Consider the following 55,982-nt stretch of genomic DNA (forward strand, 5'->3'; position numbering starts at 1 on the left):
TTGTGCTTACGGACAGGCCGGCTCGCGCCGGCGGTGGATTGTCCGTTTACACAAAATTCTGCACACCCTCGTCCACGGACTACCGGCTCCCGGGTGCCTGGAGCCGGTTGCGCATCGGCGGCGCGCTGAGCTGGCAAAGCCGCATGGAAACCACCAAGACCTTCGGCGGCGTGACGGCAACCCGCGTGCAAGGCGCCTATGCGCTGCTCAACCTCTCCGCCCATTACGACCTGACCCGGCAGACACGGTTGTCGCTCCACATCGACAACGTGCTGGACAAGCACTATTACGCCGGGTTCGGGGGCTACGGCGGCGGCTATTGGGGCGCCCCGCGCAACTTCCTCATGACCTTGCGGCACCAGTTCTGAAACGGCGGCACCGGCGCGGCGCGACACCGGGCCAGGGACGGCCTGGAAGTTGGCGCCACAATCGCCGGATGCTCAGCCTCCAAGACATCCAGGCCGCCGCCGAACGCCTGCGCGGCCACGTGCTGCAAACGCCCTGCGTGGAATCCAAGACGCTCTCCGAGGTCGTAGGCGCGCAGGTGTTCCTCAAGTTCGAGAACCTGCAGTTCACCGCCTCGTTCAAGGAACGCGGCGCATGCAACCGGCTCGCGCAGCTCTCGCCCGGCGAGCGCGCGCGCGGCGTGGTGGCGATGAGCGCGGGCAACCATGCCCAGGGCGTGGCCTACCACGCGCAGCGCCTGGGCGTGCGCGCGGTGATCGTCATGCCGCGCTTCACGCCCGGCGTGAAGGTGGAGCGCACGCGCGGCTTCGGCGCCGAGGTGGTGCTGCACGGCGACACGCTGGAGGAGGCGCGTGCGCACGCCTACCAGCTCGCCGATCAGCAGGGCCTGACCTTCGTGCACCCCTACGATGACGAGGCCATTGCCGCGGGCCAGGGCACGCTGGCGCTGGAGATGCTGCGCGAGCAGCCGGGGCTGGACGTGCTCGTCCTCTCCGTGGGCGGCGGCGGCCTCATCGCGGGCGTGGCCACGGCGGCCAAGGCGCTCAAGCCGGGCATCGAGGTGGTGGGCGTGCAGACGCAGCGCTTTCCGTCCATGGTCAACGCCGTGCAGGGCACGCAGCACCCCATGGGCAATGCCACCATCGCCGAGGGCATTGCCGTGGGCGCGCCGGGCAGGATCACCCAGGAGGTGGTGGCGCGTCTGGTGGACGACCTGCTGCTGGTGGATGAGGGCGACATCGAGCAGGCCGTGCTGATGCTGCTGGAGATCGAGAAGACGCTGGTCGAGGGCGCGGGCGCGGCCGGACTGGCGGCGCTCATCAAGCACCCCGCGCGCTTCGCGGGCAAGCGGGTGGGGCTGGTGCTCTCGGGCGGCAACATCGACCCGATGCTGCTGGCGGCCATCATCGAGCGCGGCATGGTGCGCTCGGGCCGGCTGGCGCGCATCAAGGTCAGCGCGCGCGACATACCGGGCGTGCTGGCGCGCATCACTGCCACCGTGGCCGAAGCGGGCGCCAACATCGAGGAGGTGCACCACCAGCGCGCCTTCACCGTGCTGGCCGCGCAGAACGTGGAGATCGAGCTGGTGCTGCAGACGCGCGGCCAGGCCCACGTGCAGCAGGTGCTCGAGCGCCTGCGCGCCGCGGAGATGGAAGCGGCGCTGATGTAGGAAAAGGCCGCTTTTTGCGCCCAAAACCCCGGCGGGGCACACGGCGTTGCAGGAAACCGCCGCACGCTTGGGCACACTGCGGCCCATGCCTTCACGACGCCGTTTCATGCGCTCGCTCGGCCAGGGCGCGGCCCTGGCCCTCCTGAACTGGACCCCGGCCTTCGCCGCCCTCAAGCCCCTGGGCGCGCCCCGCCCGTTCGACTACGCCGCCCTCAAGGGCCAGGCCCGCGCCCTGGCTGCCCGCCCGCACATGCCGCCCACGGCCCAGCTGCCGCCGCCGGTGGCCGCGCTGGACTGGGACCAGTACCAGGCCCTGCGCTTTCGCGCCGACCACGCGCTGTGGGCCGGCGAGAAGCGCCGCTTCCAGGCGCAGTTCTTCCACCTGGGGCTGTTCTTCAAGCGCCCCGTGCGCCTCTACGAGCTGGCCGACGGCCAGGCGCAGGAGCTCGCCTACGACCCGGCGCTGTTCGACTACGGCAAAAGCGGCCTCAAGGCGGACGCGTTGCCGGCGGACCTGGGCTTCGCGGGCTTTCGCCTGAACTTCCACACCGACCCGCTGCGCGACGTGGCGGCCTTCCTGGGCGCGAGCTACTTCCGCGCCGTGGGCGGCGAGTGGCAGTACGGCCTGTCCGCGCGCGGCCTGGCGATCGACACCGGCCTGCCGCGCCCGGAGGAGTTCCCGGACTTCACGGCCTTCTACCTGGAGCGCCCCGCGCCCGGCTCCAACACGGTGGTGGTGCTGGCGCTGCTGGATTCGCCCAGCATCGCGGGCGCCTACCGCTTCGCCATCACGCCGGGCGACACGCTGGTGATGGACGTGGACGCGGCCCTGTACCCGCGCAAGCCCATCGAGCGGCTGGGCCTGGCGCCGTGCACCAGCATGTTCCAGCACGGCGAGAACGACAGACGCATGGCCAACGACTGGCGCCCGGAGATCCACGACTCCGACGGCCTGGCGATGTGGCGCGGCAATGGCGAGTGGGTCTGGCGCCCGCTCACCAACCCGCCCACGCTGCAGTTCAACGCCTTCGCCGACGAGAACCCCAAGGGCTTCGGCCTGCTGCAGCGCGACCGCGACTTCGACCACTACCAGGACGACGGCGTGTTCTACGAGCGCCGCCCCTCGCTCTGGGTGGAGCCCAAGGAAGACTGGGGCAAGGGCGCGGTCCAGCTCGTGGAGATCCCCACGGTGGACGAAACCTTCGACAACGTGGTGGCCTTCTGGAACCCCGAGCGCAAGCCGCAGGCGGGCGAGGAATGGCTGGTGGGCTACCGCCTCTACTGGGGCGCGGAGGCGCCCGCCCGTCCGCCGCTGGCGCGCTGCGTGGCCACGCGCACCGGCCTGGGCGGCGTGGTGGGGCAGCCGCGCAGGCATTTCTCGTGGCGCTTCGCGGTGGACTTCGCGGGCGAGGCGCTGGCGCGCCTGGGCGAGGGCACGCAAGTGGAGCCCGTCATTACCCTGAGCCGCGGCACGGTGGAGATTCCCTCGGCACGGCCGCTGCACGCCACGGGCGGCTGGCGCGCCATGTTCGACGTGCGCCCGCCCGACGAGAGCACCGAGCCCATCACCATCCGCCTGTTCCTGCGCAGCGGCGGCCGGCCGCTGACGGAAACCTGGCTCTACCAGTGGGTGCCGCCAGCGGCGGCCGACCGCAAGCCCTATTGACCCGGGGTGCGCCAACCCGGGGTGCGCCCGGCGCACGATGCCGCTACACTTGGCACCTCGCCCGAACACACCAACGACACAGGAGATCACCATGGCCCACGACACCACCACCGTCCCCCACGCCGGCGAGGACCATGCCCCCGACGCCGTGGAGTCAGTGGTGCACCTGGTGCCCGTGGTGCTGCCCGCCGTGGGCGCGGCCATGATGCTCCTGCTGGCTTTCATCGCCGTGTACATGGCCTGAAAAAGCCCGCGCACTGCGCACCGGCCCCGCTCGGCGGGGCTTTTTTTCGTCCAGGCCCATTACATGCATAACCTCATGCTCGTTATGCATAGATTTTCCCCCTGTCCGACAGACAAGCCGGGGGCGGCTTCATAGAATCGTCATCCCAGCCGACCCGCGCATGCTTGCCGCCGCAGCCATGCAGCCTCCGCATCCGCCCGCCGACTGCGTTCAAGCCGTTTTTTCAAAGGCAGCGGCAGGGGTTCGCCCCGCGCAGGCCTCTCGTGTCGTGACCCGGTTCGCTTCCTTTGAAAAGACTGTTTTTCAACTTCAGGAAGCCCCGCGATGAACGCTCCCACCATGCAAGGCCTGGATCTCCAGGCGCCTGCCTACGTCAAGAACGCCAAGCTGATCGCCTGGGTGGCCGACATGGCCGCCCTGTGCAAGCCCGACCGCATCCACTGGTGCGACGGCAGCCAGGAGGAATACGACGCCCTGTGCGCGCAGCTCGTGCAAGCCGGCACCTTCAAGAAGCTCAACCCCGCCAAGCGCCCGGGCAGCTACCTGGCGTGGTCCGACCCGTCGGACGTGGCCCGCGTGGAAGACCGCACCTACATCTGCTCCGAAAAGAAGGAAGACGCCGGCCCCACCAACAACTGGATGGCCCCGGCCGAGATGCGCGCCACGCTGCAGCCGCTGTTCGACGGCTGCATGCGGGGCCGCACCATGTACGTGGTGCCGTTCAGCATGGGGCCGCTCGGCTCGCCCATCGCCCACGTGGGCGTGGAACTGTCCGACAGCGCCTATGTGGCCGTGAACATGAAGATCATGACCCGCATGGGCCGCGCGGTGTACGACGTGATCGGCACCGACGGCGAGTTCGTGCCCTGCGTGCACACCGTGGGCGCGCCGCTGCAGCCCGGCCAGAAGGACGAGACGAGCTGGCCCTGCAACAAGACCAAGTACATCGTGCACTACCCCGAGACGCGCGAGATCTGGAGCTACGGCTCGGGCTACGGCGGCAACGCGCTGCTGGGTAAGAAGTGCTTCGCGCTGCGCATCGCCTCCACCATGGGCCGCGACCAGGGCTGGCTGGCCGAGCACATGCTGATCCTGGGTGTGACCAACCCCGAGGGCAAGAAATACCACGTGGCCGCCGCCTTCCCCAGCGCCTGCGGCAAGACCAACTTCTCGATGCTGGTGCCCCCGAAGGCCTTCGAGGGCTGGAAGGTCACCACCATCGGCGACGACATCGCCTGGATCAAGCCCCAGGCCGACGGCAGCCTGCGCGCCATCAACCCCGAGGCCGGCTACTTCGGCGTGGCTCCCGGCACCAACTACCACACCAACCCCAACTGCATGGCCAGCCTGGACAAGGACGTGATCTTCACGAACGTCGCGCTGACCGACGACGGCGACGTGTGGTGGGAAGGCATCGAGAAAGACACCGGCACGCTGCCCGACCACCTGATCGACTGGCAGGGCAAGGACTGGACGCCCCAGATCGCCAAGGAGACCGGCGCCAAGGCCGCCCACCCCAACGCCCGCTTCACCGTGGCCGCCACCAACAACCCGGCGCTGGACGAGGCCTGGGACGACCCGGCCGGCGTGAAGATCGACGCCATCATCTTCGGCGGCCGCCGCTCCACCACCGTGCCGCTGGTGACCGAGGCGCGCGACTGGGTCGAGGGCGTGTACATGGCCGCCACCATGGGCAGCGAGACCACCGCCGCCGCCTTCGGCCAGCAGGGCGTGGTGCGCCGCGACCCGTTCGCCATGCTGCCCTTCATGGGCTACAACATGAGCGACTACTTCCAGCACTGGCTGCAGCTCGGCGCCAAGATCCAGGCGCAGGGCGCCCAGCTGCCGCGCATTTTCACCACCAACTGGTTCCGCAAGAACGCCGAAGGCAAGTTCGTCTGGCCCGGCTACGGCGAGAACATGCGCGTGCTCAAGTGGATGATCGACCGCATCGAGGGCCAGGCCCAGGGCCAGGAAACCGCCTTCGGCATCGCCCCGCAGTACGCCGAGATCAACTGGAGCGGCCTGGACTTCACGCCCGAGCAGTTCCAGAACGTGACCAGCATCGACCAGGCCGCCTGGGCCGACGAGCTGAAGCTGCACACCGAGCACTTCGACAAGCTGGCCTACCACCTGCCCCAGGAACTGCTGTCCACCAAGGACAAGCTGCAGCAGCGCCTGGCCGCCTGACCGGCTTCGCCCCCTCCGCCTGGCGGAGGGAGGCTAAAAAAAGAGAGCTGCCAGCGCTTGCTCTGCAAGGCTTTCAGGTATTTTTCTACCCGAAAACCTCGGCAGGCAAGCGCTGGCAGCTCTCTTTTTTCAGCGACCCGCTTAGAAGCGGTAGCGGCGCAGGTCCTCGACGGCGATGCCGTTCATGGCGCGGCTCAGGTCGGCCATGATGCGCGCGTCGCGCAGGGCGGCGTTCCAGGTCCGCTGGTCCTCGGCGTCGCGGCGGCGGGCCTCGGTCCAGGCGCGGGCGCTGCCGCGCAGCAGGGCGGCGGCACGGCGGGCCGGGGCGGCCAGCAGCGCCAGGGCGGCGAAGGCCACCACCCACAGCACCATCCAGGCGGCGAGCAGGTGGCCGTCGCCCCAGGCGTCGACCACCTGGTTGGCCACCACCACCAGGGCAGACACCACGGCCGCCAGCAGCAGCGAGGCGCCGCCGCGGACGCCGTCGAAGCGGGAGGCCATGTCCTTGAGCGCCGTCGCCGCGCGCTCCACGCGCTCGACGCCGGGGTGGACGTCACGGAAATCGGGGTGGACAAAATGGGTCATGGTTGCAATCCTTCCCAGCCACGTAGGCGAGAATGCCAAGGCCGGTACGAGAATATTAGGGTTTACCCCATATTTATTCCACTTTATATGTTGAATCCCCGTCATTCACATCTGTGATGATTGCGGCGTGGCACCGATCAACTTCCGCACCCTGGACCTGAACCTGCTGCGCGTGTTCGACGAAGTGATGGCCGAGCGCAATCTCACGCGCGCGGCCGAGAAGCTGGCGCTCACCCAGCCGGCCGTCAGCAACGCGCTGCGCCGCCTGCGCGAAGTGGTGGGCGACGACCTGCTCGTGCGCAGCGGCCAGGGCGTGGAGCCCACGCCGCGCGCACTGGCGCTGTGGCCTACGGTGCGCCAGGCGCTCGGGCACCTGCAGCAGGCGCTGGCGCCCGGCGCCTTCGACCCCGGCACCGCCAGCACCGCCTTCGTGCTGGCCATGGCCGACGCCACCGGCGCCACGCTGATCCCGCCGCTGGTCGAGATCGTGGAGCGCGAGGCGCCCGGCGTGTCGCTGCGCGTGGTGCCGCTGACCACGCGCGACCCGCGCCGCCTGCTCGACGACGAGACCGCCGACGTGGCCGTGGGCTACTTCCCCGCCGCCATGGCCGACCTCACGGCCCGCGCGCAGACCGACAGCCTAGTGGCCTTCGACAGCATGCGCCTGTACGACGGCGAATACGTCTGCGTAATGCGCCGCGGCCACCCCCTGGCGCACGGCCCGCTGGCGCTGGACCAATATTGCGCCGCACGCCATCTGCTGGTGAGCTTCTCGGGCAAGCCCTTCGGCTTCATCGACGAGGCGCTGGCCGCGCTGGGACGCGACCGGCGCATCGTGCTCACCGTCAACCAGTTCTTCACCGCCGGGCGCGTGGTCGCCGCCTCCGACCTGCTCACCGTGCTGCCGCGCCACTTCGTGGGCGTGGCCAGCCTCAAGGACGAGCTGGTCTGGCGCCCCCTGCCCATGCCCGTGCCCATCGTCCACGTGGACGCGCTGTGGCACCGCCGCCGCCGGCACGACCCGGCCCACCGCTGGCTGCAGGACGCCCTGGCACGTTCGGCCCGCCGCACCTTCCACGCCCCGCCCCTGCCGTGAACATCCAGCTGCTGTCCGACCTGCACCTCGAAGCCCACCCGCACTTCAGCCCCAGCCCCGCCGCCGGCGCCGACCTGCTGGTGCTGGCCGGCGACATCGGCTCCTACCAGGCCGGCTCGCGCATCGAGGGCGACGACTTCGGCCTGGCCCGCTTCTCGCCGCTGCCGCAGTACGCCGGCTGGCCCACGCCCGTGGTCTTCGTGCCCGGCAACCACGAATACGACATGCAGGACTTCGACGCCGCGCACGCGCGCCTGCGTCACCTGTGCGACCGGCTGGGCCTGATCTGGCTGGAGCGCGAGAGCGTGGTGCTGCAGGGCGTGCGACTGGTGGGCACCACGCTGTGGAGCGACTTCGACGCGCTCGCCGACCCCGGCGCCCCCCAGACCGAGCGGATGCGGCGGCGAGACAAGGCCTTCCGCGCGGCCAACTTCTACCTCTCCAAGACCGGCGGCACGCGCCACGGCGCGCCCTTCCTCGCCGAAGCCGTGCGCGAGCAGTCACTGCAATGCCAGGCGTGGCTGCGCGAGGCGCTGGCCCAGCCCTACGACGGGCCCACCATCGCCGTCACCCATTTCGCGCCCAGCCTGAGGAGCGCCGACCCGCGCTACGGACTGGTGCCCGGCACCGCGGGCTTCTGCAACGCGCTGGACGACCTTCTGCCCCGCGCGCGCCTGTGGCTGCACGGCCACCTGCACGCGCCCAGCGACTACACGGTCCGCGGCACCCGCGCCGACGGCGGCGCCTGGGCCTGCCGCGTGGTCGCCAACCCGCTCGGCTACGCGCGCAAGGGCGAGCAGGCCACCTTCCGGCCGCACTGCATCGTCGCCGTGTGAAACCGTATGATGTTGCCCGGGTGCTGCGCACCCATCGCCGGCACACAGAGCACGCAAAATATGACCCTGGTCAAGACAACAGGCGCGGTCGCGAAGTAGCCTGAACCATCCCCTTACGGAGTCTCGCAATGAACATCCTGCTCGCTGTCGATGGCAGCCCCTACACCAAGAAAATGCTGGCCTACCTGGCCGCCCACGACGAGATGCTGGGCACCTCGCACAGCTACACGGCCATCACCGTGCAGCCCCAGCTGCCCCCGCGCGCGCGCGCCACGCTGGGCAAGGAAGTGCTCGATAAGTACTACGCCGAAGAGTCCGAGAAGGTGCTCGCGCCCGTGGTGAAGTTCCTGGGCCGCCAGGGCGTGCAGCTCAAGACCATCTCGAAGGTGGGCCCCGCCGGCGAGACCATCGCCAAGACCGCCGAGTCCGGCAAGTTCGACCTCGTCGTCATGGGCACCCACGGCCACGGCTCGCTGGGCAAGCTGGTGATGGGCTCGGTCAGCACGCAGGTGCTGGCCAACTGCACGGTGCCCGTGCTGCTGGTGCGCTGATCCGCCAGGGCTGGGCCATGCTGCCACCCGCCCAGCCCCTCCCCTCCACCACCTTCTCCACCAGCCAGCTCTCGGGCGAAGACCGCTTCGAAGCCTGGCGCGCCAGCATCTCGGTGCTCTTCGACGTGGCCCCGCTGGCACAGGGCACGCCGATCGAGGGCTTCCAGGCGCAGGTGGAGGCCGTCCACCTGGGCCAGCTCCTGCTGGGCGACCTGCACTTCGGCGCGCAGCGCTTCTCCCGCGGCCATGCGCGCGCCGCGCACGACGGGCTGGACCATTACCTCGTGCAGTGGTACCGCCAGGGCGGATTCATCGGCCAGCACGGCGATGGCGACGGCCTGCGCGTGCGCGGCGGCGACGTGGTGGTCTTCGACATGGCCCGCACCCAGCACACCGTGGCGCAGGACTCGCACGTGCTCTCGCTCATCGTGCCGCGCGCGCTGGGCGACGCGGCCTTCGCGGGCGCGGCCAGCCCGCACGGCACCGTGCTGCGCGGCGACAGCGTCTTCGGCGGCCTGCTGGCCGACCACCTCGGGGCGCTGCACCGGCGCCTGCCCGCCATCGGCATGGAGCAGGCCGACGACGTGGTGCGCGCCACCACCCAGATGCTGGCCGCCTGCCTGCGCCCCAGCCAGCGCGCGCTGGCCGAGGCCCGCGCCGATGTGCAGGCCGTGACGCTGGAGCGCATCCAGCGCCACATCGCCCGCAACCTGGGCGCGCCGCTCACGCCCGAGGCGCTCTGCCGCGCCTTCGGCCTCTCGCGCCACCGGCTCTACCAGCTCTTCGAGCCGCTGGGCGGCGTGTCACGCTACGTGCAGCAGCGCAGGCTGCAGCGCGCCTTCCAGACCCTGTCCAACCCCGTCTACCGCCACTTGCGCGTGGCCGACGTGGCCGCGCGCCTGGGCTTCGCCAGCGAGGCGCACTTCAGCCGCGCCTTCCGCACCGCGTTCGGCCATACGCCCAGCGACGTGCGCGCCATGGCCGAGGCCGCCCGCGCCAGCGGACGCAACCCGCCTGCGCTGCCCAGCGCGGCCTCGGTGGAATACGCCGACTGGTTGCTCGGGCTCTGAGCAGACGCCCAGTCAAGCGCCGCGCGAACGCCCGGTCAAGCCGCCGGGGCGCGGCGCCCGCAAGATCGGCCACAGCGCGCATCCATCGGCGCCGAATGCTTCCATAAAGATAGCTGTCAGCGCTTGATACACAAGCGCTAGCGGGGTTTTTGGACCTCGCCACTTCGGACCACGTCCATGAAAACCTTTGCCCTTCGGATGGCCTCGCTTCTGCTGACGGCGGCGGCTTCAGTGTCTGCCGGCGCAGTCACGGTGTTCGACAACCTGAATGCGGCCAATGACCCGTGGCTCATCACTTTTACGTCCCAGTACCACACCAACCTGTGGGTGGCCAACCGCATCCCCATCGGCGCCGAGTCGCTGCGCATCAACCAGGTGACGATGGACTTGGACCAGTTCGACGGTTTCGAGCTGCAAGTGTGCGCAACCAGCGCCAGTGCCGACACGCCGTTCATGGATACCTGCGCCCCCTTCACCCCCGATGCAAGCACTGCGGGCCGGCGCGTGTTCACGGGCAACCGCGTCGTCGCGGCGGGCGACTTCGCCTGGGTGGTGATGCGCAGCACGGGCTGGAGCAAGATTCGCCGCCAGATCACAACCGCCACCAACAACGGGCTGACCTGGTATTCGGGTGCCAGCCACAACCCGAACTGGGTCGCCGAGCCCCAAACGTCCCTCGGCATGGCGGTCAACGGCGCGTCTGTGCAACTCGATGGCGTTTGCGGCAGCGCCAGCGGCAGCACGCCTTTGCGCTACCCGCCCCAGGGGGCCTCGCTGTGCAGCGTAGGTACGGCGAACGGTGTTTGGGGAGAGGAGAGCCGCTTTGCCTGGCAGTGCCAGGGCGAATACGGCGGCAACCCGTCGCCGCAATGCTCTGCGCCCCGGGCCCACTTCGTCGCCACCCAGGCCACGGGCGGCGGCGGCATCGAGCCCGGGCGCGAAGTGGCCGCAGGGCAGCAGGCCAGCTTCACGCTCACCATTCCGCCAGGCTACACGGCCCAGGCCAGCGGCTGCGGGGGCGCGCTATCGGGCAGCACCTACACCACCGCAGCCATTACCGGGCCATGCACCGTCAGCGCCAGCTTCACCCCGCCGCCCGCCAACGGCGCATGCGGCGACACGGCGCCCTCACTCCACTGGCCCACCAGCTTGTGCAGCGCCGGTTCGCCCACCAACCCATTTGCCACGTCCGATGCCTTCCGCTGGAACTGCGCAGGCACCCACGGAGGCGCCACGGCTGCCTGCCAGGCGCCGCGCCAATACACGGTGACGGTCAATATGGATGAGGGCATCGCCAGCGCGCAATGCACCCCCAACCCCGTGGCCTATGGCGTCACCACCGTTTGCACGGCCACGGTATCCGACCCTGTCGCCCGTCCCTTCAGCGGCTGGGGCGGTGCCTGCAGTGGCACGGGGGCTTGCATGCCCCTGGTTTTCGGCCCGACCACCGTCTCGGCCCACACGACACCCATTACCTATGCCATCGCCACCACCTCCACCACCGGCGGCAGTGTGGCGTGCGCGCCCAACCCTGTGCCCCTCGGCCAGAACGCAAGCTGCACCGCCACGCCCGATACGGGCTACCACTTCACCGGCTGGGCAGGCGATTGCTCGGGCACGGGCGCATGCCAGTTCACCAACGTGACCAGCCCGCGCAGCGTGAGCGCCACCTTTGCGCAAACCACCTACCCCGTCGCCACTCCCGCCACCACCGGCGGCAGCGTGTACTGCACGTCCAACCCCGTGCCCCATGGGCAAGACACGATCTGCATCGCGACACCCGGTGCAGGCCATCACTTCACCAGTTGGTCGGGCGATTGCTCAGGCACTGCTACTGCGTGCATGCTCCATAACGTGACCGGGCCGCGCGGCGTGAGCGCCACCTTTGCGCTCAACACCTACCCCATCGGCATCACCCCCGCCGCCGCCAACGGCACGGTCACCTGCGCGCCCAACCCCGTCACCCATGGGCAGGATGCAGGCTGCACCGCCACGCCCGATGCGGGCTACCACTTCACCAACTGGTCGGGCGATTGTGCTGGCGCTGGCAGCAACACCACATGCCAGCTCACCAACGTGACCGCGTCGCGCACCGTCTCAGCCACCTTCACGCCCAACAACCACGCCATCGCGACCCCCGCCGCCGCCAACGGCACGGTCACCTGCTCGCCCAACCCCGTCACCCATGGGCAGGATGCAAGCTGCACCGCCACGCCCGATACGGGCTACCACTTCACCAGTTGGTCGGGCGATTGCTTGGGCACGGGCTCATGCCAGCTCGCCAACGTGACCAGCCCGCGCAGCGTTTCGGCCACTTTCACCCACGACCCGGTCGATGCCACCTGCGGCTCGGCGGCCAACGGCGCTGGGGCCTTCAAGCCCGGCGCGAATCTGTGCGCCACGGGCACGCCGGGTGCCGTGCTGTCTGCCAGCGGCCAGTACACATGGCAGTGCAGCGGTGAATATGGCGGCGCGGCGCAGCAGTGCAGCGCGCCTTGGCAGGGGGCGGGCGGCGATGGCAATCTGGGTGCGGTGGAGGTGGACAGCGCGAACGGCTGGGAGATCAGCAGCGCCGCCTTTGCCTCCACCTTGCCCGCGCCCTTGCCGCCCCATGTGCGGGCGGTGCACGCACCACTGGGGCTGGTGCTGCGGCGTGTCGCTGGCAATGGCGATGCGCAGGTGACCGTGCGCTTCACTGCGCCTGTGCCCCAGGGTGCCATTTATTTCAAATACGGCCCCAGCCCCGACGGGCTGGGCTGCACCGGCGCCGCCGCATGCGCGCAGCCGCACTGGTACGCGCTGCCCGGCGCGCAGTTCACGCCCGATGGCCTGAGCGTGACCTTCACCCTGGCCGACGGCGGCGCGGGCGACAGCGACGCCGTGCCCGGCCAGATCACCGACCCCGGCCTGCCCGTGCTGCTGGCCGCGCCGCCCGGCGGCGCGCAGGCCATTCCCACGCTGTCGGCCTGGGCGCTGGCGCTGCTCTCGCTGCTGGCGGCGGGCCTGGGCGCGCGGCGGCGCAGGGCGTGAGCGCGGCCGGACGCCCAGTCAAGCGCCGTGCAAACGCCCAGTCAAGCCGCCGGGGCGCGGCGCCCGCAAGATCGCCCGCGTTGCGCTTCCACCCGCGCCGATCGCTTCCATAAAGATAGCTGCCTTCGCTTGCTACATAAGCGCTGGAGGCATTTTTCATACGCAATGACGGTGCGGCGGACGCCCCCTTTACCCCTTTCCATGACAACCCCCGCGTGCCCCCGTATGCACCCCTTCCTGGTCTTCATCAGCCTCGCCGCCGCCTTGCTGGGCAGCACCGCCCACGCCCAGGTCACGCTCTCGGGCGCTGGCGGCGTGGTCGTCCAGGCCCCCTCGGGGCAGGCCGTGACCCGCTTCGGCAACGACGGCACAGTCGCCATTCCCGCGCTGGGTGCGGCGGGCTTCGTGCGGGCCGATGCGCAGGGCGTGCTGTCCGCCGATCCGCATGGGCCCGTGGGGCCGCAGGGGCCCGCGGGGGCGCCAGGAGCCCAGGGCGCGGCGGGCGCGCAAGGCCCGGCAGGGCCGCAAGGGCTTGCGGGAGCCACGGGGCCGACAGGCCCTGCCGGTGCCACGGGGCCACAAGGCGCCAGGGGCGAAACCGGCGCCACAGGAGGCCAGGGACCCAAGGGCGACAAAGGCGATACGGGCGAGACCGGCCCGCAAGGCCCGGCGGGCTTCTCGGGCCTGGAGGTGATGGAGTATGAGATCGAAGCCCCCAAGCTGGCAGGCGCGTACATGAACATCTACGCCAAATGCCCCGCTGGCAAGCAAGCCATTGCCGGCGGCTGTACGACGAACAACCATGACGCCCGACTGGTCACGTGCGCGCCCACCTATGTGGATGGTTTCACCGCTCCCAAGACCTACTACGGCTGGATAGCCAAGTTCGCCCCGCCGGCCTCTGGCGACTGGCAAGGCGCCACGGGCACCCTCTACATCACCTGCGTCAACAAGTAAGACCATGCAAGCCAAATTCCTCGCCAGCGCTTTCCTGGAAAGCACATATAGCTATCAAAAACGGAGTAATTCACGTTTACGCGCCAGCCTGGCCGCGCTGCTGATGGCCGGCGCGGCAGGCGCGCAGGCAGCGGCGTTCACCGTGGGCTCCGGGGGTGGGGCGTACCACGGCACGATCGACCTGGCCTGCGATGACCTGGAGGTGAATGGCCCCCTGGACGCTGCGGGCGCCACCTTCACCGGCGTGGGCCGCGTGCGCATTGGCGCGGCGGGCTCCATCGCAGCAGCAGGCGCGCGCATCGAGGTGGGTGCGGGATGGCACAACGCAGCCGGCCCGAGCGGCTTCACCGGCGCAAGCAGCACCGTGGCCCTGGTGGGCCGCTGCAGCATTGGCAACGCCACAGACATCACCGGCAGCACCACCTTCGACACCCTGAGCGCTGCGCAGGCGGGGCAGACGCTGCACCTGGCCGCAGGCAGCGAACAACAGGTGACCGGCACGCTCACGCTGGGCAACGTGACGCTATGGGGCCAAGGCGGCGCCGCATTTCTCACGCTGCTGCCTGGCGGCGTGCAGCAGATCGGCGCCGTGAGCGTGTCGGGCGTGGACGCCTCGCGCGGCCAACGGCTGGCTCCCACCGGCCAGAACGGCCCCGGAGGCGGCAACGCGCCGGGCTGGTTTGCGCTGGCTCCCGCGCCGGGCGCCGTGCCGGTGCCCTCGCTGGGTGCCTGGAGCCTGCTGCTGCTGTCCGCGCTGACGGGCCTGCTGGGCTGGCGGTGCAAGTACCTCTGCATTCATCCGTGAGCGATCCATGCCAAACCAACTGCATCTCCTGTGCGCTGCCCTGATGGCGGCCAGTGCCGCGCAAGCGCAAGTCACCCTGTCGGGCGCGAGTGGCGTACACATCCAGTCCCACACCACCGGGCAGGCCATCGCCGGCTTTGGCAACGACGGCAAGATCGCCATGCCCCAGCTCGGCGCCGCGGGCTTCGTGCGGGCGGACGCGCAGGGCGTGCTGTCGGTAGATCCGGCCGGGCCGGTGGGGCCCGCGGGGCCGAAGGGCGATACCGGCGCCACGGGCGCAACGGGTGCAACGGGCGCGCAAGGCCCTGCCGGTGCCGCCGGCGCGAACGGCCTGCAAGGCCCTGCCGGTGCCGCCGGCCCTGCGGGGCCCGCTGGACCCCAGGGCGACCCCGGCCCGCAAGGCCCCGCCGGCCCCAAGGGCGATACCGGTCCCGCCGGGCCGCAAGGCGCCGTGGCTGGCGTGACCTTCATGCGGCACGGCTGCTTTTCGGTGCAGGACGACCCTACCGGCAACACCTGGGGCATAGCCACACTGATCAGCGGTGCGGACTACACCGTGAACCCCGCCTATGACAACACGACCGGCAACCCCGCCTACTTCATCGTGTTCGGCACGCCGCCGGGCGGCCTCGACTCCACCGTTGTGCTGGATGTGCGCAACGGCACCACGGGCCGCCCCCTGGCGGCCACCGTCCAGCGCGGCCACGCCATCGACCTGATGGTGGCCTTGAAGGAGCCGTCCGTGCCTGGCCAGGGTGTGAGCGTCTGCTTCACGCTGATGCGGTGAGGCCCCGCGCGCTCTTTCCTGCTTTGTTTTTGATAGCTGGCCGTGCTTTCGCAGCAAGCGCCAGCGGCCTTTTTCACTGATTTCCCATCTGCCAAGAACCTGCCATGAAACGGACTCTCTACCCCCTTCGCTCCGCAGCCGCCCTGCTGGCCGCCACCGCTTGCTGCGCGCCCGCCGCCTGGGCCCAGGCGCAGCCCCCGGTAGGCACCATCACCTACGCCCTGGCCGGCGCGGCCCAACCGGTACCCACGCTGACGCAATGGGGCGTGCTGCTGCTTTCGCTGCTGCTGGCGCCGCTGGCCTGGCGCGCGGCGCGCGGACGCCTGACCTGCCTGGCGCTGGCCGGGCCGGGGCTGCTGGCCGCCGCGCTGCTGCTGGCGGCGGGCTGGAGCGAGCGGGCGCAGGCGCTGCCCCTGGCGATGGGCGACGTGCTGCTGGACAACCCTGCCGGAGGGTCGGCGGACATCCCCTACCACGTCGCGCTGGACACCCCTTTCGCCGACTTCATGTACCAGTACGAGGTGGGCAACGCCACCGGCCAGCCGCTGCGCATCACGGGCATCACCCTCACGCCGGCGCACACCGACCGGGCGCCCATGGACACGCCGCGCTGCACGGCCGGACTGGTGCTGGCGCCCGGCGAAGGCTGCTATCTGCTGGTGAGCAAGCCGCACTGAGCGGTGGCCAGGCCCTGCAGGCAGGTGTCCATGGCCCAGTCGATGATCTGCGCATCCGCGTGGCCGCGCTCGCGCAGCAGGCTTGGCAGCGGGTCGGCCGAGCGCGCCAGCAGCACGCACAGCGCCACCTCGGCCGGCAGGTCACACCGCAGATGGCCCGCGGCCTGGGCCTCGGCGATCCAGCCGAGCGCGCGGGCGTGCACCTCGCGCATGGCCGCCTGGTAGGGCGCGCAGTCGCGCAGCGCCTGGGCCAGGGCGGAGTTGCGGCCGGGCAGCAGCGGGGTTTCGTCGCCGAGCTGCAACTCCAGCAGGCAGCGCAGCAGCGCGCGCAGGCGCTCCATGGCGCTCAGGCCGGCGGGCATCTCGGCCACGAAGCGCTGCAGGCGCTCCACCGCGCGCAGCATGGCGGCGGTGCACAGGTCGTCCTTGCCGGCGAAGTGCTTGTACAGGCTGGCCTTGGCGATGCCCACGGCGGCGGCCACCTCGTCCACGGTCATGGACTCGAAGCCTTTCTCGCCCAGCAGCCGGCTGGCGGCCTGGACGATGGCGTCCTCGCGCGCCTGGTGCATTTGCGCCTTGAAGGAAGGGCGCGGCGGCTGCGGCAGGTTCATGCGGGCATGTTAAGCCGCGGGCGCATAACCCCAGAAGCCCCACAGTTCAGCCGGATAGCGACCGCGCGGCGGCGGTGGTGAGCGCGTCGGCCAGCGCGTCGAGCACCTGCGACTCCAGGTTCCACGAGTGCCAGTAGAGCTGCACCGGCAGGCTGTGCCCGGGCGCCAGGTCGACGAGCCGGCCCTCGGCCAGCAGCGGCCGCGCGAGCAGTTCGGGCACCACGCTCACGCCCCAGCCGGCCACCACGGCGCGCACCTGGCCTTCGGAGCTGGGCACGAAGACGCGGCTGAGGGCCGCGCGCTTGAGGCCGAAGGTGCGCATGACGAATTCGGCCTGCATGTCGTCCTTGCGGTTGAAGGAGACGAAGGAGACGCTGCGGAAGTTGTGCGCCGTGAGCCCCTGCGGCAGGTGGCGGCGCGCCAGCCCGGGCGCGGCCACGGCCACGTAGCGCATGGCGCCCAGAGGCACCACGCGGCAGCCGCGCAGCGCGTTCTTGAGCGTGGTCACGCAGCCCAGCACCTGGCCGGAGCGCAGCCATTCCTGGGTGAAGTCCTGGTCGTCCGCGATGATCTCCAGCGGCAGGCGCTGGCGCACCAGATCGCCCAGCGCGTCCAGCGCCCAGGTGGCGATGCTGTCGGCGTTGATGGCGATGGCGATGCGCTCGTCCTCGCGCACGCCGCCGGGCGCGCTAGGCGCGAGGTCTTGCAGGTCGCGGTCCAGGTCGGCACGCAGCAGGCGCAGCTGCTTGGTGTGCTTGAGCAGCAGCTGCCCCGCGTTCGTGGGCCGCAGCGGGCGGCTGCGCACGATGAGCACCGAGCCCACCTGCGCCTCCAGCGCGCGCAGGCGCTGCGACACGGCGGACTGGGTGATGTGCAGGCGCCGCGCGGCGCGCTCGAAGCCGCCCTCCTCGACGATGGCGGCCAGGCATTCCAAAGCGGCGGGATCGAAGGTGCTCATGGCCGTGGATTATTAGCGCAACTGATGTTTTTGGAGGAACGTTAATTACGCTTTTGTTTCCGCACGGCCCGCAGCACACTGCGCGCCATGAACACCATCGTCCTGGGCGCCGGCATCATCGGCATTTCCACCGCCTGGCATCTGCGCGAGCGCGGGCATGAAGTCACCGTCATCGACCGCCAGCCCGGCGCGGCGCTGGAGACCAGCTTCGCCAACGCGGCGCAGATCTCGGTGAGCTACTGCGAACCCTGGGCCAACCGCGCGGCGCCGTGGAAGGCGCTCAAGTGGATGTTCGACAAGGAAGCGCCGCTGCTCTTTCGCCCCCGGATGGACTGGGACCAGTGGCGCTGGTGCCTGCGGTTCCTGGCACAGTGCAACGATGCGGCCTTCGCGCGCAACGTGCAGCAGATCGTGGCGCTGGGCGCCTACAGCCACGCCGCGCTCAAGGATCTGGTGCGCGCCACGGGCATCGAGTACCACCGGCTGGAGCGCGGCATCGCCCATTTCTACACCGACCAGAAATCGTTCGACGACGCGGGCCACGCCGTGGAGCTGATGCGCCGCTTCGGCGTGCAGCGGCGCATCGTCAGCCGCGATGAGCTACTCCAGATCGAACCCGCATTCCGCGCCTACGGCGACCGCATCACCGGCGGCACCTACACCAGCACCGACGAGAGCGGCGACGCGCGCGTGTTCACCCAGCAGCTCGCGCAGCGCTGCGCCGAGCGCGGCGTGCGCTTCCTCTACGGCCACGACGTGCTGCGCCTGAACCGCATGGGGGATGCTATCGAATCGGTAGCTGTTCGCGCTCGTGGGACAAGCGCTGGAGGCCAAAAAGACCAGATATTGAAGGCCGACGCCGTCGTCGTCGCCTGCGGCAGCTACAGCGCGCCGCTGCTGCGCACCGTGGGCGTCGACCTGCCCATCTACCCCGGCAAGGGCTACAGCGCCACCTTCCCTCTTCTGAAGCCCGAGGGCGCGCCCATGGTCTCGACCATCGACGACGGCAAGAAGATCGCCATGAGCCGCCTGGGCGACTTCCTGCGCGTGGCGGGCACCATCGAGCTGGGCGGCTGGGACCTGTCGCTGGACAGCCCCCTGGCCCGCGCGCGCTGCCACATGCTGTCGCGCCGCATCGAGCAGATCCTGCCCGGCGTGTGCGACACGCGCACGCCCGAGGAAGGCGGCAACCCGCAGTACTGGACCGGCCTGCGCCCGGCCACGCCCACCAACATCCCCTTCATCGGCCGCACGCGCCTGGGCGGCCTGTGGGTGAACGCGGGCCACGGCACGCTGGGCTGGACGCACGGCGCAGGCTCGGGCAAGGCCATAGCCGAGCTGATCAGCGGCGAGCGGCCGGCGATGGATTTCCGGTTCCTGGGCGAAGGCGCGACCCGCCAGGGCGCCAATCCTCTTTCGATAGCAGCTCGCGCTTGATGGACGGGCGCTAGCGCCCGTTTTGACCCCTCATCAGTGCAGCACGCGCCCCGGCTGGGCCAGGAAGTCCAGCAGCGCGCCCTCGAAGGCCTCGGGGTTCTCGAGCTGCGGCCAATGACCCACGCCGGGCAGCATCACAGCGCGCGCATCGGGCAGCACGTGGGCCAGGGCCAGCAGGGCCTCGGGCGGCGTGCAGCGGTCCAGAGCGCCGCCCACCAGCAGCGTGGGCACATGCAATTGCGCCAGCGCGGACGCACCGCGCGCGAATTCCGGCAGCGCCTGCAGCGCGCGGCGGTAGGTGGCCGGGTGCACGCGGCCCATGGCGTGGTGCACCAGCCGCAGCCCTTCGGGCAGCGCGGCCGGGCCGGCGTCGCGCGGCACGATGCGCTCGGCGATGCGTGCCATGTCCAGCCCTTCGCCCAGCGCTGCCAGGCGCGGCGCCACCCAGGCGGCGGTGGCGGCCGCATCCAGCGCCGGGCCGCCCGCGCAGAGCGCGAGGCGCTGCACGCGCTCGGGCGCGCGCAGCGCCACCTCCAGTGCCAGCATGGCGCCCAGGCCATGGCCCACGAGCGTCACCGAGCCGCACTGCAGCGCGTCGAGCAGCAGCAGGCAGCGCTGGGCCAGGCCCTTGAAGCCATAGGGCTCCACCGGCGCGCTGCGGCCGTAGCCCGGCATGTCCCAGGCCACGGCGCGGTAGCCGGCGCAGGCCAGGGTTTCGAGCTGGGGCGCGAAGCTGAGGTGGTCGCCGTCGGCGTCGTGCAGCAGCACAACGGTGGGGCCGGAGCCCAGAAGGGAAAAGCTGGGAAGAAGAGACATGGAAGCGCCTGGGGCCGTGCGGCCGGGGCCGCTGCAGGCTTGCGCCCGCCAGCCGATAATAGCCCTCCCTTCGCCCGCTCCGGAGCGCGCCGCGCTCCGTGCCTCAGTGAACAGCCTGCCTCCCCGCCCTGACACCGCCCCCCCGACCGCCTTCTCTTCGCGCGAATTTCGCAGCGCGCTGGGCATGTTCGCCACGGGCGTGACCATCGTCACCGCACGCGGCGTGGGCGGTGAGCTGGTGGGCATGACGGCCAATTCGTTCAATTCCGTCTCGCTCGACCCGCCGCTGGTGCTGTGGAGCCTGGCGCACAAGGCCTCGTCGCTGCAGGCGTTCGCCACCGCCACGCACTACGCGATCAACGTGCTGACGGTGGAGCAGCGCGCACTGGCCGAGCGCTTCGCCACGCGCGGCATCGACCGCTGGGCGGGCGTCGCACACCGCGCGGGCCTGCACGGCGCGCCGGTGCTCGAAGGGGCAGCGGCGGTGTTCGAGTGCGCCAACCGCAGCCAGTACGTGGAGGGCGACCACACGATCTTCGTGGGGTTGGTGGAGCGCTGCGCGCACCTGGGCGGTGCGGCGCCGCTGCTCTACCACGGCGGGATGTTCTATACCGAGCACCCGCTGGGCACGCTGTCGGACACGGCAGTGCCCGACATGCCCGCGTCCTAAAAGCCCAGGCTCGCTTCTCCTACAGACAGGGCGGCTGGCGGGCCGCTCAATGGAGGCTTCCCGCAACGTCAACGCACAAGGAGCCTCACATGAACAGCCCCAAGGACACTCTCAATCGCGATCCCCTCACCGGTGCGCCGGGAGCGCATCCCATCGGAACGGGCATCGGCGCCGCCGGCGGCGCGGTCACAGGCGCAGCGGCCGGCGCGCTGGGCGGCCCCATCGGGGCGGCGGCAGGCGCCGTCGTCGGCGCGGTGATCGGCGGGCTGGCCGGCAAGGGCGCGGCCGAGGCGGTCAACCCCACGGTGGAAGAAGCGCACTGGCGCGAGGCCTATGTGCGCGAGCCGTACTACTCCCCGGACTACGCCTATGAGGACTACGCCCCCGCGTACCGTGCGGGCTGGGAAGCCCGTGCGGCCGGCAGCGACTGGGACGCCGCGCGCGCGGAATGGGCCCGCAGGTGGGACGCCGAGCATGCCGAGGGCCGGCTCAAGTGGGAAAAGGCCCAGCCGGCATTCAAGGCCGCCTGGGACCGGGCCAACCGCAGCTACGTCCAGGAAACGGGCTACTGACTCCGAACCCGTAGTTATGGCGCCGCGACGGTGGTCTTGATCCATTCCACCATCGCGTCGTAGGCGGCGCGGGGCGTTTCCAGGTGGCCGCCAGGCACTTCCAGGTAGCGATTGCGGGAGTTGGCGGGCAGCTTGTCTACCAGGTAGGCACGGATACGGCCGAACAGCGGGTCTTTCTCGCCCACGGCCGTGAAGACAGGCAGGCCGGCGGGCAAGCGCGGTGCGGTGACGGACATCTCGGCATCGCCCGCCGGGTCGAAGTACGACTGGAAGTTGGCCGCCGTGGTGATCAAGGGCTGCTGGCGGCCCTGGTTGATATCGATGAAGCGCTCGCGCTCGCCGCCCTTGCCTGCGGCCACCAATTCGCGCGCCTTCACGATGCTGTCATGAACGGCCGACAGGCCCGGCAGGGTGTCGTACAGCAGCGGCACATGTCCGGGCGCCAGCAGCACCAGCGCCTGCACGTCGCCGCCGCGAACCGCATGGCCCATGGCGGCAGGCACGCCCATGCTGTGGCCCATGAGCACGATGCGCGTGGCGCCCTGCCCGCGCAGCGCACGCACGTGGCCCGCGATCTCCTGCATGGCGTGGTCCCAGTTGCCGTCGAGGTAGCGCGTGCGCGACCACGGCATGTCGGGCAGCCGCACCAGCCAGCCCTCGCCCTCGAAGCGGGCCTTGAGCGGCGAGAAGTTCGGGTCGTTCGGGTTGCCCGGGCTCTTGCCGTGCAGCATGAGGATGCCGACGCGCTCTTGCGCCAGGGCGGATAGGGGCATCAGGGCGGCGCACAGGCCCGCCAGGGCGAGCGCGCAGCAGGCGCGGCGTGTCAGGGTCATGTCTGCTCCGGGGTTGGGAGCGCCATTCTTGGCGCCCGGCCCCACCGCCGTCCAGAGGAGTTTTACTTGACCGCCTCGGGCAGCTCGATCTTCACTTCGAGCACTTCCAGGTCGTCCTGGCGCTCGAAGTGCACCTTGAGGTCTTCGGCGTTGATCTTCACGTACTTCGAGATCACCGCCACCAGCTCACGCTGCAGCGCGGGCAGGTAGTCGGGCTGGCCCGCGTTGCGGCCGCTGCGCTCGTGGGCCAGGATGATCTGCAGGCGCTCCTTGGCCACCGTGGCGGTTTTCTTCTTCTCGCCGAGCAGGAAAGACAGCAGGGACATGGCCGCTTACCTCCCGCCGAAGATGCGCTTGAAGAAGCCGGGCTTGACCGCCTCGATGAAGCGCAGGGGCTTGTCCTCGCCCTGGAAGCGCGCCACCACGTCCTTGTAGGCCTCCGACACGTCGGTGCCCGCCAGGTGGATGGCGGGCAGGCCCTGGTTCGAGGCCTGCAGCACGCTTTCGGACTCGGGAATCACGCCGATGAGCTTGATCCGCAGGATGTCCTGGATGTCTTCCAGGCTCAGCATCTGGCCGTCTTCCACGCGGTTGGGGTTGTAGCGCGTGATGAGCAGGTGCTCCTTGACGGGCTCCTTGCCCTCGATGGCCCGCTTGGTCTTGCTGCTGAGCATGCCCAGGATGCGGTCGGAGTCGCGCACCGAGGACACTTCCGGGTTCGTGACCAGCAGCGCCTCGTCGGCGAAGTGCATGGCCATGAGGGCACCGCTCTCGATGCCGGCGGGCGAGTCGCAGACGATGTAGTCGAAGCCCATCTCGGCCAGGTCCTTGAGCACCTTTTCCACGCCCTCCTGCGTCAGCGCGTCCTTGTCGCGCGTCTGGCTGGCGGCCAGGATGAACAGGTTCTCGCACTGCTTGTCCTTGATGAGGGCCTGGTTCAGGTTGGCCTCGCCCTGGATCACGTTGATGAGGTCGTACACCACGCGGCGCTCGCAACCCATGATGAGGTCCAGGTTGCGCAAGCCGACGTCGAAATCGATCACAGCAGTCTTGTGGCCGGCGAGCGCCAGGCCCGATGCGAAGGCGGCACTGGTGGTGGTCTTGCCCACGCCTCCCTTGCCGGAGGTCACGACGACGATTTTGGCCATGTGTGCGGTTTCCTTGCGTTGGTTCTTTTCAAAGCGGTTCGATGAGCAGCTTCTCGCCTTCCAGGCGCACCTGCGCGGGCTTGCCGCGCACGTTGTCGGGCAGTTCGGTCTCGGTGGTGCGGTAGATGCCGGCCACGGACACGAGCTGCGGCTCCAGGCAGGTGCTGAAGATGCGGGCGCTGGTGTCACCGCGCGCGCCGGCGATGGCACGGCCGCGCAGCGGCGCGTAGACGTGGATGTTGCCGTCGGCGATCACCTCGGCGCCGAAGCTCACCACGGCCATCACCACCAGGTCCGCGCCGCGCGCATACACCTGCTGGCCGGAGCGCAGCGGCTTGTCCACCAGCACGGTGGCCGGCGCGGGCGCAGCCACCGGCACCTCGCGCACCACCTCCACCTCGCGGATCACCTCGCGCACGGCACCCTCGCGCGGCGGCTGGGCGCGCGCGGGGGCCGCCTCGGGCGCCTCGGCCAAGCCCGCGGCGCGGGCCGCCTCCATCTGCGCGGGACTGCCGCCCCGCACGGCCACGGGCTGCGTGCGGTGCATGCGCAGCGCCTGCACGAGCGCGGTGAAGTCGATGGTGCCACCCTCCTCGCGCACGGCGGTCAGGTCGATCAGGACGGGGTCGTTGTCGAAGAAGTCGGGGTCGTCGGCGGCGCGGCCCGCCAAGTCGGCGGCGGCGGCGGCGGCGTCGGTGGTCTTGAGCATCACGGCCACCACGGGCAACTGGGCGCTCTTGAGGTCTAGATGGGTGCGGGCGTGGCCCGCCGTATCAACGGCCATGAAGCAATGCGGTGGGGAAACGGCGCGGCGCGGCGCCGCTCCTGGAAGCCGCGAAGTGTACAGCGCACCGCACGGGGCACTGCATCAGGACGTGTCAAAGCTTGGGAATGCGGATCCGGCTGATCATCAGCGAGCCCGACAGCGCGAACAGCAGCACCAGCGGATGCAGCGTGAAGCCGCCGATCACCACCTTGCCCAGCCACAGGTGCTCGCGCACCGCGCCCATGGAGGCCGCCAGCGCCAGCAGGCCCACAAGGACGATGGAGGTGGGAATGGGCGTGCCTTCGAAATACTTGACCTTGCCCGACGGCCCCTCCGCCATCGCCTCGGCCGTGATGTTGAAGCGCGCCAGGCGGGACACGCCGCAGGCCACGAAGAAGGCGAGCACGGTGCGGTCGTACAGCCCCTGCATGCCGCAGGCATAGGCGATGATGGCCGGCGCCACGCCGAAGGAGATCACGTCGGCCAGCGAATCCAGCTCACGCCCCATGGCCGAGCTTTTCTGCCGCCAGCGCGCGACGCGGCCATCGAGCACGTCGAACACCAGCGCCGCCAGCACCAGCGCGCAGGCGAAGTACACGTGGCGCACGTCCGCCGTTTCCAGGTAGGTCATGGACGAGAACAGCGCCCCGACGCCGCACACGGCGTTGCCCAGCGTGAACCAGTCTGCGAGGTGGAACTCGCGGATCATCGAGAAGCGTTTGTGGGGTGATGCCATGGGGCGATTATCGAACGCTCCGGCCTCCCGTGTCTCACTGGAAGCGTGGCGCGCGCTTTTCGATGAAGGCGGTGACGGCCTCGCGGTGGTCGGCCGTCTTGTGGGCGATGGCCTGGTAGCCGGCGGACAGCTCCAGCAGCGATTCCAGCGTGGCGAGCTGCCCTTCGCGCAGCAGGCGCTTGGTCATGCGCATCACGGCGCCGGGGTTGGCGGCGATTTTTTCGGCCAGCGCGCGGGCCGTGGGCAGCAACTGGTCGGCGGGCACCACGCGGCTGACCAGGCCCGCAGGCCAGCGCATCCAGCGCATTGATGGCCTCGCCGGTGAAGGCCATTTCGGAGACCTTGGCCATGCCCACGGCGCGCGGCAATAGCCAGGCCGATGTCCGTGCGTACGAAGCAACGGCATATGAGCCGATACCAGCGTAGCGCGACCCATGAGTTCCGTTTATTCCTTGGGCAGCGTTCGCGCGATCGGCTCGTAAGATTTTTGTGCCTGTTCGACTGCCTTGGCCCATTCGGCGCCACCAAGGAAGGACAGGAAAGGCGCATCGTTGCGAGCCGTCTTGACATACTCGGGATCCTTGAGGGCGGCTTCAATGGCTTTCTCGAGCCGGGCGCGAATCGCGGCCGGAACGCCGTTGGGCGCAGCGATGCCACGCTCGGCCGTCATCTCAACCGGAAATCCCATCTCAAACGTGGTCGGCGTGCTGGCGATGCGCTGTACCTTGTCCTTGGCGAACTGGGCCAGCAGACGTACGGGCGTGGCTTCGTTCTCGGGATCCGGCACCTCCGAAGCGGCCAGGAACGCGATGTCGAGCGTGCTGGTCGTGAGGGCGGCCTTCTGCTGCGCCGAGCCGTTGAACGGGATGGAGTTGAACTTCACGCTGGCGGCGTTTTCCAGTTGGGCCATCGCCAAGTGTCCGTTGGTGCCCAGGCCGTTGTGACCGGCCGAATAGGACGACGGAGCGGTTTTCAGCTGGCTCACGACCTGCCGCAGGTCGGTCAGCTTGCTGTCCTTGCGCGTCACCATGATCGTGGGGTCGCTGACGAGGCGCGCGACCAGGGTCAGGTCCTTGGTTGTGTACGACGACTTGCGGTACATCGGTACGAAAAAATAGCCCGGCAGATTGACCACCACCAGGGAATAGCCGTCCGGCTTGGCCCGCATCACCGAATTGATGGCGATCTCTCCCGATGCTCCCGGCCGGTTCTGAATGACGAAGGAGGCGTTGTCGCCGAGATGCTTGGCGATGAAGGGCGCCAGGTTGCGCACCATCACATCGGTGGTACCGCCGGCGGCAAACCCGACGGTGATGCTGATCGGTGCGTCCGAGGGCCAGGCGGCGTGCGCCGGCGCGGCCGCGAGGCCGGCCAGAAGGGCCGCGGCGGCCGCGAGGATCGAGCGATGGATGGGAGTGCTGAACATCACGATGTCTCCGAAGTTGTCATAGGAGCGCCGAATCTTGAATCGATCCAAAAAGTAGCGAAAGCGATATTTATTCAATAGAAGACAGTCGTTTTGGGACACTGATGGTTATTCAAAAAACGACTTTTAAAGTATTCATAAATATCACTTTTCAGACTGATTCAGGCTTCCTACACTGCGCCCCATAAGACAACAAGGAGCGTCAATGAGCGGATTTCTGAGCATCGACAGGATGGACGGGGTAGTGGTGGCCACCATGAATCGGCCCGACGAGCGCAACGCGCTGACCGAGGAGCACCAGATGCTCGAATTCGTCGAGCTGTGCGCGCAGATTCGGCGCGATCCGGGCGTGACGGCACTGGTGCTGACCGGCGCGGGCTCGGCCTTTTCCGCCGGCGGCAATCTCAAGAACATGCGGGACAAGAAGGGCTTTTCCGCCGGCTCTCCCGCCGACATCCGCGACGCCTACCGCAACGGCATCCAGCAGATCCCGCTGGCGCTGTACGAAGTGGACGTGCCGACCATCGCCGCGGTGAACGGCCCGGCCATCGGCGCCGGTCTGGACCTGGCGTGCATGTGCGACATTCGCCTCGCGTCCGAGCGAGCCACCTTCGCCAGCAGTTTCGTCAAGCTGGGCATCGTGCCGGGCGACGGCGGGGCCTGGCTGCTGGCGCGCACCATCGGCCAGCCGAAGGCGATGGAAATGATGCTGACCGGCGACACCTTCGACGCCGCCCGTGCGCTGGCGCTGGGGCTGGTCTCGCGCGTGATCCCACCGGAGGAACTGATGCCGCAGGCGCTCGATCTGGCGGCGCGTATCAGCGCCAATCCGTCGCGCACGGTGCGCCTCACCAAGCGGCTGCTGCGCGAGAGTGACTCCGTGTCGCTGGCTTCTTCGCTGGAGATGGCGGCGGCCTACCAGGCGCTGGCGCACTACACCTCGGACCACGACGAAGCGGTACGGGCGTTCCTGGAAAAGCGCAAGCCCATGTTCACGGGCCGTTGAGGAGAGGCGATGTTCGAGTTCAATCAACCGCCGGACCTCTCGGTCTGCGAGCCCACGCGGCAGCGGGTGCGGGCATTTCTCGCCGCCGAGGTGGAGCGGGGCAGCTTCAAGCCCTGGGAAGTGACGTGGACCACCTTCGACCGCGGCTTCAGCCGCCGTGCCGGGATCGCGGGTCTGATCGGCATGACCTGGCCGCGCGCCTATGGCGGGCAGGAAGCCACGGCGCTGGAGCGCTATGTGGTGGTGGAGGAGATGCTGGCCGCTGGTGCGCCTTGCGGCGCGCACTGGATCGCCGACCGGCAGTCCGGCCCGCAGATTCTCCGGCATGGGTCGGAGCGCGCCAAACAGGACATCCTTCCACGCATCGCACGCGGCGAGTGCGCCTTCGGCATCGGCATGAGCGAGCCCGACTCGGGCTCCGACCTGGCCGCGGTGCGCACCAGGGCTACCCGGGTCGAGGGGGGCTGGCGCATCAATGGCACCAAGGTGTGGACGACCAATGCCCACCAGGTGGATTACCTCATCACCCTGGTGCGCACAGCCGAGCCGGGCGCCGGCAAGCACGAGGGGCTGACGCAGATGATCACGGCCACCGGCCAGCCCGGCATCACCGTGCGGCCGATCCGGGACCTGTCGGGGCACCACGAATTCAACGAGGTGCACTTCGAGGACTACTTCGTTCCTGACGACATGCTGATCGGCGAGCCCGGTTCCGGCTGGCGCATGGTGACCGCCGAGCTGGCCTACGAACGCAGCGGCCCGGACCGGTTCCTGAGCGCGTGGCAACTGCTGGCCGCCCTGGTGGATGCCGTCGGCCACGGGCCCGACGCACAGCAGGCCGTACAGATCGGGCGCCTGGTGGCGCACGCAGCGACGCTGCGGCGCATGTCCACCGGCATCGCCGGCCTGCTGGAGCGGGGCGCAAACCCCCAGGTGGAAGCAGCGCTGGTGAAGCACGTAGGCACGGGCTTCGAGCGCGAGATTCCAGAAATCGCCCGCTTGCTGGTGGAGGCCGGCCAGCAGGGCGAGGCCGGGCAGCGTTTCGCCGACGCGCTGCGGCACGTGACGCTGGCCGCGCCCAGCTTCACCCTGCGCGGTGGCACGCGCGAAATTCTGCGTGGCGTGATCGCGCGAGGGATGGGGCTGCGATGAGCGAACGAGACGAACTCACGGCGATGGTGAACGAGCAGGCGGAGCGGCAGTTCCGCGAGCTCCTGACGCCCGAGGCCATGGAGCAGGCCAGCACCGGCCAATGGCTGCCGACCCTGTGGCAGCAAATGGAGGACGCCGGCTGGCCGTCGGCACTGGTCGCGGAGGGGCAGGGCGGCGTCGGCCTGCCTTCGAGCGCCGCGTTCGACGTCGTCCGCCTGAGCGGGCATTGGGGCGTTCCGCTGCCGCTGGCCGAAACCATGGCGGGTCGCGGACTCTGGACGGCGGTCGGGGGCGATCCGGACTTGGTGGCGGATCGGCCGGTGCTCCTGGGTGTAGGCGCGCAGGCGCATGCGCCTGCGCTGCGGCTCGATGGCGAGTCCTCCCTGTCTGGCGAGACAGGTTCCGTGACTTTCGGCGACGCGCCTGGCGCCCTGCTGCTGGTGCAGGCCCATATGCGCGACGATGCCCATGCGCTCGTGCTGCTGGACGTGCAGAAGCTCGCGCCGCGTTCGGTGCGCGCCCTGTCGTTCGAGGCGCAATGCGCATTCAGCCTGGGCAGCGTTCTGGTCCCGACAGACTATTGCCAGCCATGGGACGTGCGCGATCCGCGCGCGCTTCAGGCCGTGGGTGCCGTGCTGCGATCGGTGCAGATGGTGGGTGCCATGCAGCGCTGCCTGGCGCTGGGGCTGCAATACGCGCAGGAGCGGGAGCAGTTCGGCCGGCCGATCTCGCGCTTCACGCCCGTGCAGGACATGTTGGTGGAAGCCGCAGCGGAAGTCTCCGCCGCCGTCAATGCCGCCAGCCTGGCGGTGGACCATTGGCGGTCGGCGCCGACGCCCGAAGGCGTGTTCGCCGCCGCCGTGGCCAAGTCCCGCTGCGGCGAGGCTGCCGGCAAGGTGGCCGCATTCATCCACCAAGTGCACGGCGCCATGGGGTTCACGCAGGAGCATGTGCTGCACCAGTTCACGCGCCGCCTCTGGGCCTGGCGCGACGAATTCGGCACGGAGGCGTATTGGAACCACCAGATCGGCACGCGCGTCTGCGCAGCCGACGGGCACAGCCTGTGGCCCATGCTCACGGCCCTTTGACATCCGACCCCATGAAGACCGACCCTTCCTCCTTCAAGAACGGCCCCTTGCAGGGCGTGCGCATCATCGACGCGACCACGGTCGTCCTCGGGCCCTACGCGACCCGCATCCTGGCAGACATGGGCGCCGAGGTGATCAAGATCGAAACCTCGTCGGGCGACCAGACCCGCCACTACAAGCCGCTGCGCCACGAAGGCATGGCGGGCTACTTCATCAATCTGAACCGCAACAAGCGCAGCGTCTCGCTGGACCTGAAGTCCCCCGAGGGCATGGAGGTGCTCAAGCGCCTGCTGAAGGGCGCCAACGCCTTCATCCACAACATGCGGCAGCAGGCGGCGGACCGCCTGGGCCTGGGCTACGAAGCGGTGCGCGCCGTCAAACCCGACATCGTGTACTGCTCCGCGGTGGGTTTCGGCTCGGCGGGCCCGTACTCGGGCCGGGCGGCGTACGACGACGTCATCCAGGCCGGCTCCGGCATTGCCGGGCTGTTCGCCCAGGTCCACGGCCAGCCCATGTTCGCGCCCACCGTGCTGTGCGACAAGATCACCGGCCACACGGTGGCCTACGCGGTGGTCGCAGCATTGCTGCAACAGGCCAAGGGCGGCGGTGGCCAGGCGGTCGAGGTGCCGATGCTGGAAACCTCGGCGGAGTTCGCGCTGGTCGAGCACCTGCACGCCGCCACCTTCGAGCCGCCGCTTGGGGAGATCGGTTTCAAGCGCGTCATGAGCAAGTTTCGCAAGCCCTACCGCACGCGCGACGGCTTCATGTGTATCCTGCCGTATTCCGACAGCAACTGGACCGATTTCTTCCGCTTCACCGGGCGCACCGAACTGCTGGACGACGAGCGCTTCCGCGTGCTGGCGGACCGGGTGCAGCACATCGACGAACTCTATGCCGTGATCGAGAAAGAAGCGCCGCGCTTCACCAACGCCGAGTGGGAGGCTTTCTGCAACCGGGTGAGCATCCCCTGCATGCCCGTGCGCGACCTGGAGGGCGTCCTGCAAGACGAGCATTTGCAGGCGGTAGGCATGTTCCAGCCCGCCACGCACCCGACCGAAGGCGACTACCGAGTGGTGCGCAGTCCTGTGCAGTTCGCCGAGCCGTTCCGGCTGCGCCACCACGCGCCGCGATTGGGGCAGGATACGATCAACGTGATGCGGGATGCGGGTTACTCGGACGCCGAGATCGACAGCCTCGTGGCCAAAGGAGCCGTGCTCGCGGCGCCGCCGGTGGCCGAATGAATGGCCGGGCCTGCCCCGCCATTGGAGCTGTAGCGCGAGGCCACCCCACATGACACTGAAGCAGTTGGAAGCGTTCTACTGGGCGGCGAAGCTGGGCACCTTCGCCATCGCTGCACAACGCCTGCACGTGACACAGTCCTCGCTGTCCAAGCGCATCGCCGAGCTGGAGTCAGATCTCGGCCAGCAGCTGTTCGACCGCACGGCGCGGCGCGCCATGCTCACGGCGGCCGGGGAAAAACTGCTGGACAAGGCGGCGGCCATGCTCGATCTGGAGCGCGACATCCGCGCCGACTCGGGCCCATCCCGCGACGAATTGCAGGGCGCTTGCCGCGTCGGCATCACCGAGCTGACCGCGACCACGTGGTTCCCGTCCCTGGTGGCGCGGGTGGAGCGCGACTTCCCTCTGCTGACGCTGGAGCCGCAGGTGGGTTTGTCACGCCTGATCGAGAACGACGTGGTTCGGGGCGAGCTCGACGTGGCGATCCTCGCGGGCGCGGTGAATCGGCCGGAACTGCGCGGCCGGGCCGTGGCCGACATCGAGTTCATCTGGACCAGCGCGCCCGTGCGGCTGCCGCGCCGCACCGTGCTGCAGGCCGAGCATTTCGAGGCGCATCCGGTCATCAACAATCCCCACGACTCCGGCCTGTCCGTGGCTTTCGAGAGCTGGGCCAACACCCACCGCATCCGCATCGGCAAGACGATCCAGTGCAACAGCCGTGCAGCGATCATCGCACTGACCATCGCCGGTGTCGGCATCAGCTTTCAGCCGCGCCGCTACGTGCAGCCGCTGCTGGAGCGCGGCTTGCTGGTGCCGCTGGAGAGCGCCGCACCACTGCCACGCCAACCCTACAACCTCGTCTGGCGCGCGGACGACGACCGGCGCATCGTCGAAGCCATCGTGGCCCTGGTGCAGGAAGAGGCGGATTTCGACGCCGACAACCTGTTTTGGGGCAATTGAAGATGCTGTCGCGATCCAATCGATAGCTATAGCTGTCTGCTATGGGCGATCGCGAATGGGATCCACATGCCAGCCATCAGCAGCAGGGGCAGCGCGAAATCGCCAGCGGCCGTGAGGCGACACAAACACTCTGAAACGCTCGCCAGACGTGCACAAGCAGCCCCCATTCACGAAGCATCAGCCTGCCGCCGCGCCGCGAATTCCACATACCAGGGCAGGCAGCCAGGGTTCGCCATCGCGTCCCGATTGACCACCTTGTCGATCGGCTGGCCCAGCAGCAGCTTCTTGATGGGCAGCTCCTGCTTCTTGCCGCTCAAGGTGCGCGGCACCTCGGCGACCTGGATGATCTCGTCGGGCACGAAGCGCGGGCTCAAGGAGCTGCGGATGGCCGCGTTGATGCGCTCGCGCAGCGCGTCATCCAGCGTGGCGCCGCTGCGCAGCACGACGAACAGCGGCATGTAGCTCGCGCGGCCCAGGTATTCCAGGTCCACGACCAGGCTGTCAAGCACCTCGGGCAGGGCCTCGACGGCGCTGTAGATCTCGCTCGTGCCCATGCGCAACCCGTGACGATTGATGGTGGCGTCGCTGCGGCCGTAGATCACGCAGCCGGGGTGGGCGCTGGAGCCGATCTCGATCCAGTCGCCGTGGCGCCAGACGGCCCCGGCCTCGGGCCCCAGATCCCCGCCGCCGGGCCTGCGGCCATGGCCGGGCGGGTACATCTCGAAGTAGCTGGCGCGGTAGCGCGCGCCATCGGCATCGCCCCACAGGAACAAGGGCATGGACGGGATGGGCTGGGTGCACACCAGCTCGCCCACGGCGTCCAGCACCGGGCGGCCCTGCTCGTCCCAGGCCTCGACGGCCGCGCCCAGCATGCGGCACTGCATGCGCCCGGGCGTTTGCGGCAGCTCGCGATTGCCGCCGATGAAGGCGCCCGCGAAGTCGGTGCCGCCGGAGATGTTGCACCACCAGATATCGCCCCCACGCTTTGCCGCTGCGTGGGGATCGCTGCCCCCTGGGGAAGCCGCGCCTTGCTTGGAGCGGCCCGGCGCTGCGGCGACAGCGGCCCCGGCGGACACCTGTCGAAAGAAGTCGGTGCCCCACTGCTGCACCTCGGCGGACAGCGGCGAGCCAGTGCTGCCCAGCACACGGATCGCCGACAGATCGCCGCAGGCCGCAGGGGTGATCCCGGCCTTCATGCAGTGGCCGTAGAACGCGGCGCCAGCGCCGAAGAAGGTCACGCGCTCCTCGGCTGCCATGCGCCACAGCACTGTCCAGTCGGGCCGCTCCTTGCTGCCGCCGGGGTTGCCGTCGTACAGCACGCAGGTGGTGCCGCCCAGCAGGCCGCCGACCTGGGCGTTCCACATGATCCAGCCGGTGGAGCTGTACCAGTGGTAGCGCTCGCCCAGGGAGTTGGGCGCGTAGCTGCAGCCGATGTCGTTGTGCAGCACCGCCAGCTGCAGCATCACCAGCATCATGCCGCCATGGCCGTGCACGATGGGCTTGGGCAGGCCGGTGGTGCCGCTGGAATAGACGATCCACAGCGGGTGGTCGAACGGCAGCCACGCCGGTTCAAAGGCCGCAGTCTCTGCATCATTTCGGGCGATGACGCTTGCGTAGCAAGCGGTATCAGCTACTGTTTTTGAAGCATCCAGGTTGTTCACCAGCACCACGTGGCGCAGCGTGGGCAGTTGCGCGCGCAGCTCCGCCAGCACGTCGCAACGGTCGTGGTCGCGCCCCCCATAGGTGACGCCATCCACGGCCAACAGCACCGTCGGTGCGATCTGGCGGAAGCGGTCCAGCACCGCGTGCGTGCCCATGTCGGGCGCGCACAGGCTCCACACCGCGCCGATGCTGGCGCAGGCCAGGAAGGCGACGATGGTCTCGGGGATGTTGGGCAGGTAGGCTGCCACGCGATCGCCGGGCCGTACGCCTTGGGCCCTCATGTGCAGCGCCAGCGCCGCCACCTGCCGGCGCAGCGCGTGCCAGGACAGCTCGCGGCGCTCGCCGCGTTCGTTGCGGCCGATGAGGGCCGGCTGGCCCGCGGCCTGTGCGGCGTTCACATGGCGCAGCACCTGGCGCGCGTAGTTCACCTGCGCGCCGGGAAACCACTGCGCGCCGGGCATCACGTTCTTTGCGAGTACCGCGCGGTGCGGCGTGGGCGACTGCAGGTCGAAGTAGTCCCAGATGCTCTGCCAGAAGGCGTCCAGATCGGTGGTGGACCAGCGCCATAGCGCGTCGTAATCGTCAAAGCGCAGGCCGTGCTGCGCCAGCAGCCAATCCTGGTAGCGGCGTATCTGGGGCGTGTAAGGCGGGTGTGTTGGGGGGATGTTGTGGTTTGTCTCCATACGCACAGCCTAGCGCGGTCGCGGTCGCCGTGCGCGCCACGCATGTGACAACTTGCCGGCCGCACCTCGCCGGCCGCACCTCGCCGGCCGCACCTCGCCGGTCGCACCTGGCCGGCTGCACCTGGCCTCAGCGCCGCGGCTGCTCCGTCACGCTGGTGATGGCATAGCCCTTGTCGCGCAGCTGCCGTCCGGGCTCGGGAATACCAAGGTCGTTCCAGTGCGCCTGGGTTTCGTCCCGTTCCACGGCGCGGTGCTCGCAGTTCCAATCGGTATTGATGGCCTCCTGCGGTATGGGCTTGCCCTCGGGCACGGCCAGATGGGAATAACGCCCCTCGGCTTCGGATCGGCGGTAGATGTCCACGCGCATGTCGGGTCCTTTGCTTGCTGGTTGCAGGGTTCTCCACTGTAGTGAGACCATCGCCCGCCCGGCGTAGGAAGCGGCCGCATGGCCGCCGTGCTTGACGCAAGGCAAGATCGCCGCTTTCTGCCCTGCCGACAATTGCCCGCTGTTGCCACTGCCGGCGGCCTGTTTCTGAATCATGACAACACAAGACGTTTCCTCTCAGCGCAGCGACGTGCTCGTCGTGGGTGCGGGGCCTGCCGGGCTGTCGCTGGCGGCCTCGCTGGCCCAGGCCGGCATGCAGGTCACGGTGCTGGAGCAGCAACCCGCCTCCACGCTGGCCACGCCCCCGGCCGACGGGCGCGAGATTGCACTCACCCACCCCAGCGTGGCGACGCTGCAGCGCATCGGCAGCTGGCAGCGCCTGGCCGCGCACGAGGTCGGCTTGCTGCGCGAGGCGCAGGTGCACGACGGCCCCGTGGGCCAGCGCGGGGCCATGCAGCTGCACGCAGGCGGCAGCGGCGTCCAGCATCTGGGCTGGATCGTGCCCAACCATGCGCTGCGCCGCACGGCCTACGAAGTGGCCGCGCACACGCCCGGCGTACGACTGGTCACCGAGGCACGCGTCACGCGCGTGGCCGTCACGCCCGCGCATGCCGAGCTGGAATACACCGACACCCGCAACCTCGACGCAGCGCCACTGCGTCTGCAGGCCCCGCTGCTGGTGGCTGCCGACAGCCGCTTTTCCGCCACGCGGCGCCAGTTGGGCATTGGCGCGGCCATGCACGACTTCGGCCGCACGGTCATCGTCTGCCGCCTGCGCCATGAGCTGCCCCACCACGAGGTCGCGCACGAGTGCTTCGGCTACGAGCAGACGCTGGCGATCCTGCCGCTGCCGGGCGACCTGGTCGATGGCGCGCCGATGTGCTCGGCCGTGGTCACCACCGGCGCGGCGCATGCGCAGGAGCTGCTGGCACTGCCCCCTGAGGCATTCGCCGCACGCGTACAAGCCCAGTTCAAGGACCGCCTGGGCGCCATGCGGCTGGTGGGCGAGCGCCACGCCTACCCGCTGGTCGCCGTGTATGCGCACCGCTTCGCCGCCGCGCGCTGCGCGCTGCTGGGTGACGCGGCCGTCGGCATGCACCCGGTGACGGCGCACGGGTTCAACCTGGGGCTGGCGGGTGTGGACAGCCTCACGCGCACTCTCACCCAGGCACGCGAGCGCGGCGCGGACATCGGCGCCGCCAGCGTGCTGGAGGGTTACGCACGCGGCCATCACCGCCACGCCTGGCCGCTGTACCAGGGCACGAATGCCATCGTGCGCCTGTACACCGACGACCGGCCGCTGCCCCGCCTGCTGCGCCAGGTGGTGCTGGCGGGCGCCAACCGGCTGCCGCCCCTCAAGGGCGCCATCGTGAGCCAGCTCACAGGCCGGCGCCCCGCCTGGCCCAGCGCCGCACCTTAGCGCGCACACCGCCATTCAACTGGAGGGGCAGGCACTCGCTGCCTGTCCCGGCCAGCGTCCTGCGGCACACTCATCCATAATGGCCGCATGGACAACCTGTTGGACCATCTCTGCGAGACCGTCACCCGCGCACGCACCGTCGAAGAGCTCACCCGGCCGCTGCTGGAGCTGCTGGAAGACATCACCGGGTTCGAATCCACCTACCTCACGGTGGTGGACCTGGAGCGGGGTGTGCAGCGTGTGCTGTACGCGCGCAACACGCGCCAGATGCAGATCCCCGAGGGACTGAGCGTGCCCTGGCACGACACGTTGTGCAAACGCGCGCTGGACGAGGGCCGACCCTTCACCGCCGACGTGGGGCAATGCTGGGGCGATTCGCAGGCCGCCGCCGCGCTGGGCATCCAGACCTACGCCAGCACACCGGTGCGCATGTCCGACGGCCAGCTCTACGGCACGCTTTGCGCCGCCAGCGACGAGCGCCAGGAGCTCACTTCGCAGGCGCGCAACGCGCTGACGCTGTTCGCGCGGCTCATTGGCCAGCAGGTCGAGCGCGAACAGCTGCTGCAGCAATTGCTGCAGGCCAATGCCCGGCTGGCGGCCTATGCGGCGACCGATGCCCTTACCGGCCTACCCAACCGCCGCGCGCTGCGCGAAATGCTGCACCAGCAACTGGCGCAAGGCGCGCGCCAGGGCACGGCGGTGCTGATCGCCTTCATGGACCTGGACGGTTTCAAGGCGATCAACGACACCTATGGCCACGAGGTGGGCGACCTCTTCCTGGCCGACATGGCCGAGCGGCTGCGCGGCGCCGCGCGCGCGCAGGACTTCGTCGCACGCTACGGGGGCGATGAGTTCGTGGCCGTAGGCCCCGGCCCCGCGCTCGGCCCGGCGCTGGAGGCGGCCCGCCAGGGGTTCGGCCAGCGTCTGGCACAGGCCACGCGCGGGCGCTTTGGCGGGGCGGGCGCCCCCATCGACTACGCCGGCGCCAGCGTGGGTGTGATCGCCGTGCTCCCCAACGGCATGACGGCCGACGAGGCGCTGCGCGAGGCCGACCGCGCCATGTACGCCGCTAAGAAGGCGCGCCGCGCCGTGCGCTGAACAAGCCCCCGCACGGGCATGCGCGGCAGGGGGCCGGGATAATCCGCCGCTCTGCCAGCCCCCTCCACCCCTCTGCCCATGCCCGCAGCCCTGCCCCGCGTGCTGTCCGTCATCCCGCCGATGACGCAGCTCAACACGCCCTACCCCTCCACCGCCTACCTCACGGGCTTTCTGCGCTCGCGCGGCGTGCCGGCGTGGCAGGAGGACTTGGCGATCGCGCTGGTGTTGCGGTTGCTCTCGCGCGACGGTCTCGCGCAGGTCGCCGAAAGGGCGCGGGCCTTGCCCGCAAACGCGCAGAGCCCGGCGGTGCAGTCCTTTCTTGCGCAGCAGGAGCGGTACCTGGCCACCATCGGCCCAGCCATGGCCTTTTTGCAGGGCCGCGACAACACACTCGCACACCGCATCGTGGGCCGCCACTACCTGCCGGAAGGGCCGCGCTTCGCGGCGCTGGACGTGTACGAGGACGACGGCAGCGGCGACCCGCTGGGCTGGGCCTTCGGCGCCCTGGGCCTGACCGACAAGGCCAAGCATCTGGCCACGCTGTACCTCAACGACCTGGCGGACGTGCTGCAGGGCGCCGTGGACGCGCGTTTCGAGTTTGTGCGATACGCCGAACAGCTCGCCGGCAGCCAGCCGACGTTCGACCCGCTGGCCGACGCGCTGGTGCAGGCGCCGACCCTCGTGGACGAGGTGCTGCAGCAGCTCACCCATGAGGCCGTCGCGCGCCACCAACCCGGCGTGGTGCTGCTCTCGGTGCCCTTCCCGGGCTCGGTGTACGGCGCGTTTCGCATTGCCCAGGCCATCAAGGCACAGCACCCGCACATCGTCACCGTGCTGGGCGGCGGCTTCGTCAACACCGAGCTGCGCGAGCTGGCCGACCCACGGGTGTTCGATTTCTTCGACTACGTGACGCTGGACGCCGGCGAGCGCCCGCTGCTCGCGCTGCTGGAGCACCTGCAAGGCCAGCGCGGGCGCCAGCGGCTGGTGCGCACCTTTGTGCGCAATGACGATGGTGCCGTGCAGTACGTCCACCTGGCGGAGCCCGACGTCGCCTTTGCCGAGATCGGCACGCCCACCTGGGTCGGCCTGCCGCTTCAGCGCTATCTGTCGCTGCTGGACATGCTCAACCCCATGCACCGCCTCTGGAGCGACGGGCGCTGGAACAAGCTCACCGTGGCCCACGGCTGCTACTGGAAGAAGTGCAGCTTCTGCGACGTGAATCTGGACTACATCGGCCGCTACGAGGGCGCCAGCGCCCAGGTGCTGGCCGACCGCATCGCGGCCATCGTGGCCGAGACGGGGCAGACGGGCTTCCACTTCGTCGATGAAGCCGCGCCGCCGAAGGCGCTCAAGGCCCTGGCCAGCGAACTCATCGCGCGCGGCACGGGCATTTCGTGGTGGGGCAACGTGCGCTTCGAGAAAACTTTCACGCCCGATCTGGCGGAGCTGCTGGCCGACTCGGGCTGCATCGCCATCTCCGGCGGACTGGAGGTCGCCTCCGACCGGCTGCTCGCGCTCATGAAGAAGGGCGTTTCCGTCGATCAGGTGGCGCGCGTGACGCGGGCCTTCAGCGACGCGGGCATCCTCGTGCACGCCTACCTGATGTACGGCTTTCCCACGCAGACGGTGCAGGACACGGTGGATGCACTGGAATACGTGCGCCAGCTCTTCGAGAACGGCTGCATCCAGAGCGGCTTCTTCCACCGTTTCGCCTGCACCGTGCATTCCCCCGTGGGGCAGAACCCCGGGGAATACGGCATCGCCCTCGCCCCGCTGCCGCCGGGCGGCTTCGCGAAGAACGACGTGGCCTTCACCGACCCCACGGGCACCGACCACGACGCGCTGGGCGCGGGGCTGAAGAAGGCCATCTACAACTACATGCACGGCATCGGCCTGGAGGAGGACGTGCGCATGTGGTTCCCCTTCAAGGTGCCCAAGACCACGGTGCGGCGCGACCGCATCGCGCGGGCGCTGCAGACACGGCCTTGAACTCCTGTTTTCATAGCTGTTTGCGCTTGTCCAGCAAGCGCTAGAGGCCTATTTCATTCAAAATCTCCAGCCGCACTGAAAACCCCCTACCATCGCTCCACTTTTCACACCACGGAGGAAGCAGATGGGGATGTTTCAATGGAACGAGCGCCCGGCAGAGGTGCTGCAGTCGGGCGGCGTGATCGGGCCCGACGAGCGCCTGCCCTGGCCGCAGACGGGGCTGATGGGCATCCAGCACGTGATCGCGATGTTCGGCTCCACGGTGCTGGCGCCGATCCTCATGGGGTTCGACCCCAACCTGGCGGTGTTCATGAGCGGCATCGGCACGCTGATCTTCTTCCTCATCACCGGCGGCAAGGTGCCGAGCTACCTGGGCTCGTCGTTCGCGTTCATCGGCGTGGTGATCGCGGCCACGGCCTATGCGGGCAAGGGGCCCAACGCCAACGTGGGCGTGGCGCTGGGCGGCATCATCGCCTGCGGGCTGGTCTACACGCTGGTGGGCGTGGTGGTGCACCTGATCGGCACGGGCTGGATCGAGCGCTTCATGCCGCCCGTGGTGACGGGCGCGGTGGTGGCGGTGATCGGGCTGAACCTGGCCGCCATCCCCGTCAAGAACATGGCGGCCAACAACTTCGAGGCATGGATGCAGGCGCTCACCTTCGTCTGCGTGGCGCTGGTGGCGGTGTTCACGCGGGGCATGCTGCAGCGCCTGCTGATCCTCGTGGGCCTGATCCTGGCGAGCATCGCCTACGCCGTGCTCACCAACGGCCTGGGCCTGGGCAAGCCGGTGGACGTGTCGGGCATCGCCAATGCGGCATGGTTCGGCATGCCGCAGTTCCACGCGCCGGTGTTCAGCGCGCCGGCCATGCTGCTGATCGTGCCCGTGGTCATCATCCTGGTGGCCGAGAACCTGGGCCACATCAAGGCCGTGACGGCCATGACGGGCAAGAACCTCGACCAGTACATGGGCCGCGCCTTCATCGGCGACGGCGTGGCGACGATGGTCAGCGGCGCTGCCGGCGGCACGGGCGTGACCACCTATGCCGAGAACATCGGCGTGATGGCCGCCACGCGCATCTATTCCACCGCCGTGTTCCTGGTGGCGGCCGTGCTGGCGGTGCTGCTGGGCTTTTCGCCGAAGTTCGGCGCGCTGATCCAGGCGATCCCGCTGCCGGTGATGGGCGGCGTCTCCATCGTGGTGTTCGGCCTGATCGCCATCGCGGGCGCCAAGATCTGGGTGGACAACCGCGTGGACTTCTCGCAGAACAAGAACCTGATCGTGGCGGCCATCACCGTGATCCTGGGCACGGGCGAATTCACGCTGAAGTTCGGCGACTTCGCGCTGGGCGGCATCGGCACGGCGACGTTCGGGGCGATCCTGCTGTACGCGCTGCTCGACCGCGGGCGCAACTGACTAGCGCCGCAGCAGCGACCAGACCAGCTCGATGCCGGCGGTGAGCAGGTCGAAGCGCTCGTCGCCGCGCCCTTCCAGCCGCTCGCGCTGGCGCGCGCGTTCCTCGCGCGTGCGGTTGCGCTCCAGCGCGACGAGCGCATCGGCCAGCGTATCGGGCGAGCGGTCGTCGGCCGGGGCGGTGCGCTGCGCCGCGCGGCCATGGCGCGCGAGGGCCTTGTCCACGGCCTGCGGGTCGAGCAGCGAGAGGGCCGAGCGGCAGTAGGGGCAGGCGTGGTCGTTGCGGATGTCCACCGTGCCTCCGCAGCTCGTGCAGGCGATGGTGCCCACGCGCTCGGCCAGGGCCTCGATCTCCACCTTCGAGAGGTGGCGCACGAAGCCCTTTTCCACCATGAACGAGCCGAAAGTCGAAAAGCGCCCGTGCCGCGCGGCGCAGCGGTAGGTGACGTAGCGCCCGCCCTGGGCCACGTCGTAGCCCTTGACCAGCGCCTTGCTGCAGCGCGGGCACTGCAGGCGCTCGGACAGCGGGTGGTGCGCGTCGCCGCCATGGTCGTGCAGCAGCTCGAACAGCTCCAGCACGGCCGCGGGGGCCAGGCGCGTGTTCTCCTGCGGGTCGAACCACATGCCCTGGCAGGCGAAGCACAGGTCCAGCTCCAGCGTGCCTCCGCCGTTCGCGGCGAAGCGGCGGATGTCCGTGGGTTGGCGGCAGGAAGGGCAGCGCGGCGTGAAGGGCATGGTGGCGGCGATCGTAGCGCCGACCCGACTCAGGGTTAACCCTTGTTACACCCATTAAGATCGGGCGTCTTTCCGCCTGGAGTCCGTGTGTCCTCTTCGTCCGCCCCCCGCATCCAGAACCCCGCGCTACGCCGCAAGATCATGAGCGCGGCCGAGGCCGCCGCGCTGATCCCGGCCGGCGCCACCGTCGGCATGAGCGGCTTCACCGGCGCGGGCTATCCCAAGCAGGTGCCGCAGGCGCTGGCCACGCGCATCCAGGCCGAGCACGCGGCGGGCCGGCCGTTCCAGATCGACCTGTGGACGGGCGCCTCCACCGCGCCGGAGCTCGACGGCGTGCTGGCCCAGGTGAACGGCCTGCGCCGGCGCCTGCCCTTCCAGTCCGACCCGCTGTGCCGCCAGCGCATCAACGCGGGCGAGATCGACTACGTGGACATCCACCTCTCGCACGTGGCGCAGCACGCGTGGTTCGGCTTCCTGGGCCGCATGCAGGTGGCGGTGGTGGAGGTGCTGGGCATCCTGCCCGACGGGCGGCTGATCCCCTCCACGGCCGTGGGCAACAACAAGACCTGGCTGGAGATCGCCGATCAGGTGATCCTGGAGGTGAATGCGCTGCCGCCCCTCGCGATGGAGGGCATGCACGACATCTACTACGGCACGGCCATCCCGCCGCGCCGCCAGCCCATCCACCTGACGCAGGCCACCGAGCGCATCGGAGAGCCCTACCTGCACGTCGATCCGGCCAAGGTGATCGCCGTGGTGGAGACCTGCCAGGGCGACCGCAACACGGCCTTCGCCCCGCCGGACGCGGTGTCCAACCAGATCGCGGCGCACATCATCGACTTCCTCGCGCACGAGGTGAAGATGGACCGCCTTCCGCAGAACATGCTGCCGCTGCAGTCGGGCGTGGGCAACGTGGCCAATGCCGTGCTGGCCGGGCTGCTGGACGGCCCCTTCGACCACCTGCTGGGCTTCACCGAGGTGCTGCAGGACGGCATGCTGGAGCTCATCAAGCGCGGCAAGATGACCGCCGCCTCGGCCACCGCCATTTCCCTGAGCGGCGAGGCGCAGAAGGAATTCAACGACCACATCGATTTCTACCGCGACCGCATCGTGCTGCGACCGCAGGAGATCAGCAACCACCCCGAGCTGGTGCGCCGCCTGGGCGTGATCGCGATGAACGCGATGATCGAGGCCGACATCTACGGCAACATCAACTCCACCCACATCATGGGCACGGGGATGATGAACGGCATCGGCGGCTCGGGCGACTACGCGCGCAACGGCTACCTCTCGTTCTTCGTCACGCCCTCGGTGGCCAAGGGCGGTGCGGTGAGCTGCATCGTGCCCATGGTCTCGCACGTGGACCACACTGAGCACGACACGCAGATCATCGTCACCGAGCAGGGCCTGGCCGACCTGCGCGGCCTCTCGCCACGCCAGCGCGCGCAGGTCGTCATCGACCGCTGCGCCCACCCCGACTACCGCCCGCTGCTGCAGGACTACTTCGACCGCGCGCGGCGCCAGGGCGCGCAGCACACGCCGCACCTGCTGGGCGAGGCCCTGTCCTGGCACGACCGCTGCCTGCGCACCGGCAGCATGCAGCCCTGAGGGCCGCGCCGGCGGTCAGCCGATGAAGCGGCCCGTGCCGCCGAGCACGCCCAGGTCGATGTAGCGCGAGCCCACGTAGGGCATCTGGCCGCTGTAGTCCACCGTGAAGCCGCCCAGGTCCAGATTGCGGATGGACGACAGCGCCGCGCGCAGCCGAGCCTGCGTGGGGTCCTTGCCCGCGCGCTCCAGGCCTTCGAGCAGCACGCGCGCGTTCACGTAGGCCTCCAGGCTGCCCTGGGAGAAATCGCCCTTGCCCTGCGCGCGCATGGCGGCCTGGTAGTCGCGCACCAGCTGCAGCTTGGCGCGGTGCGGGTCGGGAACGATCATGGTGAGCGCCAGGCCGCTGCCGTCCTCGCCCAGGGTGGACAGGCTGGCGCTGGGCAGGGTCACGCTCAAACCGGCCATAAGCACGCCGGGCGACTGCTTCCTGAGGCCGCGTACCAGCGCCACCGACACCGTGCCCGCCGTGGCCAGCAGCACGGCCGAGGGGCGTGCGGCCGCCACGGCCTGCAGCACCTGCGGCAGGTTCTTGCCGTCGGTGGCCACGGCGGCCTGCACGGCGGGCTTCATGTTCAGCGCGGCGAGCGCTGCCGCCGCCACCTCCAGCAGTTCGCGGCCGTAGCCGTTGTCCTGGTGCACGATGCCGATGCCCTTGAGGCCCATACCCGCCAGGCGCTGCACGAGGCGCTGCACCTCGTCGGTGTAGCTGGCGCGCACGTGGAACACGTTGCGCGCGTTCTTGCGCAGCGATGCGGCGCCGGTGATCGGGGCGATGTGGGGCAGGCCGGCCTCCTCGATGAGCGGCAGGATGGCGGTGTTGTTGGGTGTGCCCACGCACGACAGCAGCGCGAACGCGCTGCCCTGCCCGATGATCTGCTGGACGTTGGCCAGCGTGCGCTCGGGCTCGTAGGCGTCGTCCACCATCTGCAGCTGCACGCTGCGCCCGTGCACGCCGCCGCGCGCGTTGGCGTGCGCGAAAGCCGCGCCGGCGCCCTGCTGGATGTCGCTGCCGAAGCCCGCCAGCGGGCCGCTCATGGCCGCGGAGCAGCCGATGGCGATGGCCTTGGCCGACAGGCCCGGCACGTCCTGCGCGTGCGCGGGGCGCACGAAGGCGGGCGCGGCCACGGTGGCGGCGGCGCGGAGTACGAATTGACGGCGTTGCATGGTGTCTGGAATCACGGAAGGCCAACGATCTTCCCGGCCGCTCGCGGTGCCCAGCGCTGGGCGCCGGCGCTTCCGACGGGAAACGGATAAGCTCAAGCGAGCAAAACGCGCGATTCTGGGCGCGATCGGGGGCGCAGCAGGGTTGCATTTCGCGCCACGCACCTCCCCATTCGCGCCAGCGCCCTTCCTCCGTCCTCTACCGCCCTGCCATGTCCCTCTGGAAAAAGCCCATCACCCTGACCCAGGTCAACCAGAACGGCGCCCGCACCGCCGTGAGCCACCTGGGCATCGAGTTCACCGAAGTCGGCGACGATTTCCTGCGCGCCCGCGTGCCCGTGGACGAGCGCACGCGCCAGCCCTTCGGCCTGCTGCACGGCGGCGTGAGCGTGGTGCTGGCCGAGACGCTGGGCTCGGTGGGTGCCTACCACGCCTCGCCCGAGGGCTGGATGGCCGTGGGCCTGGACATCAATGCCAACCACCTGCGCGCGGTGAAAACCGGCTGGGTCACGGGCACGGCGCGGCCCGTGCACATCGGCAAGACCACGCAGGTGTGGCAGATCGACATGGTGAACGACGCGGGCGAGCCGACCTGCGTGTCGCGCATCACCATGGCGATGCTGGCGCCGAGATAAGGAGCATCCCGCTGAGCGGCTGCGCCGCTCCATGCAGCCGCCAGAGACGGCAGCCCTTCGGGCACGTCCAAGCCTGCGCAGGCAGGCTCGGAGCCACGGCCCTCAGCCCCTTCTCTCGGCTTCGCCGGGAAGGGGGACGACGCCAGCGCGGCGGGGCGGCCCTTGCGTAGCGTCTGCTGGCATGGGTTGCGCCAGTTTCAAGCAAAAACGGGCTGCAGCGCTTATCCAGCAAGCGCGAGCAGCTACGTATTCAGGAGCATCGATTTCCTTCGATGACGGCGGCGCAGGCCGCCAGCGCGTCGATCTCGGGGCCCGCCATCCCCAGTTCGGCCGACAGGATCTGCCGCGTGTGCTCGCCCCGCATCGGCGGCGGCCGCCATGGTGCCTCGATGCCCCCGTAGCGCACCGGGTTGCGGATGCCCGGCACGGTACCCAGCACCGCATGCTCCCACCGGCCCACCAGCGCGTTGGCAGCCACCTGCCCGTGCGCCAGCAGCGCCGCGTAGTCGTTGATGGGCGCGCACACCAGGTCGTACTGCCGCGAAAGCGCCAGCACCTCGGCTTGGGTGCGCTGCGCGAAGAACGGGACGAGGATGTCCTGCAGCTGCGCGCGGTGCGCGAGGCGCGCTTGCGCGGTGGCGAAGCGCGGGTCGTCGGCCAGCGCCTCCTGGCCGATCGCTGCGCAGAACCTGCGCCACAGCGGCTGGGTGGCCACGAGGGTGACGTAGCCGTCCTGCACCTCGTAGGTGCCCGAGGGCACGATCATCGGGTGCTGGCGGCCGCTGCGTGGCGGGACGATGCCCGTGAGCGCGTATTCCGTGACCGGCGGCGCCTGGAAGGCCACCAGCGCATCGAGCAGGCTGACGTTCACGCGCTGCCCGCGCCCCGTGCCGGCCAGGGCCAGCAGCGCGGCCAGCACGCCCTGGCACAGGTAGCTGCCGGCCAGCATGTCCGAGACCATGTTGCCCATGCGCAGCGGCGGGCCGTCGCCATCGCCGTTGATGCTCATGAGGCCGCCGAAGGCCTGCATGGTCGAGTCGGTGGCGGGCGCGCCGGCCAGCGGGCCGTCTTCGCCGAAGCCGTGGATGCTGGCGTAGACGAGCCGCGGGTTGGCCGCGGCCAGCGCGTCGTAGCCCAGGCCAAACTTCTCCATCACGCCGGGGCGGAAGTTCTGCACCACGATGTCGCTGCGCGCCGCGAGCCGCGCGGCGACGGCGCGGCCCTCGGGGTGCTTCAGATCCAGGCAGATGCTGCGCTTGTTGCGGTTGAGGCTCAGGTGCGCGCTGCTTTCGCCGGGCGCCACCTGGTGGCCCACGCCACGCGCCCAGTCGCCCTCGGGCGGCTCGACCTTGATCACGTCCGCGCCCAGGTCGGCCAGCAGCATGGCGCACGAGGGGCCGGCCACGCCCTGGCTGAAGTCAATCAGGCGGCGGCCCGCCAACGGCCCCGGGCCGCGCTCATTCGGGCTGGATGCCTGCATCCTTGACCTTCGTTCCCCAGACGACGAGCTGCTGATCCACGAACGCGCGCAGCTCGTCGGCCGTGCTGGTCTGCGCCTCGACGCCCGCCTGGCGCAGCTTGTCGCGGAAGTCGGGGTCGGTGGTGATGCGGGCCAGTTCGGCGCTCAGGCGCTCCACGATGGGCCGGGGCATGCCGGCCGGGCCGAAGACGGCGCCCCAGGCCGTGAGGTCGAAGCCCTGCAGGCCGGTTTCCTCGGTGATGGTGGGCACCTGGGGCAGCAAGGCGCTGCGCGCCGCGCTGGACACCGCCAGCGCCTTGAGCCTGCCGGCCTGCATGTGCGGCAGGGCGTTGGCGATGTCCACGAAGGCGAACTGCACCTGGTTGCCCAGCAGGTCCGTGACGACCTGGGGCACGCTCTTGTAGGGCACGGCGACGGAGTCCATGCGCATCAGCCGGGCGAAGGCCGCGCCCGCCACCTGCCCCGTGCTGTTGCCATAGCCGTAGCTGGTGTTGCCGGCCTTGCGCGCATAGGCGACCAACTCCTGCACGCTGGCCACGGGCAGGCGCGATTCGACCACCAGCACGAAGGGAAAGGCGCAGACGCGCGCGACGGGCGTGAAGTCCTTCACCGGGTCGTAGCCGAGCTTCTTGAACAGGAAGGGGTTGGCCGAGTGCGTGGTGTTGGAGGTGAGGAACAGGGTGTAGCCGTCCGGCGGCGCCTTGGCCACCAGATCGGCCGCGATCTGGCCCGATGCGCCGGCCTTGTTCTCGACCACCACGGGCTGGCCCAGCGCGACCTGCAGGCGCTCGCCCAGGCGGCGCGCCACCATGTCGCTCGCGGCGCCAGCGCCGAAGGGGATGACGAGGCGGATCGGCCGCTCGGGCCAGGCTTGCGCCAGGGCCAGGGGCATGGACGCCCAGGCGGCGGTGGCGGCCGCGGCCGACAGAAGGGTGCGTCGCTGCATCGTCATTTCCTTTCGAAAAGCCGCTGCATGGCGGCGTCGTGCTCGGGCGTGTGGTGGGCGATGGCCTGGTAGGCCGCCGTCATCTCCAGCAGGGTTTCCAGGCCCGTGCGCTGGCCCTCGCGCAGCAGCCGCTTGGCCATGCGCAGGGCGGTGCCGGGGTGCGCGGCGATGCGGCGGGCCAGGGCGCGGCTCTCGTCCATCAGCCGCTCGGGCGCGACCACGCGCGAGACCAGGCCCCAAGCGCACGCGGTGGCGGCGTCGATGGGTTCGGCGGTGAAGGTCATCTCCGCCGCGCGGGACATACCGACGGCGCGCGGCAGCAGCCAGGAGCCGCCGTCGCCCGCCACCAGGCCCAGCTTCACGAAGCTCTCGGCGAACGTCGCCTGCGTGGAGGCGATGCGGATGTCGCACAGCGTGGCGATGTCGCAGCCCGCACCGTAGGCCGGCCCGTTGACGGCCGCGATGACCGGCACCTGCAGGCGGTAGAGCGCCAGCGCCATGCGCTGCACGCTGTCGCGGTAGCGGTTCTGGATGGCGTGGGGGCTGCCTTCGCCCAGGCCCTGCCTGGCGCGCAGGTCCTTCACGTCGCCGCCGGAGCAGAAAGCCTTGCCCGCGCCGGTCAGGATGGCGCAGCGCACGCCGTCGTCGGCGTTGATGCGCTCGCACGCGTCCACGATGGCCTGCGTCTCGGCCGCGCCCGTGAGCGCGTTGAGCGCGGCGGGGCGGTTCATCTTCAGCGTGGCGACGCCGCCGTCCTGCTCGTAAAGGATGAAGGCTTCGGTCATGCGGCGCCCTCCCCGGCATCGCCGGTGCGCATCAGGAGCCGGTAGGAGCCTTCCATGACGGTCTCCTGGCGCTGGTTGGCCACGCGGATGGCGATGTCGATCACGCCGCGCCCCGGCTTGGAGGCCAGCCGCTTGGAGGCTACGCGGGAATGGGTGCGCAGCGTGTCGCCGATGACGGCGGGCCGCAGGAAGCGTGACTCGCCAAAGCCCAGCGCGGCGATGGTGCAGGGCCCGATCAGCTCCTCCATCATCCCGGCCGCGAACGCCTGGATCAGCAGGCCGGGCACGATACGCTGCCCGAACGGGCTGTGGGCGCGGCAGTACGCCGCGTCGATGAAGATGGGCAGCTTCAGGCCCGCCAGGCAGGTGAACTGCACGATGTCCGTCTCCGTCACCGTGCGGCCGTAGCTGACGAAGGTCTCATCCAGGCGGATCTGCGCGAATGTCTGGTGCTTCATGGCCGCGCCCTCACTCGATCTGGATGCGCGCGGCCTGGATGACCCGCTTCCACTTGGCGTAGTCGCCCTCGATCTTGCGGCGCAGCGCCTCTGGACCGCCTTCGCCGGGCACGAAGCCCAGCCCATCGAAGCGCGCGCGCACCTCGGGCACCTGCAGCGCCTGGGCCACGGCGGCGGCGATGGCGTCGCGCGCGGCGTGCGGCGTGCCGGCCGGCACGGCGATGCCCGTCCACACGCTGAAGTCGAACCCCGGCACGCCGGATTCGGCGATGGTCGGCACCTCCGGCAGGCTGGCGTAGCGCTTGGGCACCGAGATGCCCAGCGCCTTGAGCCGGCCGCTGCGGATGTGCTGCACCACCGGCCCGAAGGAGCTGAAGATCATGTCCACCTGCCCGCCCAGCACGTCCGTCACGCCCTGGGCCTGGCCCTTGTAGGGCACGTGCAGGATGTCGGTGCGGGTCTCGTACTTGAACAGCTCGGCCGCCAGGTGCGAGGTGGCGCCCGTGCCCGACGAGGCGATGGTCATCTGGCCCGGGCGTGCGCGGGCCGCGTCGATCAGCTCCTGGATGCTGTTCACGGGCAGGCCCGGCCGCACCACCAGCACCATGGGGATGGTGGCGATCAGCGCCACGGGCTCGAAGTCCTTGAGCGGGTCGTAGGCGAGCTTGCGCACGTGCGGCAGGATGGTGAACGGCGGGTCGTGCGCCAGCACCCAGGTGGTGCCGTCCGCCGCGGCGCGCGCGGCGGCCGCCGTGCCCACCGTGCCGCTGGCCGCGCCCTGGTTGTCGATGACCACGGGCTGGCCCAGGGTGGCCGCGAGGTGGTCGGAGATGGTGCGCACGCTGATGTCGGTGGCCGCGCCCGGCGCGAACGGCACGATGAGCCGGACAGGGTGCTCGGGCTTCCAGCCGGCCTGCGCCTGCGCGGCCTGCCACGGCTGCAGGGCGCACAGGACCGCGGCCAGCGCGGTGCGTCTCTTGAGATGTTTCACGGCATGTCTCCTGTGGTCTTCGCAGCCAGTATTGGGCGCGCCACTCATTAGTACAATGGTTTTTCCTTTATCAATTGTTCGGTTTACCTGATCAATGAAAGTCACGCTGCGGCAGATCGAGGGCTTCCTGGCGGTGGCCGACACCCTGTCGTTCTCGCGCGGGGCGCAGAAGCTGCACGTCACGCAGTCGGCGTTCTCGCAATTGATCCGCGAGATGGAAACGGCGCTGGACGTGCGGCTGTTCGACCGCACCACGCGCAAGGTGGTGCTGACCGAAGCCGGCCGCGCGCTGCTGCTCAAGATGCGCAGCGGCCTCATGGCCATCGAGGAGGCCTGCCTGGATGCGCAGGCGATCAGCCGGCTGGAGAAGGGGCACGCGTCGGTGGGCGCACTGCCGTCGCTCGCCAGCGGCTACGTGGCGCAGGCGCTGGGCGACCTGCGGCGGCTGCACCCCGGCGTGAGCGTGAGCCTGCACGAGGCGCAGAACCCCGACCTGCTGGAGATGGTGCTGCAGGGCCAGGTGGAGCTGGCGGTCTGCGCCCAGGTGCCCGCGTCGCGGGAGCTGGTGTTCGAGGGGCTGTTCGCCGAGGAGCTGGTGGCGCTGGTGCCCGCAGATCACCCGCTGGCGGGCAAGGCGCGGCAGACCTGGAAGAAGCTGGCGCGCGTGCCGCTCATCCTCATGTCGCACCACTCCAGCACCCGCCGCACGATCGCCGAGGCGCTGCTCGAAAGCGGCCTGCCCGACAAGCCCGCCCACGAGGTGGCCAGCCTGCACACGGCCGTGGGCATGGTGCGGGCCGGCATGGGCGCGGCCATCATGCCGCTCACGGCGCTGATGGAGGTGAACCTGGACGGGCTGGCCACATGCCGGCTGAGCAGCCCGGTGCCGCTGCGCCGTATCGCCATCTGCCGCCGCCGCGACCGCGTGGCGTCCGCCGCGGCGCTGGAGGTGTCGCACCTGGTGCGAGTGCGGGTGCAGCAGTCCCTGCGGCAGGGCATCCTGCCATCTCCTGTGGAGAAATGAGCCTCCAGCGCTTACTCAGAAAGCGCCAGCAGCTATCTATTCAGTAGCATCCTGCCGTGCCAGGCGCTCGCTCTTCCAGTACACGTCGTCGCCGCCGTCCATGCGGTTGAGTACGCGCGCGAGCACGAACAGCAGGTCCGACAGGCGGTTGAGGTATTGGCGCGGCGCGGGCCGCATGCTTTCCTGCTGCTGCAGCGCCACCACGGCGCGCTCCGCGCGGCGCGCGACCGTGCGGCACACGTGGGCCTGCGCCGCGGCGCGCGTGCCGGCGGGCAGGATGAATTCCTGCAGGCGCGGCAGCTGCGCGTTGTAGCGCGCCAGGGCCTGGTCGAGCTGCACCAGCGCGTCGTCCTTGAGCAGTTCGAAACCGGGGATGGACAGCTCGCCGCCCAGGTTGAAGAGCTGGTGCTGCACGTCGACGAGCAGCTCGCGCACGTCCTGCGGCAGCGGCTCGCACAGCAGCAGGCCGATGTGGGAGTTGAGCTCGTCCACGTCGCCCATGGCATGGGGCCGGCCGCTGGCCTTGGACACGCGCGTGTTGTCGCCCAGGCCGGTGGTGCCGTCGTCGCCGGTGCGGGTGGCGATTTGTGTCAGTCGGTTGCCCATGGGGTGTTTTCTCCTCAATGGCTCCTCATTCGGGGGCCGCGCGGGGATTGTGCGTTACATCCGCCGGGCAATTGTGGAGAGGGGCAACAGCGGGCAAAAGTGCTGGCCCGGGGCCGCTTGCTGCGGTGCAATGAAGTCCTGTTCCACTCTCGACGGAGACCTGATCGATGCCTCAAGCCAAACAGCGCCCTCTCTCTTCCTTCGATGCCCGCAGCGTGATGCTGTTCGCCGCGATCACCGTAGGGGGCGGGCTCGCCCAGGCACAGACCGCTCCCACGACTACGCGGCCGAATGCACCGGTGAAGGCGGCCAGTCCGGCAGCGGCCAAGACCAGCAGCACTTCGACCAAAAAGCACCCGGCCTTCGAAACCGCTGACAAGGACAAGGATGGCAAATTGACGCGCGACGAGACCCAATGGCTGTCTTCGCTCAGGGAAGGCTTCGACCAATACGACACGGACAAAGATGGCACGATTTCGTACGCTGAGTTCGTGAACAGCAAGCTCTACCAAAAGAAGTAAGCCCCCGTTTTCCCACCCAGCCCGCCCTACCGGTCCCCAGTGGATCGCGGGCGGGCCTTTTTTTTGCCCCGGCTTCTCTAGAATGCCCATCCCGCCCTGGAGAGTCTCATGAACGCCCCGACCCACACCGTCCACCTGCAGCCACGCCCCGTGCCACAAGCCCTGCTGGATGCGCTGGCCGCCCGCTTCGGCGCGCAATATTCCACCACCCAGGCGGTGCGCGAGCAGCACGGCCGCGACGAGGGCTCCCTGCAGGCGCCGCCGCCTTCCGCCGTGGTCTTCGCCGAGAGCACGCAGGATGTGCAGGACGCCGTGCGCCTGGCCGCGCAACATGCGGTGCCGGTGATCCCCTACGGCGCGGGCTCGTCGCTGGAAGGCCACCTGCTCGCCGTGCAGGGCGGCATCAGCATCGACATGAGCCGTATGAACCGCGTGCTCTCCATCGACGCGGACGACCTCACCGTGACCGTGCAGCCCGGCATCACGCGCAAGCAGCTCAACGAGGCGGTGAAGCACACGGGCCTGTTCTTTCCCATCGACCCCGGTGCGGACGCCAGCATCGGCGGCATGACGGCCACGCGCGCGAGCGGCACGAACGCCGTGCGCTACGGCACCATGCGCGAGAACGTGCTGGCGCTGGAGGTGGTCACCGCCAGCGGCGATGTGATCCGCACCGGCACACGTGCCAAGAAAAGCAGCGCGGGCTATGACCTCACGCGCCTCATGGTGGGCAGCGAGGGCACGCTGGGCCTGTTCACCGAAATCACGGTGCGCCTGTATCCGCTGCCCGAGGCGGTGAGCGCCGCGATCTGCTCCTTCCCGACCATCGAAGCGGCCGTGCGCACGGTGATCCAGACCATCCAGCTCGGCGTGCCGATCGCGCGCGTGGAGCTGATCGACGTGAACTCCGTGCGCGTGGTCAACGCCTACAGCAAGCTCGCACTGCGCGAGGAACCCATGCTGCTCATGGAATTCCACGGCTCGCCCGCTGGCGTGAAGGAGCAGGCCGAGACCGTGCAGTCCATCGCGCAGGAATTCGGTGGCAACGCCTTCGAATGGGCCACCACGCCCGAGGAGCGCACGCGCCTATGGACCGCGCGGCACAACGCCTACTTTGCCGCCGTGCAGAGCCGCCCGGGCTGCCGCGCCATCAGCACCGACACCTGCGTGCCCATCAGCCGCCTGGCCGACTGCCTGCTCGACTCCGTGGCCGAAGCCGACGCCAGTGGCCTGCCCTACTTCCTCGTCGGCCACGTGGGCGACGGCAACTTCCACTTCGGCTACCTGCTGGACCCCAACATCCCCCAGGAGCGCGAGACCGCCGAGCGGCTCAACCACCAGCTTGTGGCGCGCGCGCTGCGACTGGGCGGCACCTGCACCGGCGAGCACGGCGTGGGCGTGCACAAGATGGGCTTCCTCGTCGATGAGGCCGGCGAAGGCGCCGTGGAGATGATGCGCGCCATCAAGCGCGCGCTGGACCCGCAGAACATCCTCAACCCGGGCAAGATCTTCACGCTGTGAAGCCGCCGCCCGGGCCGGGCGCGCGTCAGAGCTGCGTGAGGTTCAGCCGCTTGGCCAGCTCACGGTCGCGCGCCACCTCGCTGCGCGCGTAGTCGAGGTACTGCGCGCCGGTCATGTACAGCGCGGGCTGGTCGAGCCTGTCGAGCACCTGCAGGACCTTGGGGTCCTCCAGCGTGGCCTTGAAGGCATCGTGCAGGCGCGCCGCCACGGCGGCGTCCATGCCACGGGGCCCCACGATGCCGTAGCGCGCCTCCGAGACGACGCCGTAGCCGACCTCGCTCAACGTCGGCACCTGCGGGAAGCGCTTGGCCCGGCGCGATCCATACACGGCCAGCAGGCGCATGCGGCCCGCTTCCACATGGGGCGCCCAGCCGCTGGAGTCCGAGGCCGCCATGATGTGCCCGCCCAGCAGCGAGGTCGCCAGATCGGCCGATCCCTTGTGCGGCACATGCACCAGGTCGAGCTTTTGCCCCAGCGCCAGTTCCTCCACCACCATGTGCGGCGAGGTGGCCAGCCCCGTGGAGCCGTAGTTGATCTTGCCGGGGCGCGCACGCGCATCCTCCACGAATTCCTGGATGCTCTTCCACGGAGCGTCGGCCCGTACCACCAGGCCCATGGTGTAGCCCGTGAGGCCCACGATGTAGCTGAAGTCGGCCAGCGGGTCCCAGGCGGTCTTTTGCATCTGCGGCAGGCGGAACGTGGCGGGCGGCAGTTGCGTGATGGTGTAGCCATCAGGCTTGGTCGAGGGCATCGCCGTGGCGCCCAGCGTGCCGCCCGCACCCGGCCGGTTCACGATCACGATGCTCTGGCCGAGCCGATGCGAGGCGCTCTCGGCGAAGGCGCGCAGCGTGACATCGGTCGAGCCGCCCGCGGGCCAGGGGCACAGCAGGGTGATGGCGCGGCTGGGATAGGGCGCGGACTGCGCCCAGGCGGCGGGAGCGGCGAGCGCGCCGGCCGCGCCCAGGGCCTGGGCCAGGAAGTGGCGGCGGTGGTGCATCGGTTGCATGGTGGGTTCTCCTGTTGTGTTGATGTGATTGCGGGGGTCAGGGATGGGTGGCCACGCCCGGGCGCAGCCGGTGGTAGGCCAGGGACGGCGCCGCCTGCCCCGGCATGCGGCGCGCGTCCACGTTCAGGATGCGTTGCGCCCAGGGGCCGAAGGCCGCCCGGTAGTGCACGCTGCTCTTGAGGGACAGCACGTCGTAGTCCCCCGGCTTCGCGCCGACGCAGGCCAGCGCCCCTGGGTCGAGCGCCTGCACGGGGGCACTGGCCACGATGGCCTCGACACTGCCCCAGGCCAGCCGGGCCGTGGGACCCTGGCGCACCTCGCGGCCGGCCCACATGGCGCCCGTGCAGGCGTAGCGGCCATCGCTCAGCGTGAGCACGCGCAGCCGCACCGGCTGCACCCGCCCGGGCAGAGCCACGGTGAACTGCCCGCCCTCGCCTGCCGCATGCGCGGCCGCCGCCCAGTCGGGCAGGTTCAGCGTGGCCACCAGGCTGCGTGCCACCTGCGCGTCATGCAGCGCGCACAGCAGTGCCGTGCTCTGTGCGCCGCAGCCCGCGCCGGGGTTGTCGGCCACGTCGGCAAGAAGGGTGCGCTCGCCACGGCGCAGCAGGGCCACGGCCTCCTGCGGCGCATGCAGCGGCGCCGCAAGCTGCGGGCGCAGCGTGTCCAGCAGCGCCATCAGGTCCCGGGCCGCCCGCTGCGCCGCCGCCTCGCCTCCGGCTGGCGCATAGACGGCTAGCGAGGGGCCCGCATGGGGCGTGTCGGCCAGCGCAAAGCCGCCGCACAGCGCCATGTCCAGGCCATCGCGGCGCGCGCGCTCCTTGCAGGCCTGCATGAAGTCGGCCATGGCGCCGTCGCCGGTGTACTGGCTCACGAGCGGCACCAGGAAGTGGGCCTGCGCCCAGGCTCGGGCGGGACGGGCGCCCGTGGCCAGGCAGGCCAGCAGGCGGCGCGCGCAGCGCTCACCGGTGGCATGCATGTCCACATGCGGGTAGGTCCGGTAGGGCACCAGCATGTCGGCATGGCCCACCATGGCGGGGCTGACGTTGGCATGGAAGTCCAGCGAGGCCACGATGGTGCAGCGCCCGCCCACGCGCTCGCGCAGTGCGGCGAGCAGCGCGCCCTCACAGTCGTCCTCGCCGTCGGCGACCATGGCCCCGTGCAGCTCGACCAGCAGGGCGTCGAGCGGCCCGGCCTCGTCCACCTGCGCCAGAATCTCCTGCCGCATCCGCAGCCAGGCCTGCCCGTCGACCAGCGCCGACGGCGCGGCCGAGGCCCGGTACAGGGGCACGACCTCGACCTGCTCCGCGCGCGCCACGGCCTCCAGCTGCCCCAGCATGCCGCCCATGACGCTGCGCGTGCCGCGCATGCGCAGCAGCTCGGCGCCGCGCATCAGCGGCTCGCGGTCGGCGGGCCGGGCGAAGGCGTCATAACCCGTCTGCCCGGCCTCGAAGGTATTGGTCTCGTGCACCAGCCCGAGCAGCCCGATGCGCCATGGTCGCGCGGGAGAGGCTGGCAGGAAATGCAACAAGTGTTTCTCTGAAAAATTCATGAGAAGCAATAATAATCACAGCCATCCCTTTGTGCAACATCTGTTGCTCGACGGAGCCACACCCCCTAAGCTGCGCACCATGGACCTGATGCACCAGATCGCCGAGAAGCTGCCGCAACTGGGCTCCGCCGAGCAGCGGCTGGCCGAATACGTGCGGACCAACCCGCATGCCATGGCCTTTGTTTCCGCCCGCACCCTGGCCGCGCAGGCGGGCGTGAGCCCCGCCACGGTGGTGCGGTTTTTCCCCCGGCTGGGCTATGCGTCGTATGCCGAGGCACAGCAGCAACTGCAATCGGCCTTGGCCGCGCAATACGAGGCGCCCCACCAGCGGCTTGCGGACGAGGCCCGCGCCGCGCATGGCCCGCAGTCCGCGTCGCTACAGGCGCTGGAGCAGGATCTGCGCAATCTCGCCGCGCTGTCCGACATGCTGCAAAGCCCCCGGTTCGCGCAGTTGCTGACCTGGCTGAGCACCTGCCAGGGACGGGTGGCCGTGGTGGGCGGGCGCTACAGCCAGGGGCCCGCGCAGCTGCTGGCGGCCCAGTTGTCGATCGCCCTGCCCACGGAATTCGTGGACCCGATGGGCGCGGCGACCGACCGCCTGCAGGACTATGGCGCGCAGGACCTGGTGCTCTGCCTCTCGGTGCGGCGCTACCTGCGCAGCACCCAGCAGCTGGCGCGCTGGCTGCGCGAGCAGCAGGTGCGCCTGGTGGCGCTGACCGACGATGCCATGGCACCCCTGGCGCTGGTCAGCGACCTCACG

53 protein-coding genes and 2 pseudogenes (1 of these 55 running past the window's edge) are annotated in these 55,982 nt (G+C 69.8%); 32 read left to right on the plus strand and 23 right to left on the minus strand.

The genetic code is table 11. The annotated features are described in order from the left end of the window. The 5 genes and pseudogenes from AVS7_RS11690 to AVS7_RS11705 all read left to right on the plus strand — a co-directional run. Positions 1-368, plus strand: a pseudogene (locus AVS7_RS11690) (TonB-dependent receptor); the annotation flags it as partial. 68 nt (positions 369-436) lie between these two features. Beyond that, positions 437-1,636: a threonine ammonia-lyase gene (locus AVS7_RS11695; RefSeq protein ID WP_020228581.1), complete on the plus strand. Its 1,200-nt coding sequence runs from the start codon at positions 437-439 to the stop codon at positions 1,634-1,636. Positions 1,637-1,721: 85 nt separating this feature from the next. Beyond that, positions 1,722-3,302 (plus strand): glucan biosynthesis protein D, encoded by a 1,581-nt coding sequence (locus tag AVS7_RS11700; RefSeq protein WP_034690778.1) that lies wholly within the window; start codon positions 1,722-1,724, stop codon positions 3,300-3,302. 91 nt (positions 3,303-3,393) lie between these two features. Then, positions 3,394-3,546, plus strand: a complete 153-nt coding sequence (locus tag AVS7_RS24885) for a hypothetical protein (RefSeq protein ID WP_020228583.1) — start codon at positions 3,394-3,396, stop codon at positions 3,544-3,546. Positions 3,547-3,870: 324 nt separating this feature from the next. After that, positions 3,871-5,736: a phosphoenolpyruvate carboxykinase (GTP) gene (locus AVS7_RS11705; RefSeq protein WP_020228584.1), complete on the plus strand. Its 1,866-nt coding sequence runs from the start codon at positions 3,871-3,873 to the stop codon at positions 5,734-5,736. Positions 5,737-5,877: 141 nt separating this feature from the next. Here the strand turns inward: AVS7_RS11705 and AVS7_RS11710 are convergent, their stop codons facing one another. After that, on the minus strand, positions 5,878-6,321 hold the full coding sequence (locus AVS7_RS11710) for a hypothetical protein (RefSeq protein ID WP_020228585.1): 444 nt from the start codon (positions 6,319-6,321) through the stop codon (positions 5,878-5,880). Positions 6,322-6,448: 127 nt separating this feature from the next. Between AVS7_RS11710 and AVS7_RS11715 the strand changes: the two genes are divergently transcribed. The 9 genes from AVS7_RS11715 to AVS7_RS11755 all read left to right on the plus strand — a co-directional run bounded on the left by AVS7_RS11715 (position 6,449) and on the right by AVS7_RS11755 (position 16,130). After that, positions 6,449-7,417 (plus strand): LysR family transcriptional regulator, encoded by a 969-nt coding sequence (locus AVS7_RS11715; RefSeq protein ID WP_020228586.1) that lies wholly within the window; start codon positions 6,449-6,451, stop codon positions 7,415-7,417. Further along, a complete protein-coding gene (locus AVS7_RS11720; RefSeq protein ID WP_020228587.1) occupies positions 7,414-8,253 on the plus strand; it encodes a metallophosphoesterase in 840 nt (279 codons plus the stop codon). Before AVS7_RS11715 ends, AVS7_RS11720 begins: the two co-directional genes overlap by 4 nt. A gap of 128 nt (positions 8,254-8,381) precedes the next feature. Further along, positions 8,382-8,804 (plus strand): universal stress protein, encoded by a 423-nt coding sequence (locus AVS7_RS11725; RefSeq protein ID WP_020228588.1) that lies wholly within the window; start codon positions 8,382-8,384, stop codon positions 8,802-8,804. A 17-nt stretch (positions 8,805-8,821) separates the two neighbouring features. After that, a complete protein-coding gene (locus tag AVS7_RS11730; protein WP_020228589.1) occupies positions 8,822-9,874 on the plus strand; it encodes a helix-turn-helix domain-containing protein in 1,053 nt (350 codons plus the stop codon). A gap of 177 nt (positions 9,875-10,051) precedes the next feature. Continuing rightward, positions 10,052-12,904: an IPTL-CTERM sorting domain-containing protein gene (locus AVS7_RS11735; RefSeq protein ID WP_024001436.1), complete on the plus strand. Its 2,853-nt coding sequence runs from the start codon at positions 10,052-10,054 to the stop codon at positions 12,902-12,904. 201 nt (positions 12,905-13,105) lie between these two features. Next, positions 13,106-13,861, plus strand: coding sequence for a hypothetical protein (locus tag AVS7_RS25385; RefSeq protein WP_304438833.1), 756 nt, complete (start codon positions 13,106-13,108; stop codon positions 13,859-13,861). Between the two features lie 4 nt (positions 13,862-13,865). Then, positions 13,866-14,666, plus strand: a complete 801-nt coding sequence (locus AVS7_RS11745; RefSeq protein ID WP_024001438.1) for a hypothetical protein — start codon at positions 13,866-13,868, stop codon at positions 14,664-14,666. 7 nt (positions 14,667-14,673) lie between these two features. Then, positions 14,674-15,453, plus strand: a complete 780-nt coding sequence (locus tag AVS7_RS23335; RefSeq protein ID WP_082176476.1) for a hypothetical protein — start codon at positions 14,674-14,676, stop codon at positions 15,451-15,453. 104 nt (positions 15,454-15,557) lie between these two features. Further along, positions 15,558-16,130 carry a midcut-by-XrtH protein gene (locus AVS7_RS11755; RefSeq protein ID WP_020228591.1) on the plus strand — a complete coding sequence of 191 codons (573 nt, stop codon included), beginning with the start codon at positions 15,558-15,560 and terminating at the stop codon, positions 16,128-16,130. On the opposite strand, the gene AVS7_RS11760 is transcribed toward AVS7_RS11755, so the two are convergent. Together AVS7_RS11760 and AVS7_RS11765 are read right to left on the minus strand one after the other, a co-directional pair. Then, complete coding sequence (locus AVS7_RS11760) at positions 16,103-16,741, minus strand: TetR/AcrR family transcriptional regulator (protein WP_020228592.1); 639 nt, start codon at positions 16,739-16,741, stop codon at positions 16,103-16,105. The two genes, AVS7_RS11755 and AVS7_RS11760, sit on opposite strands and share 28 nt — an antisense overlap. Before the next feature lie 46 nt (positions 16,742-16,787). Further along, positions 16,788-17,699, minus strand: a complete 912-nt coding sequence (locus AVS7_RS11765) for a LysR family transcriptional regulator ArgP (RefSeq protein WP_020228593.1) — start codon at positions 17,697-17,699, stop codon at positions 16,788-16,790. Positions 17,700-17,786: 87 nt separating this feature from the next. On the opposite strand from AVS7_RS11765, the gene AVS7_RS11770 reads away from it, so the two are divergent. Further along, positions 17,787-19,136: a D-amino acid dehydrogenase gene (locus AVS7_RS11770; protein WP_020228594.1), complete on the plus strand. Its 1,350-nt coding sequence runs from the start codon at positions 17,787-17,789 to the stop codon at positions 19,134-19,136. 33 nt (positions 19,137-19,169) lie between these two features. Here AVS7_RS11770 and AVS7_RS11775 read toward each other — a convergent pair whose 3' ends face one another. After that, entirely contained in the window at positions 19,170-19,952 is a 783-nt protein-coding gene (locus AVS7_RS11775) for an alpha/beta fold hydrolase (RefSeq protein WP_020228595.1), read from the minus strand. Between the two features lie 184 nt (positions 19,953-20,136). Between AVS7_RS11775 and AVS7_RS11780 the strand changes: the two genes are divergently transcribed. Together AVS7_RS11780 and AVS7_RS11785 are read left to right on the plus strand one after the other, a co-directional pair. Then, positions 20,137-20,622, plus strand: coding sequence for a flavin reductase family protein (locus AVS7_RS11780; protein WP_369799102.1), 486 nt, complete (start codon positions 20,137-20,139; stop codon positions 20,620-20,622). 89 nt (positions 20,623-20,711) lie between these two features. After that, complete coding sequence (locus AVS7_RS11785; protein WP_020228597.1) at positions 20,712-21,194, plus strand: hypothetical protein; 483 nt, start codon at positions 20,712-20,714, stop codon at positions 21,192-21,194. A 14-nt stretch (positions 21,195-21,208) separates the two neighbouring features. Here the strand turns inward: AVS7_RS11785 and AVS7_RS11790 are convergent, their stop codons facing one another. From AVS7_RS11790 to AVS7_RS11820, 7 genes and pseudogenes are all read right to left on the minus strand, one after another. Then, a complete protein-coding gene (locus tag AVS7_RS11790) occupies positions 21,209-22,027 on the minus strand; it encodes an alpha/beta fold hydrolase (RefSeq protein ID WP_020228598.1) in 819 nt (272 codons plus the stop codon). A 62-nt stretch (positions 22,028-22,089) separates the two neighbouring features. Then, on the minus strand, positions 22,090-22,353 hold the full coding sequence (gene minE, locus AVS7_RS11795) for a cell division topological specificity factor MinE (RefSeq protein WP_020228599.1): 264 nt from the start codon (positions 22,351-22,353) through the stop codon (positions 22,090-22,092). 6 nt (positions 22,354-22,359) lie between these two features. Continuing rightward, positions 22,360-23,175, minus strand: a complete 816-nt coding sequence (gene minD, locus AVS7_RS11800; RefSeq protein ID WP_020228600.1) for a septum site-determining protein MinD — start codon at positions 23,173-23,175, stop codon at positions 22,360-22,362. A gap of 28 nt (positions 23,176-23,203) precedes the next feature. After that, positions 23,204-23,959: a septum site-determining protein MinC gene (gene minC / locus AVS7_RS11805; protein WP_024001443.1), complete on the minus strand. Its 756-nt coding sequence runs from the start codon at positions 23,957-23,959 to the stop codon at positions 23,204-23,206. Positions 23,960-24,053: 94 nt separating this feature from the next. Next, positions 24,054-24,677 carry a CDP-diacylglycerol--serine O-phosphatidyltransferase gene (gene pssA / locus AVS7_RS11810; RefSeq protein WP_034690770.1) on the minus strand — a complete coding sequence of 208 codons (624 nt, stop codon included), beginning with the start codon at positions 24,675-24,677 and terminating at the stop codon, positions 24,054-24,056. Positions 24,678-24,711: 34 nt separating this feature from the next. Next, positions 24,712-25,054, minus strand: a pseudogene (locus AVS7_RS11815) (enoyl-CoA hydratase-related protein); the annotation flags it as partial. Between the two features lie 68 nt (positions 25,055-25,122). Beyond that, positions 25,123-26,205 carry a tripartite tricarboxylate transporter substrate binding protein gene (locus AVS7_RS11820; RefSeq protein WP_234450011.1) on the minus strand — a complete coding sequence of 361 codons (1,083 nt, stop codon included), beginning with the start codon at positions 26,203-26,205 and terminating at the stop codon, positions 25,123-25,125. 103 nt (positions 26,206-26,308) lie between these two features. On the opposite strand from AVS7_RS11820, the gene AVS7_RS11825 reads away from it, so the two are divergent. Genes AVS7_RS11825 through AVS7_RS11845 form a run of 5 tightly spaced genes read left to right on the plus strand, consistent with a single transcriptional unit; the run spans position 26,309 to position 31,548 of the window. After that, positions 26,309-27,109 (plus strand): crotonase/enoyl-CoA hydratase family protein, encoded by an 801-nt coding sequence (locus tag AVS7_RS11825; protein WP_024001445.1) that lies wholly within the window; start codon positions 26,309-26,311, stop codon positions 27,107-27,109. A 9-nt stretch (positions 27,110-27,118) separates the two neighbouring features. Continuing rightward, entirely contained in the window at positions 27,119-28,261 is a 1,143-nt protein-coding gene (locus tag AVS7_RS11830; RefSeq protein WP_020228606.1) for an acyl-CoA dehydrogenase family protein, read from the plus strand. After that, positions 28,258-29,349 carry an acyl-CoA dehydrogenase family protein gene (locus AVS7_RS11835; protein ID WP_024001446.1) on the plus strand — a complete coding sequence of 364 codons (1,092 nt, stop codon included), beginning with the start codon at positions 28,258-28,260 and terminating at the stop codon, positions 29,347-29,349. Before AVS7_RS11830 ends, AVS7_RS11835 begins: the two co-directional genes overlap by 4 nt. An 11-nt stretch (positions 29,350-29,360) precedes the next feature. Next, positions 29,361-30,590 (plus strand): CaiB/BaiF CoA-transferase family protein, encoded by a 1,230-nt coding sequence (locus AVS7_RS11840; protein WP_020228608.1) that lies wholly within the window; start codon positions 29,361-29,363, stop codon positions 30,588-30,590. Between the two features lie 49 nt (positions 30,591-30,639). Beyond that, positions 30,640-31,548: a LysR family transcriptional regulator gene (locus AVS7_RS11845; protein ID WP_020228609.1), complete on the plus strand. Its 909-nt coding sequence runs from the start codon at positions 30,640-30,642 to the stop codon at positions 31,546-31,548. Positions 31,549-31,715: 167 nt separating this feature from the next. On the opposite strand, the gene AVS7_RS11850 is transcribed toward AVS7_RS11845, so the two are convergent. After that, positions 31,716-33,893, minus strand: coding sequence for an acetoacetate--CoA ligase (locus AVS7_RS11850; protein ID WP_020228610.1), 2,178 nt, complete (start codon positions 33,891-33,893; stop codon positions 31,716-31,718). Between the two features lie 127 nt (positions 33,894-34,020). Continuing rightward, a complete protein-coding gene (locus AVS7_RS11855; RefSeq protein WP_012655189.1) occupies positions 34,021-34,260 on the minus strand; it encodes a DUF6139 family protein in 240 nt (79 codons plus the stop codon). 172 nt (positions 34,261-34,432) lie between these two features. On the opposite strand from AVS7_RS11855, the gene ubiM reads away from it, so the two are divergent. From ubiM to AVS7_RS11875, 4 genes are all read left to right on the plus strand, one after another. After that, the gene (ubiM, locus tag AVS7_RS11860) at positions 34,433-35,698 is read left to right on the plus strand and encodes a 5-demethoxyubiquinol-8 5-hydroxylase UbiM (protein ID WP_024001448.1); all 1,266 of its coding nucleotides are present in this window, start codon (positions 34,433-34,435) and stop codon (positions 35,696-35,698) included. A gap of 87 nt (positions 35,699-35,785) precedes the next feature. Beyond that, complete coding sequence (locus tag AVS7_RS11865) at positions 35,786-36,796, plus strand: sensor domain-containing diguanylate cyclase (protein ID WP_020228612.1); 1,011 nt, start codon at positions 35,786-35,788, stop codon at positions 36,794-36,796. Between the two features lie 78 nt (positions 36,797-36,874). Then, positions 36,875-38,785, plus strand: a complete 1,911-nt coding sequence (locus tag AVS7_RS11870; RefSeq protein WP_020228613.1) for a radical SAM protein — start codon at positions 36,875-36,877, stop codon at positions 38,783-38,785. 124 nt (positions 38,786-38,909) lie between these two features. Next, positions 38,910-40,199 carry a solute carrier family 23 protein gene (locus tag AVS7_RS11875; RefSeq protein WP_024001451.1) on the plus strand — a complete coding sequence of 430 codons (1,290 nt, stop codon included), beginning with the start codon at positions 38,910-38,912 and terminating at the stop codon, positions 40,197-40,199. On the opposite strand, the gene AVS7_RS11880 is transcribed toward AVS7_RS11875, so the two are convergent. Next, entirely contained in the window at positions 40,200-40,931 is a 732-nt protein-coding gene (locus AVS7_RS11880) for a zf-TFIIB domain-containing protein (protein WP_020228615.1), read from the minus strand. It lies immediately after the preceding gene. 87 nt (positions 40,932-41,018) lie between these two features. Here AVS7_RS11880 and AVS7_RS11885 point away from each other — a divergent pair, with 87 nt between their 5' ends. Then, on the plus strand, positions 41,019-42,539 hold the full coding sequence (locus AVS7_RS11885) for an acetyl-CoA hydrolase/transferase family protein (RefSeq protein ID WP_020228616.1): 1,521 nt from the start codon (positions 41,019-41,021) through the stop codon (positions 42,537-42,539). Between the two features lie 15 nt (positions 42,540-42,554). Here the strand turns inward: AVS7_RS11885 and AVS7_RS11890 are convergent, their stop codons facing one another. After that, positions 42,555-43,703 (minus strand): ABC transporter substrate-binding protein, encoded by a 1,149-nt coding sequence (locus tag AVS7_RS11890; protein ID WP_020228617.1) that lies wholly within the window; start codon positions 43,701-43,703, stop codon positions 42,555-42,557. A 209-nt stretch (positions 43,704-43,912) separates the two neighbouring features. Between AVS7_RS11890 and AVS7_RS11895 the strand changes: the two genes are divergently transcribed. Then, positions 43,913-44,335 (plus strand): hotdog fold thioesterase, encoded by a 423-nt coding sequence (locus AVS7_RS11895; protein WP_020228618.1) that lies wholly within the window; start codon positions 43,913-43,915, stop codon positions 44,333-44,335. Between the two features lie 250 nt (positions 44,336-44,585). Here the strand turns inward: AVS7_RS11895 and AVS7_RS11900 are convergent, their stop codons facing one another. Genes AVS7_RS11900 through AVS7_RS11920 form a run of 5 tightly spaced genes read right to left on the minus strand, consistent with a single transcriptional unit; the run spans position 44,586 to position 48,995 of the window. After that, a complete protein-coding gene (locus AVS7_RS11900; protein WP_024001453.1) occupies positions 44,586-45,815 on the minus strand; it encodes a CaiB/BaiF CoA-transferase family protein in 1,230 nt (409 codons plus the stop codon). Then, a complete protein-coding gene (locus AVS7_RS11905; protein ID WP_020228620.1) occupies positions 45,793-46,761 on the minus strand; it encodes a tripartite tricarboxylate transporter substrate binding protein in 969 nt (322 codons plus the stop codon). Before AVS7_RS11905 ends, AVS7_RS11900 begins: the two co-directional genes overlap by 23 nt. Before the next feature lie 2 nt (positions 46,762-46,763). Continuing rightward, a complete protein-coding gene (locus tag AVS7_RS11910) occupies positions 46,764-47,546 on the minus strand; it encodes a crotonase/enoyl-CoA hydratase family protein (RefSeq protein WP_020228621.1) in 783 nt (260 codons plus the stop codon). Next, positions 47,543-48,004, minus strand: coding sequence for a MaoC/PaaZ C-terminal domain-containing protein (locus AVS7_RS11915; RefSeq protein WP_020228622.1), 462 nt, complete (start codon positions 48,002-48,004; stop codon positions 47,543-47,545). The genes AVS7_RS11910 and AVS7_RS11915 overlap by 4 nt, the downstream gene beginning before the upstream one ends. A gap of 10 nt (positions 48,005-48,014) precedes the next feature. After that, a complete protein-coding gene (locus AVS7_RS11920) occupies positions 48,015-48,995 on the minus strand; it encodes a tripartite tricarboxylate transporter substrate binding protein (protein ID WP_020228623.1) in 981 nt (326 codons plus the stop codon). Between the two features lie 94 nt (positions 48,996-49,089). Between AVS7_RS11920 and AVS7_RS11925 the strand changes: the two genes are divergently transcribed. Beyond that, positions 49,090-50,019 (plus strand): LysR family transcriptional regulator, encoded by a 930-nt coding sequence (locus tag AVS7_RS11925; protein WP_020228624.1) that lies wholly within the window; start codon positions 49,090-49,092, stop codon positions 50,017-50,019. A 36-nt stretch (positions 50,020-50,055) separates the two neighbouring features. On the opposite strand, the gene AVS7_RS11930 is transcribed toward AVS7_RS11925, so the two are convergent. Beyond that, on the minus strand, positions 50,056-50,625 hold the full coding sequence (locus AVS7_RS11930) for a cob(I)yrinic acid a,c-diamide adenosyltransferase (RefSeq protein ID WP_020228625.1): 570 nt from the start codon (positions 50,623-50,625) through the stop codon (positions 50,056-50,058). A 167-nt stretch (positions 50,626-50,792) separates the two neighbouring features. Here AVS7_RS11930 and AVS7_RS11935 point away from each other — a divergent pair, with 167 nt between their 5' ends. Together AVS7_RS11935 and AVS7_RS11940 are read left to right on the plus strand one after the other, a co-directional pair. Next, on the plus strand, positions 50,793-51,146 hold the full coding sequence (locus AVS7_RS11935; protein WP_024001454.1) for an EF-hand domain-containing protein: 354 nt from the start codon (positions 50,793-50,795) through the stop codon (positions 51,144-51,146). A gap of 108 nt (positions 51,147-51,254) precedes the next feature. Further along, complete coding sequence (locus AVS7_RS11940; RefSeq protein ID WP_020228627.1) at positions 51,255-52,667, plus strand: FAD-binding oxidoreductase; 1,413 nt, start codon at positions 51,255-51,257, stop codon at positions 52,665-52,667. Positions 52,668-52,692: 25 nt separating this feature from the next. Here the strand turns inward: AVS7_RS11940 and AVS7_RS11945 are convergent, their stop codons facing one another. Beyond that, complete coding sequence (locus AVS7_RS11945; protein WP_020228628.1) at positions 52,693-53,664, minus strand: tripartite tricarboxylate transporter substrate-binding protein; 972 nt, start codon at positions 53,662-53,664, stop codon at positions 52,693-52,695. 46 nt (positions 53,665-53,710) lie between these two features. After that, positions 53,711-55,201, minus strand: a complete 1,491-nt coding sequence (locus tag AVS7_RS11950; protein WP_159402787.1) for a M81 family metallopeptidase — start codon at positions 55,199-55,201, stop codon at positions 53,711-53,713. A 100-nt stretch (positions 55,202-55,301) separates the two neighbouring features. On the opposite strand from AVS7_RS11950, the gene AVS7_RS24420 reads away from it, so the two are divergent. After that, a protein-coding gene (locus AVS7_RS24420; RefSeq protein ID WP_020228630.1) for a MurR/RpiR family transcriptional regulator crosses the window boundary here: on the plus strand, positions 55,302-55,982 show its 5' portion. 189 nt of this gene lie beyond the right edge of the window; only the first 681 of its 870 coding nucleotides appear in the window; the start codon lies at positions 55,302-55,304; the stop codon falls past the right edge of the window.

The organism is Acidovorax sp. MR-S7 (genome assembly GCF_000400995.2).
GTDB lineage: Bacteria > Pseudomonadota > Gammaproteobacteria > Burkholderiales > Burkholderiaceae_C > MR-S7.

Coding starts and splice junctions, on each gene's coding strand:
- AVS7_RS11695 (WP_020228581.1), top strand. CDS start 437: ATGCTCAGCCTCCAAGACATCCAGGCCGCCGCCGAACGCCTGCGCGGC.
- AVS7_RS11700 (WP_034690778.1), top strand. CDS start 1,722: ATGCCTTCACGACGCCGTTTCATGCGCTCGCTCGGCCAGGGCGCGGCC.
- AVS7_RS24885 (WP_020228583.1), top strand. CDS start 3,394: ATGGCCCACGACACCACCACCGTCCCCCACGCCGGCGAGGACCATGCC.
- AVS7_RS11705 (WP_020228584.1), top strand. CDS start 3,871: ATGAACGCTCCCACCATGCAAGGCCTGGATCTCCAGGCGCCTGCCTAC.
- AVS7_RS11710 (WP_020228585.1), bottom strand. CDS start 6,321: ATGACCCATTTTGTCCACCCCGATTTCCGTGACGTCCACCCCGGCGTC.
- AVS7_RS11725 (WP_020228588.1), top strand. CDS start 8,382: ATGAACATCCTGCTCGCTGTCGATGGCAGCCCCTACACCAAGAAAATG.
- AVS7_RS11730 (WP_020228589.1), top strand. CDS start 8,822: ATGCTGCCACCCGCCCAGCCCCTCCCCTCCACCACCTTCTCCACCAGC.
- AVS7_RS11735 (WP_024001436.1), top strand. CDS start 10,052: ATGAAAACCTTTGCCCTTCGGATGGCCTCGCTTCTGCTGACGGCGGCG.
- AVS7_RS25385 (WP_304438833.1), top strand. CDS start 13,106: ATGACAACCCCCGCGTGCCCCCGTATGCACCCCTTCCTGGTCTTCATC.
- AVS7_RS11745 (WP_024001438.1), top strand. CDS start 13,866: ATGCAAGCCAAATTCCTCGCCAGCGCTTTCCTGGAAAGCACATATAGC.
- AVS7_RS23335 (WP_082176476.1), top strand. CDS start 14,674: ATGCCAAACCAACTGCATCTCCTGTGCGCTGCCCTGATGGCGGCCAGT.
- AVS7_RS11755 (WP_020228591.1), top strand. CDS start 15,558: ATGAAACGGACTCTCTACCCCCTTCGCTCCGCAGCCGCCCTGCTGGCC.
- AVS7_RS11760 (WP_020228592.1), bottom strand. CDS start 16,741: ATGAACCTGCCGCAGCCGCCGCGCCCTTCCTTCAAGGCGCAAATGCAC.
- AVS7_RS11765 (WP_020228593.1), bottom strand. CDS start 17,699: ATGAGCACCTTCGATCCCGCCGCTTTGGAATGCCTGGCCGCCATCGTC.
- AVS7_RS11770 (WP_020228594.1), top strand. CDS start 17,787: ATGAACACCATCGTCCTGGGCGCCGGCATCATCGGCATTTCCACCGCC.
- AVS7_RS11775 (WP_020228595.1), bottom strand. CDS start 19,952: ATGTCTCTTCTTCCCAGCTTTTCCCTTCTGGGCTCCGGCCCCACCGTT.
- AVS7_RS11780 (WP_369799102.1), top strand. CDS start 20,137: ATGTTCGCCACGGGCGTGACCATCGTCACCGCACGCGGCGTGGGCGGT.
- AVS7_RS11785 (WP_020228597.1), top strand. CDS start 20,712: ATGAACAGCCCCAAGGACACTCTCAATCGCGATCCCCTCACCGGTGCG.
- AVS7_RS11790 (WP_020228598.1), bottom strand. CDS start 22,027: ATGACCCTGACACGCCGCGCCTGCTGCGCGCTCGCCCTGGCGGGCCTG.
- minE (WP_020228599.1), bottom strand. CDS start 22,353: ATGTCCCTGCTGTCTTTCCTGCTCGGCGAGAAGAAGAAAACCGCCACG.
- minD (WP_020228600.1), bottom strand. CDS start 23,175: ATGGCCAAAATCGTCGTCGTGACCTCCGGCAAGGGAGGCGTGGGCAAG.
- minC (WP_024001443.1), bottom strand. CDS start 23,959: ATGGCCGTTGATACGGCGGGCCACGCCCGCACCCATCTAGACCTCAAG.
- pssA (WP_034690770.1), bottom strand. CDS start 24,677: ATGGCATCACCCCACAAACGCTTCTCGATGATCCGCGAGTTCCACCTC.
- AVS7_RS11825 (WP_024001445.1), top strand. CDS start 26,309: ATGAGCGGATTTCTGAGCATCGACAGGATGGACGGGGTAGTGGTGGCC.
- AVS7_RS11830 (WP_020228606.1), top strand. CDS start 27,119: ATGTTCGAGTTCAATCAACCGCCGGACCTCTCGGTCTGCGAGCCCACG.
- AVS7_RS11835 (WP_024001446.1), top strand. CDS start 28,258: ATGAGCGAACGAGACGAACTCACGGCGATGGTGAACGAGCAGGCGGAG.
- AVS7_RS11840 (WP_020228608.1), top strand. CDS start 29,361: ATGAAGACCGACCCTTCCTCCTTCAAGAACGGCCCCTTGCAGGGCGTG.
- AVS7_RS11845 (WP_020228609.1), top strand. CDS start 30,640: ATGACACTGAAGCAGTTGGAAGCGTTCTACTGGGCGGCGAAGCTGGGC.
- AVS7_RS11850 (WP_020228610.1), bottom strand. CDS start 33,893: ATGGAGACAAACCACAACATCCCCCCAACACACCCGCCTTACACGCCC.
- AVS7_RS11855 (WP_012655189.1), bottom strand. CDS start 34,260: ATGCGCGTGGACATCTACCGCCGATCCGAAGCCGAGGGGCGTTATTCC.
- ubiM (WP_024001448.1), top strand. CDS start 34,433: ATGACAACACAAGACGTTTCCTCTCAGCGCAGCGACGTGCTCGTCGTG.
- AVS7_RS11865 (WP_020228612.1), top strand. CDS start 35,786: ATGGACAACCTGTTGGACCATCTCTGCGAGACCGTCACCCGCGCACGC.
- AVS7_RS11870 (WP_020228613.1), top strand. CDS start 36,875: ATGCCCGCAGCCCTGCCCCGCGTGCTGTCCGTCATCCCGCCGATGACG.
- AVS7_RS11875 (WP_024001451.1), top strand. CDS start 38,910: ATGGGGATGTTTCAATGGAACGAGCGCCCGGCAGAGGTGCTGCAGTCG.
- AVS7_RS11880 (WP_020228615.1), bottom strand. CDS start 40,931: ATGCCCTTCACGCCGCGCTGCCCTTCCTGCCGCCAACCCACGGACATC.
- AVS7_RS11890 (WP_020228617.1), bottom strand. CDS start 43,703: ATGCAACGCCGTCAATTCGTACTCCGCGCCGCCGCCACCGTGGCCGCG.
- AVS7_RS11895 (WP_020228618.1), top strand. CDS start 43,913: ATGTCCCTCTGGAAAAAGCCCATCACCCTGACCCAGGTCAACCAGAAC.
- AVS7_RS11900 (WP_024001453.1), bottom strand. CDS start 45,815: ATGCAGGCATCCAGCCCGAATGAGCGCGGCCCGGGGCCGTTGGCGGGC.
- AVS7_RS11905 (WP_020228620.1), bottom strand. CDS start 46,761: ATGCAGCGACGCACCCTTCTGTCGGCCGCGGCCGCCACCGCCGCCTGG.
- AVS7_RS11910 (WP_020228621.1), bottom strand. CDS start 47,546: ATGACCGAAGCCTTCATCCTTTACGAGCAGGACGGCGGCGTCGCCACG.
- AVS7_RS11915 (WP_020228622.1), bottom strand. CDS start 48,004: ATGAAGCACCAGACATTCGCGCAGATCCGCCTGGATGAGACCTTCGTC.
- AVS7_RS11925 (WP_020228624.1), top strand. CDS start 49,090: ATGAAAGTCACGCTGCGGCAGATCGAGGGCTTCCTGGCGGTGGCCGAC.
- AVS7_RS11930 (WP_020228625.1), bottom strand. CDS start 50,625: ATGGGCAACCGACTGACACAAATCGCCACCCGCACCGGCGACGACGGC.
- AVS7_RS11935 (WP_024001454.1), top strand. CDS start 50,793: ATGCCTCAAGCCAAACAGCGCCCTCTCTCTTCCTTCGATGCCCGCAGC.
- AVS7_RS11940 (WP_020228627.1), top strand. CDS start 51,255: ATGAACGCCCCGACCCACACCGTCCACCTGCAGCCACGCCCCGTGCCA.
- AVS7_RS11945 (WP_020228628.1), bottom strand. CDS start 53,664: ATGCACCACCGCCGCCACTTCCTGGCCCAGGCCCTGGGCGCGGCCGGC.